Origin of the sequence: Thalassobellus sediminis, from assembly GCF_044386045.1 — a bacterium.
Lineage (GTDB): Bacteria > Bacteroidota > Bacteroidia > Flavobacteriales > Flavobacteriaceae > Thalassobellus > Thalassobellus sediminis.
Genome location: NZ_JBISCD010000039.1, coordinates 173,014 through 230,684 on the forward strand (window position 1 = coordinate 173,014; position 57,671 = coordinate 230,684).

Sequence of the window (57,671 nt, forward strand, 5' to 3'; positions counted from 1 at the left end):
TATGTAAATTATGTTGTAGTTTTATATATGAGTAAATTTAAATAGTTATGTTTTAAATACAGGTCTTCTAAAGTCGTTAAAATATGGTGTATGGACTAAAATTAATCAAAACTAAAATTTTATTTAAACAAGAAGCTAATAGTAATTGGTTATAGCTTCTTTTTTAAATACTTACCAATTTCAGAAGCTTCAATATTAGTAATCTCTTCAGGAGTTCCAGTAGCAACAATATTGCCTCCTGTTTCTCCGCCTTTGGGACCTAAATCAATAATATGGTCGGCGCATTTAATAAGTTCTATATTGTGTTCTACAACAATGATAGAATGGCCATTTTCAATCAAAGCATTAAACGATTTTAATAATTTTTGAATGTCATGAAAATGTAAACCAGTAGTTGGTTCGTCAAAAATGAAAAGCGCTTTTGCTTTATTGCTTCCTTTGCCTAAAAAAGAGGCCAATTTAATACGTTGTGCTTCGCCTCCAGAAAGTGTAGAAGAGCTTTGTCCTAAAGTTACATAGCCTAAACCAACATCTTGTAAGGGTTGTAGTTTGTTTTTAATTTTAGTTTGTTCTGTTGTTTCAAAAAAGGTAATAGCATCATCAATGGTTAAATTTAAGATGTCATCTATGTTTTTGCCAGCAAACACAACTTCTAGTACTTCTTTTTTAAAGCGTTTTCCTTTGCAAGTCTCACATTCTAAATGTACATCTGCCATGAATTGCATTTCAATAGTTACTTCACCTTCACCTTTGCAAGTTTCACAACGTCCGCCATCTACGTTAAATGAAAAATGTTTCGCTTGGTAGTTTCTAATGGTACTCAGCTTTTGTTTTGAAAACAAAGCTCGAATATCATCATAGGCTTTAATGTATGTAACGGGGTTAGATCTTGAAGACCGCCCGATAGGATTTTGATCTACAAATTCAATTTGCGTAATGTTGCTGTAATTCCCTTCTAATGCAGTGAATTGTCCTGGTTTATCTCCAAAATCTGTTAGTTTTTTTTGTAAAACAGGGAATAGAATTTTTTTAACAAGTGTGCTTTTCCCACTACCAGAAACACCTGTTACAACGGTGAGCATTCCTAGAGGAAACCGGACATCAATATTTTTTAAATTATTCTCGCGAGAACCTTTTATATCTATAAAATATTTGGATTCTCGACGTTTTTTAGGAACTTCAATCTTTAAAGTTTCGTTTAAATACTGAGCTGTTAATGAATTTGAATCCATAATATTAGCGAAAGTTCCGTTGGCTACTACATGGCCGCCAAGCGTTCCTGCTTCTGGGCCAATATCAATAATGTTATCGGCAGCTTTCATAATATCTTCGTCATGTTCAACAACAATAACGGTGTTTCCTAAATCACGTAATTGTTTTAAAACAAGAATGAGGCGTTCGGTATCTTTTGGATGAAGACCAATACTAGGTTCGTCTAAAATATACATAGACCCAACAAGACTACTGCCTAATGAGGTTGCTAAGTTAATACGTTGACTTTCGCCTCCAGACAATGTGTTAGATCGTCTGTTAAGTGTTAAATAATCAAGACCTACATTGGCAAGAAAAGCAAGTCGGTTGTTTATTTCTTTTAATAATCTGTTTGCTATTTGAGTGTCGTAATCGTTTAATTCTAATTGCTTAAAGAAGCTTGTTAGCTTATCTAAAGGCATTTCAACTAAATCGGTAATTGTTGCCCCTGCAATTGTTACATAATTAGCTTCTTCTCGTAAGCGTTTGCCATTACATGCTTTACATGTTGTTTTTCCGCGGTAACGCGATAACATGACACGGTTTTGTATTTTATATGCTTTAGATTCTAATTCGGCAAAAAATGAACTCAAACCTTCAAAATGTTCGTTCCCATTCCAAATAAGTTGTTTTTGCTCCTTACTCAATTCAAAATAAGGTTTGTGAATAGGGAAATTAAATTTATGCGAATTATTAACTAGCTGATCTTTGTACCAACTCATGCTTTCACCACGCCAAGGAAAAATGGCATTTTCATAAACTGATAATCCGGTGTTTGGAATAACTAAATCATCATCAATACCTATAATATCACCATAACCTTCGCATTTAGGGCAAGCTCCATACGGATTGTTAAAGCTGAAAAGGTGTACATTGGGCTCTAAAAATGTAATGCCATCTAGTTCAAATTTATTACTAAAATGACGTTGTTTATTATTTGTAAGTGTTTCAATAAAACATTCGCCTTTACCTTCAAAAAATGCAGTTTGTATAGCGTCTGCTAAACGATTAAAGAAGTCATCCTCATTTTTTGTGATAATTCTATCTACAACTAATAGGATGTCGTCGTCTTCGTTTATATTTTTTGCTTCATCAATTCTAATAATACTATCATTTACTTTAATTCTTGCGTATCCTTGTTGATTTAAGGCTTTTAGTTTGTCTTCTATGTCTCGTCCTTCTTCTAAATGAATAGGAGCGAGTAGGAGGAGTTTTTCTCTTTCGGGAAATGTTTTTAAATACTCTAAAACATCAGTAACAGTATCTTTTTTTACCTCATTGCCGGAAACAGGCGAATAGGTTTTTCCAATTCTAGCGAATAATAGTTTTAAATAATCATAAATTTCGGTAGTCGTTCCAACAGTAGATCTCGGATTAGTCGAGTTTACTTTTTGTTCAATAGCTATAGCAGGAGCGATGCCTTTTATGTAATCTACTTTCGGTTTATTAAGGCGTCCTAAAAATTGACGTGCATAACTAGACAAGCTTTCAACATAGCGTCTTTGTCCTTCGGCATATAAGGTGTCAAAAGCTAAACTAGACTTTCCAGACCCTGAAAGTCCTGTAATAACCACTAATTTATTTCTTGGAATAACAACATCAATATTTTTTAAATTGTGCAATTTTGCACCTTTAATAATTATGTTTTCTTTTGGGTTAACTTCAGAAATAGTAGTGTTCATAGACTTTTAAAAGGAATAATAAAGCAAAGATACTACAAGTAAATCAGCTTAAAAAATGCATTTTATCGAATAAATAAGTAAAAAAAGTCGCTAAATCTTGTTTTTTAGGAATGATTGTTGTTATATTTGAAGCTATTAATAAACAGTTAAAACTCACGCCTATAGCATAATATTACTTTTAAACTATGTAACCCCCAAGCAAAGAAGCCCTTCTTCTATGCAATAAAAGTAATTATTATGAAGCAAGAACTTATTTCAGATGCTACTCTAGTTAGTATCTACATTAAAGGTAATGAAAGCGCTTTAGAGCAGCTTATTGTTAGACACAAGCAAAAAATTTACAGTTTTATTTACTCAAAAGTATACGATAAAGATGTTGCTGAAGATATTTTTCAGGATACGTTTATAAAAGTTATTAGAACTTTGAAACGTGGTACTTACAATGAAGAAGGTAAGTTTTTACCGTGGGTTATGCGTATTTCTCATAATTTAGTTATCGACTTTTTTAGAAAAAATAACAGAATGCCAAAATTTGATAATGCTGGCGATTTTAATATATTTTCTGTTTTAAGTGACACGAGCTTAAATGCTGAAAAAACAATTATTAAAGAACAAGTTGAAAATGATGTAAGGCGCTTAGTAGATGAGTTACCTGAAGATCAGCGAGAAGTTTTGTTAATGCGTATTTATAATGATATGAGTTTTAAAGAAATATCAGATAGAACAGGAGTAAGTATCAATACTGCACTGGGGCGTATGCGTTATGCATTAATTAATTTAAGAAAGATAATTGATAAGCATAATATTGTTTTAACTAATTAATACAATAAAGTAAAAGTTATTGCGTTTTTATTTTGAATTAATTTTTAAAATATAGAAATGGCAAAACTTTACTCTGAAAAATCTATTGAAATTAACGATCTAAAACCGAAAGAAGAAACGGTCAAATTTCTTCTAAATTACTCTAAGGCTTTAAGTGTTATAAGTTATAATAAATTGAAGTTTGAAGCACTTCTAAATTAAGTATGAAAGTCCTAACAATTAATTAGTTGTTAGGACTTTTTTAATTTATAATAATCGTTAATTACAGATTGTCTTCCTATAGTATTGGTTATGGTGTCTTTTTCAAGGTTCCAACCTCTTGCAGGCGAATATTCGCGTCCGTACCATATAATTTGAAGATGCAAATCATTCCATAATTCTTTTGGAAATAAGCGTTTGGCGTCTTTTTCGGTTTGAGCAACATTTTTCCCGTTGCTTAAATTCCAACGATACATTAATCTATGAATATGAGTGTCTACAGGAAATGCTGGAACACCAAAAGCTTGAGAAATAACAACACTAGCGGTTTTGTGTCCAACAGCTGGTAATTCTTCTAGAGCTTGAAAACTTTGAGGGACTTCTCCATTGTGTTTTTCTATAAGTATTTTTGATAAGCCATAAATGCCTTTGCTTTTCATTGGTGAAAGTCCGCAGGGTTTAATAATTTCTTTTATTTCTTCAATAGTAAGTTTAACCATATCAAAAGGATTGTCTGCTTTAGCAAACAATAAAGGCGTGATTTTATTGACACGCACATCTGTACATTGCGCAGAAAGTAAAACAGCTACTAAAAGTGTATATGGATCTTTATGGTCTAGAGGAATAGGAATAGTTGGATAAAACTCTTTTAAAGTTTTTATAACGAAATTAACCTTCTCTTTTTTAGTCATAAGTTGTATTTTTGATAAAAATCAAAGTTAATACTATGAAATGAACATAACTAATATTTTGAAATCTATCAAAGTATTGGTTGTGTGAATAGAATATGATTAATTATAAAAAAACACACAAATGAAAACATTAAAAGAAGGAGATGTGGTTCCTAGTTTTTCGGCTAAAGACGAAAAAGGGAATACTATTTCATTGAGCGATTTTAAAGGAAAGAAATTAGTTGTATTCTTTTATCCAAAGGCAAGTACACCTGGGTGTACTGCAGAAGCTTGTAATTTAAGAGATAATTATGATGTTTTAAAAGCGCAAGGATACGAACTCTTGGGTGTAAGTGCTGATTCTGAAAAAAGGCAATCTAATTTTAAAAATAAATATGAATTTCCTTTTCCACTTTTAGCAGATGAAGATAAGACTCTTATTAATGCTTTTGGTGTTTGGGGTCCAAAAAAGTTTATGGGAAAAGAGTATGATGGTATTCATAGAATGACTTTTTTAATTAATGAAAGTGGTATTGTAGAACGTGTTATTCAAAAAGTAAAAACAAAAGATCACGCAGCTCAAATTTTAGAATAAAAAAAAGCGTCCATTTTTAAATGGACGCTTTTTTTAGGTTTTATAAATTGTTGTTATTTTTTTCTACCTTTTAATGTTAAAGCTTTTCTAGTGTAACCAAATAGTCGGTAGTCTTTAATTAATTCTGCTGTTCCTTCAGGCACCATATTCTCCCATCCGTTTTCTCCTTCAGTAATCATTCTTAGTATTTCACGAGAAAATATATTCATAATAGTTTCGTCGTAGTCTTCTATGTCTATAACTTTTCCGTTGTATTTAAAGAACTTGTATAATTCTTTCATACGTGGGTATACTTTTAAATTATCACTAGTAATTAATTCACCTGTTTTTTCATCTTTCATTGGGTATAGGTATACTTTTAAATCTTTAAAGAATAATTTACCAAATGCTTCTAAAATACCTCCGCTCATATGACGGTAGTATTTCTCATCAAAAATATCTATTAAATTACTAACTCCCATAGCTAATCCCATTCTAGCTTTTGTGTAGTTAGAGAAATACTCAACTACTTTAAAGTATTCTTGGAAATTTGAAATCATTACAGATTGTCCGAGAGAACATAATAAATCAGCTCTGTCAATAAAATCTTGCTCGTCAATTTCTCCCTCAGCTCTTAAGTTAGAAAGTGTTATTTCAAATACAACAACTGTTTTGTCTTTGTCTACTTTGTTTTCTTTTATAAACATGTTATATGATTTCTCATACATAGCCATGTTTACTTTGGTAACAGGTCTAAAACTACCACGAAGTGCTAATATGTTTTTTTTGTAAAAAACTTTTGCTGGTAAAACGTTGGTACCATCAGGACCAAACATTACGGCATCTGTCATGCCATTTTTAACAAGTTGTAAACTCATTAAACGGTTGTCGACATTTTTAAATACAGGGCCTGAGAAATTTATTGTGTCAATTTCTAATTGATCTTTATCTAGGTGGTCATATAAATAGCGTAATAATTTTTTAGGTTCGTTGTATTTATAGAATGCACCGTAAATAAGATTAGTCCCTAATACACCAAGTGTTTCTTGTTGTAAGCGTGCATCTGTTTCTTTAAAACGAACGTGTAAAATAATTTCATTATAATCGCCATTTTCTTCAACTTGATATTTTATACCAACCCATCCGTGACCTTTAAATTGTTTAGCAAAGTCAATGGTTGCAACGGTGTTCGCGTAAGTAAAAAATATTTTACTTGGATTTTCTTTACGGGTAAGCCTATTTTCCATGAGGTTCATTTCATGGGTTAGCATTTTTCTTAAACGTGCTTCTGTTACGTAACGACCATCGTCTTCTGCTCCATAAATAGCGTCACTAAAATTCTTATCATAAGCAGACATGGCTTTGGCTATCGTTCCAGATGCGCCACCGGCTCTAAAGAAATGTCTACAGGTTTCTTGTCCTGCGCCAATTTCGGCAAATGATCCGTAAATATTTTCGTTTAAATTTATGCGAAGTGCTTTTGATTTTAACGAAGGGATATCATTAAACTCTTTATCACCTTTAATCCTAATTTCCATGCTCTTTTTGGGTTACTAATGTGTTAAACAAAGGTATCAAATAATAGAAGTAAAAAAAAAAATAACCTTAAATTTGTTCGGAAGAAGCCTTGCTTTTAGATTGAAGGTGTTTTGAATTTAATATTTTAAGATATCATTAAAAAAGCACATTGTATATTATGAATAACAAAGTCAATTAATTATAATTTGTCATCTTCACAGCTGTTCAGATTAATAATATAAAGTAATTAATATTAAATATTTTTTTTTGAAGATAACTTTTTTAGGTACAGGAACATCACAAGGAATTCCAGTAATAGGGAGTAAGCATCCTGTTTGTTTAAGTAATAATAAAAAGGATAAGCGTTTACGAGTTTCTGTTTTAATAGAATGGGATGATTATGCATATGTTATAGATTGTGGTCCCGATTTTAGATATCAAATGCTGAGCGCTGAATGTGATAAAATTGACGGTATCCTTTTTACTCATGAGCATTCAGACCATGTTATGGGGTTTGATGATATTAGACCTTTTTATTTTAGGCAAGGTGATATTCCGATATATGCACATAAACGAGTATTAAAATCGTTACGTAAAAGATTTGATTATGTTTTTGCTACTAAGAACAAATATCCTGGAGCGCCAACCGTTATTACAAATCGTATTAAAAACAAACCTTTTAAGTTAAATAATTTAGAAATTATTCCTGTAAATGTGAAGCATGCAGACTTGCAGGTTTTTGGATTTAAGTTTAATGATTTTGCGTATTTAACAGACGTAAAGACTATTAAAGATGAAGAAATTGAAAAAATTAAAAATGTTAAAGTATTAGTTGTTAATGCGCTTCGATTAGAATCACATCACTCTCATTTTAATTTAGATGAGGCTTTACGGTTTATTAATAAGGTGAATCCAGAAAAAGCCTATTTAACACATATAAGTCATTTATTAGGTTTTCATGAAGAAGTAGAAAAAATATTACCAAAAAATGTATTTTTGGCATATGATGGTTTACAAATAAATTTATAAAGTTTAGTAAGGATGAAAAAGAAAATATTCATGTATCTGTTTGTGTTTTCAATATTGCTTGTTTTGTTTCAATATGTTAATGCAAAAAGAGTATTTGAAGATATGGATCGTAAATTAGAAGGTTATAAAAATTTATCAGAAAAATATAAAGACTCTGTACTTGTGTTGCAAAATAAAATTGCAGACATATCTCATTTTAATATAGAAAATAATGAAGATGCTATTAGTTATTTTGAAAACGACGGATATAATATTGATGAATTAATTCCTGTTATTAAAGATGCGCTTTATGAATTAAATACAGTAAAAGGAGAGCATCCTTTGATTCCTTATGTTTCTAGTGAAGGTAGGAGAATGTTGATTAATACAGTGAAATTATTAAATCATAAATGGTTAATAGCTAATTTTTCAGATGGAGAATTTTGGGGAGAAGTTTTATTGCGTTATTATGTTAACGAAGATAAAACAATTGATTTTGAACTTTCTGAATCTTTCTTATATCCTTTAGAATAAGAGTCTTACTTAACTTTATAAGCAACTCCTTTTTGTTTTTTTGTTTCACCGACATATGAGTACTCGTAAGTGTACGATGAATCAGTTGTGGTGAGTATTTTTAGATGAATATCTTTTCGTTCGGCCATGTTTTTAGGGTTTATAGTTTTAAATACAACCTCACAATTATTTATCCACCTAAGTTCTGATGAATCTTTTTTTGTATCGTAAATCTCAACTTGTATATTTTTATCTCTTTTAAATATAGATTTAAATAACTCGCCATTTATGGTAACTTCACTATAGAATTCACCTGTTTTAAAATCACTGCAATTTCTGGTATTTTCGTAGCAACTAGTTACTAGAATTAATAGAAGAATGTAAAAAAATCTCATAAAATTTATTTGATTAACAAAACTACTAAAGAAAATTATCAATTCTGAAAATTTTCAAAACTTCCGTCAGAATAAAATATAATGATACGTTCTATTTTTTTAGAGTCATTACCTTTTTGTTTTTTAGTTACAACTTTTTCATTGAATAAAATAGGAGATGAGTTGTTCTTTTTTATTTCTGTATTCTGTAAAACAGGAAATGTGCCCTTGCCATTCAATAGCCAATACAATTCAACTTCAGGAAAAGCAGAAAGAATTTTTAAAATAAATTCTAAACTAGGTTTGTTTCTACCAGATAAAATATGCGAAATACTAGAACGTTGTACACTTATTTTTTCAGCAAAAGAAGAAGCCGATTCCCCGTAATAATCTATTACTTTTTGGAGTCTTTTAGTAAATTCTTCACTGTTTATCATTGTAAACCGAAATTGAGTGTTAAGTATTTTACAAATGTAACAATATAACATGAAATAGAAATAAAAAACACCGTACAATGTGTGGTATTGGTAAATTTTAACTTTATGTAGTTGGTTTTAATCTGCTGAAAAACAAATTTTTAATTAGAAATTGTGTTTTATGAATTTACTTTTGCATTTAGATTGAATAAAAATCATTTAGAATGTATACTTGTGTAAACATATATACTTGTTTTAACTGTTTACAAATGTAAAATAGTATTTGTTTACATTTGTATCCTAATTTAATTTTGATGAAAGTAGAAGATATTAAATCACTTTATTTAACTCATAAAGAAGCAAGACTTAGAGGAAGGTATATAACTAATAATGATATTAGTTATTTGTTAAAAAATATAAGTGCTGATGTGAAAATTGAAACTATTGGTAAATCTGTTTTAAACGATTCTATTTATGGATTGAAAATAGGACATGGCAACAAACGAATATTGATGTGGTCTCAAATGCATGGAAATGAATCTACAACTACAAAGGCATTATTCGACTTGCTAAATACATTATTGGATAAAACAGCTAATTTGGAATATATTTTAGAGGCTTGTACTTTATACATTATACCAATTTTAAGCCCTGATGGCGCTAAAGCCTATACACGTATTAACGCTAATGCCGTAGATTTAAATAGAGATGCACAAGATTTGTCGCAACCAGAAAGTAAAGTGCTTAGAGATGCTTTTAACCGTTTTAAACCTAATTTTTGTTATAATTTACATGGCCAGCGCACTATTTTTAGTGCGGGAACATCTAATAAACCTGCAACAGTATCATTTTTAGCGCCTGCTCAAGATAAAGCATGTACTATTACACCTAATAGAAAAATAGCTATGGAGGTAATTGCTGTTATGAATAATGCTTTACAAGAATTAATTCCTAATCATGTGGGAGTTTATGACGATGCTTTTAACTTAAATTGCGTTGGAGATACTTTTCAAAGTGAAAACGTACCTACTATTTTGTTTGAAGCTGGACATTATTACAATGATTATGAACGAGAACAAACTCGAAAATATATATACGTATCACTTTTAGAGTCTCTTGATTATATTTCTAAGAATGAAGTTGAAGGAAAAAAATATGAGTCATATTTACAAATTCCAGAAAATGATAAATGTTTTTACGATATAATTATAAGAAATGCTAAGAATGGAACCGATGGTGAAATTGTTGATATAGCATTTCTTTATCAGGAAAAATTGATAGATGGAACGATCAATTTTATTCCTAAACTTGAAAAAGTTGAAAATTTGAAAGCTTTTTTTGGACATAAAGAATTTGATGCCAAAGGCTTAGAAGTGTATGGAGAAAACAATTTACTTGCGGAAGTTAGTTACGAAAACGTTTTCGTAATATTGAATAATGAAAAAATCTCATTATTAATAAAATAAACTACATGTTTAATGTGTAATTATTACTAAAAATGTATTAATTTTGCTTTATATTTAAGAATAGTTAATTATGGGGAAAATTAAATTAGACGAAATTGATCATCAAATTCTTGACATGTTAATCGATAACACAAGAATTCCGTTTACTGACATTGCTAAAAAATTATTAATATCTGCAGGAACAGTACATGTACGTGTAAAAAAAATGGAAGAAGCTGGAATTATTAGAGGGTCTTCATTAACTTTAGATTATAAAAAATTAGGATACTCTTTTATTGCTTACGTAGGTGTTTATCTAAATAACACATCACAAACTAAGTTTGTTTTAGAGCGTATAAACGAAATACCTTTTGTAACTGTTGCACATATAACTACAGGTAAGTTTAATATTTTCTGTAAAATTAGAGCTAGAAGTACAGAGCATGCAAAAGAAATTATTTTTAAATTAGACGATATAGAAGGCGTTTATAGAACAGAAACTATGATTTCTTTAGAAGAAAGTATTAACGATAAAAAACGTTTGATGCATTCTATTTTTAATGAAATGTAAACAATAGATATAACAATACAAAAAAGAGTCCTCATTTGAGGGCTTTTTTTTGTAATCTAAATTCACTAAACACGCTTTAAATACAGTCTGTGCTTATATATAATAAATTTTATTCAGACTTAAAAAAAACAGAATATTAAATCGGCTAAAATTATTATGCTTGCAAGTATAATGTTATTAAACGTCTAAAATTTATACTTAATCGAAATAAAAAAAAAGCTCACTCTATTTTTTTATTTTAAATCTATATTTGTTTTGATTACTCTTGAAATTGAATTGATTAATAGCAAAATTTTAAATTTAATTTTTTTTTGTATTTAACTTTAATTATAAATTTTTGCAGTCAGTAATTACTTCCCTCTTAAATTTTTTTTACAAAATATAATTTAAATTTTAGTAGATAATTTAAGTTATCACATTTTTTATATGATAATTTTAATACATAGTTTTTAAATAATTATGATATATAAAATATTAATAAATATTAATTTTTTAAATTTTAAAAAATACACACTGTTATTTTTTATTTTTTGTATATCTAATATTTACTCGCAAAGTATTCGTAAAAATTATAATGAAATGACTCAATCTGAGAAGGATGAGTTAGTACAAGCCTTTAAAGATTTAGAAGCCGATTATGATCATGATGATGATCCAGGAACACCTGATGTAATAAATTTAGTTAACGATTTAGCAAATTATCATGACTTTAATTTTGATGACATTCATTTTAATTTACCAACTCAGCCAGAAAAGGATGTGTTTTTTCCATGGCATAGAAGGCAAATGTTTGAATTAGAGCAGGCTATGCAAAATATTAATTCTAAAATATCTATTCCTTATTGGGACTGGACATTAGATAATACTTACGACATTACACCTGGTAAACTTTGGGATCCTGCTTTTATGGGTGGGTTTGATGCTTTATGGAATTTAGATAGAATCTATAATAATGGCACATTACCAACAGCAGGTGTCATTTCAACAACACAGGCTACTAGTTCAGATATATATCTTTACTCAAATGCAGTAGAAAGAGGTGATGTTCATGTAGGTGGACATGCTTGGACTGGAGGAGTTATGGCTAGTGGTAATTCTCCACGAGACCCTATATTTTATTTACACCACGGTATGGTTGATAAACTTTGGCAAGATTGGGTAGAGTTACATGGCTATTCTTCTGGTGATGATTTATATATTAAAAACCTTTTGCCTAGATATGATGGTGTTAGTCAAACTTCAGCAGGAGTTACATTACCAGCTGTAAACCCAGATAATATGATTGATTCTAAAACTTGGGGGGTGTTTTATGCTGAAAATCAGTTAGCTGAATTATATAACTATACAGTTAATAATACGTATCGTACTCAAGAAGAAGTTTTTTATTATCAATACACCATTGAAGCTAAGGATGATTTTATAATACCTTCTTCAAAAAAAGCAAAATTTGAATCTGTAAATAATATTATTTTAAAACCAGGATTTCATGCACAAGAAGGATCTGGATTTATAGCTAAACTTGATACTGATTATGATATTACTACGTTTAGCAAAACTTCTAGAAAAAAAACAGATAAGAAAAGTTTCTATACTAATTTTAGGATTGTTGAAAATGTTTATACTACAGGTGGATTAATTCAAGAAGTTAAAACATTTATAGATCCTAGAAGAAAAGACAATTTAGGATTAGAGTTTAAAGATGTTTGTGAGCCTTGTGAAATTGAAATTTTGAATTCCCAAAATGATATTGAGATGAATAAAACATTAAATAATGCTACCAATACAGATATTAATTTAGCTGGTTTGATGCCAGGGAATTATGTTTTACAAATTAGTAGAAATAGTAATGTAATATTTAATAAAGAATTAATAAAATTATAACTCCCAATGATATTTGAAAATTACAAACCAGATTTAGATACTAAAAAAGGTATATGTATGAAATTTAAAAGTATATTTTTTGTGCTTATTTTTTTTGTAACAATTTTTTCATTTGCTCAGGCTCCTGAAAAAATGAGTTACCAAGCGGTTGTTAGAGATAACTTTAGCAATTTATTAGTAAATACAACTTTGGGACTTAGAATTAGAATTGTAAAAAATAATTCTGAAGGGACTATTGTTTATACAGAAACACAAAATCCGACAACAAATATCAATGGTTTATTAAGTGTAGAAATAGGGACAGGGGTTACTATTGATGATTTTAAAACGATTGATTGGGGAAATGATATTTACTACATTAAAACTGAAATAGACCCTTTTGGAGGAACAAATTATATCATTAATGGTGTTAGTCAACTTATAAGTGTTCCTTATGCATTATATGCAAAAAATAGTGGTAGTTCTGTTGCTGGCCCACAAGGCCCTAAGGGTGACAAAGGTGACCAGGGAATACAAGGTGTAGCAGGATTAGACGGAGCAGATGGAGCAACAGGTCCTAAAGGAGATAAGGGTGATAAAGGCGACAAAGGAGATACCGGTGATCAAGGAATACAAGGGATACAAGGTGTAGCAGGATTAGACGGAGCAGATGGAGCAACAGGTTCTAAAGGAGATAAGGGAGATAAAGGTGACAAAGGAGATACCGGTGATCAGGGAATACAAGGTGTAGCAGGATTAGACGGAGCAACAGGTCCTAAAGGTGACAAAGGAGATAAAGGCGACCAAGGACCACAAGGAAATGATGGAGGAGGAGTTACAGTAGAAGGTTCGGATACAATAGCAAATATATTTCTTAAAGACAATAATACACCAGGCCTTATGTGGATAGCTATAGATTCAGGAACAGATCAAGGAGGAAATGCAGTAGCTATAGGAGATGGTTTGGTTTCAAATGGTACACAATGGATAACTGTGGGACAAATAAGAGGACCACAAGGATCAAAAGGAGACAAAGGTGATGCAGGAAATCAGGGTATTCAAGGAATGCAAGGTTTAGCAGGATTAGATGGCGCAACAGGTCCGCAAGGACCAAAGGGAGATAAAGGGGACAAAGGTGATACTGGAGATCAAGGCATTCAAGGAATACAAGGTTTAGCAGGATTAGATGGAGCTACAGGTCCACAAGGACCAAAGGGAGATAAAGGAGACAAAGGTGATACAGGAGATCAGGGCATTCAAGGAATACAAGGTTTAGCAGGATTAGATGGCGCTACAGGTCCACAAGGACCTAAGGGAGATAAAGGAGACAAAGGTGATACAGGAGATCAGGGCATTCAAGGACCACAAGGAAATGATGGAGGAGGAGTTACAGTTGAAGGTTCAGATATAATAGCTAATATATTGCTTAAAGATAGTTCTACTCCAGGTTTAATGTGGATAACTACAGATTCTGGAACAGATCAAGCAAGTAATCCTGTTTCTGTAGGAGATGGCTTGGTTTCAAATGGTACACAATGGATAACTGTGGGGCAAATAAGAGGCCCACAAGGCCCTAAGGGTGATAAAGGCGATACCGGTGATCAGGGAATACAAGGTGTGTCAGGATTAAACGGAGCAGATGGAACAGATGGTATATCAGCTTATCAAGTAGCAGTTAATAATGGTTTTGTTGGAACAGAGTCAGCATGGTTACTTTCTTTAGCAGGTTCAGATGGAAATGATGGAGCTCAAGGACCTGCTGGAGTTGTCGATTGGCAAGGAACGTGGAGTGCACAAAACTATACTGTTGGTCAATCAGTTCAATTTAATGGATCGTCATACATTTGTATTTTAGATACGGTTTTAAATGAAGATCCAACTAATACAACGTATTGGAATTTAATCGCAAGTAAAGGAGATATAGGTTCAACAGGACCAACCCAATTATTGTCTCAAGTAGATTATCTTGTTTCTTTAAGTGAGGGTGGAGGATCTGTTACGACAAGTCCTTGGATACCAGTAGGAGGCAATATTAATCTGTCTTCAGGAGTTGTTGGTATTGCTGTTACTGATTTTTCTGATATTCCTGCTGATACTGGTGCTGTAACAAAGCTTATAGTAGCAGGTAAAATACATGCGCAAGAAGTTCAGGTATCTTTAGATGTTGGAGACTGGCCAGATTATGTTTTTGCTAAGGATTACGATTTACCAAAACTAGAAGATGTTGAAAAATTTATAGCAAAAAACAAGCATTTACCTGGAATTGATTCAGATAAAGAAATGGAAAAGAAGGGACTTCAATTAGCTGAAATGAATATTAAATTGGTTGAAAAAATCGAAGAATTAACGTTATATACTATTGAACAAAATAAACAATTAAAAGCTCAAGAAACTAAAATAAAAATTTTAGAAGAAGCTATTAAAAACATAGAGAGTTTAGAACAAGAGAATACAGTTTTAAAATCATTATTAGAAAGGTTAGTAAAAGTAGAAGAACAGCTAAAAAAAAATAATTAAAAGAATGAAAACAAATATAATATTCTTTATTATTTTTTTATTTGGTTTTGGTCTTTTAAAGGCACAAAGTGCAGTAGTTGCTTCTGGAGGAGAGGCTATAGGAGTTGGAGGAACAGCTAGTTATAGTATTGGTCAAATATGTTATGAAATGATTGTTGATGGCACTGGAAACACTGTAGCAGCAGGAGTTCAGCAACCTTATGAGATATTTGAAGAATTAGGAGTTGATACTAATATTAGTATTGATATAGCATTATTCCCTAATCCCACAAGTAATTATTTAACTTTAAGAATTGATAAGACTTATTTTTATGCGAATGAGCAAGAAAGTTTAAAATTAGAACTTTTAGATATTAATGGGAGGTTAATTAGAAGAGAAATAATACAAGAAAATGTTGTTACTTTAAATTTAGAAAGCTTGGAACAGGCAACTTATTTTTTTAATTTAATAAAAGGTAATCAGCTTATAAAGGCTTTCAAAGTTGTTAAGAATTAAGCTTTAATAAAAATAGTAGTAAATTAATTTAAAAAAGCATCATTTCTAAAATATTGATTTTAGAAATGATGCTTTTTTTTAGTTGTTTTAAATTATTGAAAATACTTAGCTAATGTAATTTGATTTTTTCAGTCTTTGTTTTTCCAATTAAATAGTATTCAGAATTATTCGTTTTGTCTTTAAAAATTTTTATTGAATCAATATGTTCTCTATGGTAATATAGAAAATCAAATACTGCAGGTTTAATTTTAAAATAATCTTCATCATTTTCATGTTTATGGATCAAATTTAATTGCGTCGTGTTTAAATTTTCTATAATTTCTTTTTCAAAAGTTACTTGTTTTTCTGGTATACTTTTACTTTTAATTTTTTCTTTAATCTTTTTTATTAAATCATCAATATTTAAAGATTTTAGTAAATTTTTGAATTTTATTCTGTGTATTTCAACAAATGCAAGAGCAATCATCATTGGGCTACTTTTAGAGAAGATAACATGTTGATCATAGCTATAAATAAAATTACTCCATTTTTGTTTATAATGTAGATAACCATATTCCATATCTACATGGTTATACCCATTTTCAATACTCCATTCTAATAACTTATAAATAGCATTGTTTCCCATCGAAAATTTTTGGTAATCAATATTGTATGATGTTATTGAAATGAATAATATTTTGTCAATATGAAAGTTAAAAGAAATTTGCACAGGTTTTGTTCCATCATAAATAACATATATAGATGCCTTTTTAGAATTAATGAGAGAAAACGTTGTTTTTAAATAGTAATCCCAATTTTCTAGAATTTTATTTTTGTCATTACGCTGATTAAAACGTCGTATGAGCATATTATGCAACGAACCCATTAAAAAATCATAGTCTTCTTTAGAGATTTTACCGAAAAACATTTTATAGTTAGCATTGAAGCAAGCTTCAAATTTCCCTAAATGCCTCCTGATTTCTTTTCTATAGCGACTATTATATTCTTTTAATAAAAAGTCTTCAATATTTTTAGAATCTTTTAATAGTATTGAATACCCTGTTATTTTTTTTTGAGGTATTATAGCTATTTTAGTATTTGGTTCATTACTAAATTCAGGTTTTAAGTATGAAGGAAATAGCATATTAGATATAACTTTATTTAAAATAGTGTTATCATCTATTTTTCCTTCGAAATCAGATAGTATTTTATTATTAGGGGTATAATTTAACTGTTTATAACCTTTAATATTAGAATGATTTTCTTTTAATGTATTGAAAAAGTTTGTTCGGATAAGTTGCATGTAAATAGATTACTAGTTGAAAATAATTTCTTGGGACTTGTTTTTACCAATGAAAAAAAAGTGCTTGTCGGTATTTTTTAATATCCTAACATTTTTAATATGGTCATTATTAGTGTATAAAAAAGTGTAAAATAATTTTCTGAGATGCGAAAAAGAAGCATCAGAAATATTTATTTGTTCTAGCTTTTCGTATTTTTCTATCTTCTCAATATTATTTAAAACATAGTTGTTTTTTATCTCTATTTTTTTTCCTTTAGATGTGTTTTTTAAATATTCATATAATCTTTGAACATTACATAGTTTTAATAAATTCTTTATCTTAATTTGAAATACTAATGCTATCGCTGTTAAATAGCTTAACAAAGAATTTTTGTTATAAAAAACATGATATTCAAAAGAATAAAATAGGTTACTCCATCTTTTTTTAAATGCTAAGTCTCCATTACCAAAATCATATAATGAATAATTATTATTCAAACACCATTCTACAAGTTTGTATATGATAGTGTTTCCTACCCCAAATTTAGAAAAGTCAATATCATATGCAATAACATCTCCAATAAAAATGTTTTTAAAATGATAGTTTACTGATACTCCAATAATTTTTTCATCTGCATAGATAACAAATAATGAAGCTTTCTTTTTATTAATTAATTTAAAAATAGATTCAAAATTATCATCCCAAATGTTTAGAAAGACATTAACTTCATTTCGTTGGTTAAATCTTTTCGTTAATAAAGTTTTGAGTGATTCCATTATGGTAGTGTAATCATCATGAGATGTTTCACCAAATACCATTTTGTATTTTATATCAAAGCATGTTTCTAAGCCTTTTAAGCTTCTTCTTATTGATGTTCTTACTTTCGGAGTGAAATTATCAGACATAAATGAATTTATATCATTATAATTATCTGTTTTAATAGCTAAACCTGGCAAGTTTTGCTGTTTAATCTTTATAACTTTTAAATTCTTGTTGCTCTCTAAATTAAAAGAGAAGTAAGTTGGAAATAATGTTATTAGTTTTGTTAAAGCGTTACTCTCTTTTTGTTCAATATTTGAAGTGGTGTATAAAGTTTTATTTGAATTAGGATTAGAAATAATGGAGTATGGAGATGTTATTACACCTCTATACTTAAGTTTATCTATAAATACATTTTTTTCTGTTAAGGACATTTCAAATGGTTATATTAAATATTAAAGATTACTTTTAAAGTATTCTTTTTTCCTTGAACTAAAAAGGTTTGTAATTCGTTTTCAATTTTATATACAGAAATATCTTTAATGTTTTCTTGACTCGTATATAAATAATTATAGATAGGAAGTCTTAAAGTTTGATATTCTGTTGTATTAATATTTATTTCTTTTAATAAAGTCTTATTAATTTTTTGTGTTTGGATGGTTTCAATATTATAATTAGGAACTGAATTAGGCTTGAAGTCGTTTTTATAATTTAGTATCTTTTTTATTTTTGAAATAACACCTTTTGGATTAATTAATTTAATTGTGTTTTTAATTTTTATTTTAAAAATTTCAAAAGATAAAATGATGAATGCTAAAATTGATTTTTTTTTATAAAAAAGATGATAGTCGAAATCATAAAATGTATTGCACCATTTTTTTTTGTAATCTAATATTCCTGTACCTAAATCTAAAAACTTGTATTTGTTTTTTAAACACCAATCTAATTGTAAATAATTATCTAAATGACCAAGACCAAATTTTATATAGTCAATATCAAATGAGCCAGAATGTCCAAAAAAGATTGTATTACTTTCGTGATAATTAAGGGAAATACTTATTGGTTTTTCGCCATCATAAATTACAAAAAGTGAAGCCTTTTTTTTGATTATTGAATTATGAAGACCTTTGATTTGTTCATCCCACTTTTTTAAAAAAATATTAGTCATATTTTTCTGTTCAAATCTTTTTGTAAGCATAGTTTTTAAAGCAGTCATTAAAAAATCATATTTGCTTTGAGATATATTACCAAAGTTATATTCATATTTAATATCAAATGATTTTTCAAGGCGATTTATATAACGTTTTATGTTTTTTCTTAGTTGAGTCTTAAAATGAGAACTCATATAAGTATCAATTGTTTCGTTTTTTTCTATATCAATATATATACCCGCTCCTTCAAAGCCATAATGTTTTATAGTTTTTAAGTTATATTCATCAAAGCATGTTATTTTAGGTGATATAAATTTAGGAAATAAGCTAACAGTATTAACAAGTGGTAACTTTTTTGAGTTATTTATGTTGTTTTTTATTGCATAAATTTTGCTTTGAATTGCTAATTCTTTATAACACTCTGGGATTTCGCCTTTCGTTATATAGGTCCAAAGAAATAAGTGTTTTTTTAAGTATGCCATATTTTTTCTAATTATAGAAAGAGTTATGTATTTAAAATTAATTTAGTTGAATTATTTTTTTTCTTATTCAAATATTTTTTCAATTTGTTTTTAATATGATTAATATATTATTATAAGAAAGTTACAGTTTAATATTTTTACGTTTATCTAATATACTGTATAGTTCTTTACGTGCAGTATTTTCATTTCTAATAAAACTAACAGAATAGGGAAGTTTATGTTTATAACCTCCATTTAATAAAAAAATGCCTATTATTTTATTTCTTATATCAATAAAATCATGAATATCTCTATAAAGGTTTTTATCAAATGAGCATTTTGAAATTCTCATATATGCAGCTAAAAAAATCTCATAAAATTCTTCACCATAAAGTTTTATTAAGTGATATCCTATTTCTCCAAGATCATATTGACGATAACCAATAACTGATTCTTCAAAATCAATTGTAGATAAATTATTGTTATAATCTAACAATATGTTCCCAAGATGAAAATCTCCATGGCAAAACACTAAATCACTACTTTCCTTGCATTTATTTGCTATTTGAATTAATTCCGTAATAAATATATTATCAATATTGCAAAATAATGCTATTTTTGAAAGTTCATTTTCAATGTAGTATTCATCAAAACAGGTTAAACTTTTTTCTTTTACAAGAAAAGAAATATCTGTTGAATGTATTTTGTAAAGAAGTTGTGCTAATTTTGTTGGATTAATTTTTAATTCTTTCTTGCTTGCTAAAGCAAGTAAAGTTTCACCTTTAATATTTTTAGTTATAATCCATGGTATTTTTTCTTCTTCATTAATAATAATTTTTGGTACTGGACAGTTAGATTGATTTAAAAGTTCTAAAGAAGTTAATTCACGTTTATAAAGATTATCTAAATTTGCTGACCACCAAGAGGCATTTCCAATATATGTCTTAAAATAGCCTTCAATAATTTTGTTGTCATTTTTTAATGAAAAAAAGAAAACTTGTTGTTGATATGAATCAATTTTAGAAATGACATTAATTTTTTTGTTTTTATAATGTTTCGATAATATTTTTCTAATTTTTCTCTTTGAAAACTTATTTCCTATTAGAATATCGTAAACTTCAATTAATTTTTCAAAAAGGTATTTCATCTGCACTAAGAAAGGTATAAATCCTAATTTAAATAAGAATCCTCTTATAGTCATTTTAGTGTTTATTTGATGTTATCTTGTTTGCGCTTTTTTTTCCTTCAATTATATAGCAGTTTATTAGATTCTTAAATTTGTAAGTAGTAACATTATCTATGTGTTCATTATTTTTATAAATAAAATTATAAACATTTTCTTTTAAGCAGTTGTATTCTTTGCTAGAAAAATTTATTTTAATAAGCTGTTTGTAATTAATATGCTCTTTTAAAATAGTTTCTGTTTCATAATGCACAATATCCTTAATTATTTTTTTCTTTTTAAAAGTAAACATCGATTTATATTCTGAGAAAATTGTATTGATGTTTTTAGTTATCAAATAATTTATAAATTTATACTTATAGCTTATAAAAAAAGTATAAACCTTTGCTAGTATCTGTTTACTAAAAGTAGATACCACATGATTTTCAAAGCTATAAATTGAATTACACCAAGTCTTTTTTTGGTTAAAATCACCATATCCAAGGTCAAATATTGAAAATTTATTAGTTAGGCACCATTCTAGTTGTTTGTAGGTGTCAATATTGCCTAAACTAAATTTATGAAAATCTGTGTCATAGGATGATATAGCACTATAAACTATACAATTATAATAAAAGTTTAAGGTTATTTTAATAGGCTGGTTGTTATTAAATATTACAAATAGAGATGCTTTTTTATTCAAAATAAGATTATAGCATTTACTCAAATAATAATCCCAATTTTCAATTGCTCTATTCCTACCTGTACGTTGTTCAAATCTTTTTATTAGCATTTTTAGTAAACTTTTCATTATAAATGAATAAGTTTCAAAATCAATACTCCCATAGAATATTTTATATCGAATACTAAAACAAGTTTCTAATTTTTTTATACTTCTAATGGTGTTTTTTTTTGTACTACTACTACAATTGGCTTTTAAATACTGTCCTATATCTTCATATCCGCTTAAGTTAACAGCATACCCTTTTTTTTGAAATACAGTTTTGCTTTTTAATTTTTTATCTATGTGTATTTTTAAATAGCTAGGTACTAATTGTATTGAATTTATTTTATTTTCAAAAATTAGATTCTTTTCTGATTTATATATTATATTATTTGAATTAGAAATACTTACATACTTAATCGCATTTGAAATTTTATCGTTTTCAAATAGATCTGTATAAAAATTCTCTTTATTTAAAATATAATTAACCATTTTGTTGTTAAGCTACTAATTCAATTTCTTTAATTTTTTTATTCCCTTTTATAATATATTTATTATTAGATATATTCTTAAAAATTTTTGTAGAAGCTTTTAAGTTTTTATTTAAATATAAAAATTCATAAAAACATTTTCTTAAATGTTTATTATTTTCTGCTTCAATATCTAATTCTAAGTAAGTGTTTTTTTCAGAATTAAATTTTTCTAAATAAATATCATCAACTATGTATCTATTTTTTATATTAAATTTATTTTTTATGTTTTCTTTTGTGATATACTTTTTTTTAAATTCAAATATTTTTTTTGATATTGAAACATAAATTTTCGTTATCACTATTAATAAATAGTTTATAATCTTTTTTTTGTTAAAAACAACATGATGCTCAAATGGGTATACTACATTACACCATTCTTTTTTGTATCGAAGTTCTCCCATACCTAAGTCAAAAATATCGAAACCTTGTTCAAAACACCATTCTAATTGTTTATAAATATCAACGTATCCTAATCTAAATTTAGAATAATCAATATCAAAAGATCGAATTTCATTAAATACAACATTATCAAAGTGATAACTTATACAAATGTCTATTGGTTTTTCATCATCATAAATTACAAAAATCGACGCAGATTTGTTTAATACCATATGGTAAATACTATCAACATATTGCTTCCATTTTTTTATAGCTTGGTGTTCTTTATTTATCTCTAAAAACCTTTTTTTTATGAGTGAATAGAGATTTTTAAATAAAAAGTCGTATTCTTTTTTTGAGATACTACCATAGTAAAATTTGTATGAAATATTAAAACATAACTCTAAACGTTTTAAATTAGAATTAATTTTAGATCTACTTTTTGCTCCAAACTGTGAGAGCATATAGTTTTTTACATCAGAATATTTTTTTAAATTAACTATAAAACCTTTTTCTGCAGTATTTAATTCTATCTTTTTAAATTCACTTTTTTCATTTATAACTAAGTTTAAATATTTTGGGACATAGTTTACTCGAGATAATCTTTTTTTATCATTACTTTTTATTGTTTCAAACTCCTCACTACTGAAGAAAGAATCATTGTTAAATTTATTATATACTCCTATGTAAAATTCTTGTAGAGTTTTTTTATGAAATAAGTTAAAGTCCGAGTGTTCAGTATTTAATATTCTTCTTAACATATTTAAAGTTTTATAGATAAAATTTTTCTATGTTCATTTACTTCTAATATATATGTTGTATTTGCTTTATAAATCTTTAAATTTTCAAAATGCTCTTTAGTGATAAAAAGAAAATCATATGCATGTTTTTTTAAAAAAGGATAGTTATCATCTAGTTTTATTTCTTTAAGATTAGATGAATCTAAATTTATATTATCATAAGTTATTTCTTTTGTTAAAGATGTGTCATTAGAGTTGCTTTTTCTCAAGCGATAAGTTAATTTATGAAGCTTTTTGTTTAATTCCTTCTCTCTTAAAAATTGTTTGAATTTAAAATATAGAGCAATAGTTTTACCAAGAGTATATGATATTATTGACGTATGATCAAATAATACATGATATTCAAAATCATATTTTAAACTGCTCCAACTTTCTTTATAATCATAATAACCTTTTGAAAAGTCAAATATTTTATAATTATGTTTAAAACTCCATTCTAACATTTTCATGATTGAAACTTTGCCTATATGAAATTTTGAATAGTCTATGTCAAATACTGTTATAGCATCAAATATGATTGTATCTGAAAAATATAATAACCTTACACAAATAGGGATGTTGCCATTATAAATGACATATAAAGCGGCTTTGTTTTCAAGTAACATAGGATAAACCACTTCATAATAAAAATTCCATTCTTCTGGGTTTAAATTATTATTTACTATCTGTTTGTCATCAAACCTTTTGGTAAGTAATGCTTTAAAGTGATTAAAAACAAAATCATATTCAGATTTTTCAATATTACCAATTAACATTTTTTCCTTAATGTCAAAGCATAGTTCTAGTCTTGATTTATATCTATTAAATTTTTGCTTACTACTCTTGCTAAAACTTTTACTTAAATAATCATTTAAGTCCTTATAATTTTCAAGGCTTATTAAAAAGCCCGGATATTGTTTAATTCTTATTGATTTAATTCCTTTTGGCAGATGACCTTCTTTAAGATTGAAATATCTTGGTACATCATAAATTAATAATACTTTACCCTTAAAGTTTAAATTTTTAGAGTTTTCATTTATAGAATAAGAAATGCCTTTGGTTAGGTTTTTTCCGATATTTATGAATAATGGTAAAAATAATGGTTTATAAAACGATATTTGGGTAATAAAGTTAAAGTTAAATACAGTGTTTTTATGATTGAAGTTTTTACCCCAAACATTAGTAAATAGATGAGAAACAAAAGGGTTTCGTTTGATCACAGATCTACATTTAAATCATCATAATATCTATATAAAGGAAAATAATTTGAATTTATTTTCACATCTTTTTTTATTATTAATTCGTTATAAACTTTTTGGTTTGTTACTAATTTCCATAAATTAAAATCTTTAAAATCTTTTGAAAAACTTGATTTAAAATTAAATAATGAATCGTTATCATTTCCTCCTAAGCCCCCTCCTAGGTTAAAAAATTTAAAACCTTCTTTTGTTGCTCGTATTCTCATTTCATCAATCAATAATTTGGTAGGCATAAAATGCAAAAAATCATTTTTTGTGCCAGATAAATGATATTGTACAATTCCATTGGTTATAATAAATTGGCAACCAGCAATGACAGTACCGGTATTGTTATCGGTTGCTAATAATATAATAGTTTCAAAAGCATCAGAAGCTACAATTTTTTTAAAATAGGAATTGCTAAAATAATAAGTTTTTTTGGCATTTACTCGATCCATATTCTCATGGTAAATGTCAATGAATGTATTTAGATCTTCATCAGTAGTCGCTTTTTTAATAGAACAATGTCTTTTAGCTTTATTAATATGTGTTTTTAGCCTCCTTTGAAATAACTGTCTTTGAGTTTCAACATCTTCATTAATTTTAATATTAACAACTTTACCTTGATTATAAATGGTGCCAATATTTATAATGGTCCTGCATTGACCAGGTATAAAGGGGTTTAATCTAGAAAAGATAGATACAAAATTATTCTTTTTAAAATAGGTTAATATATATTTTTTAAAATTACTATTATCAAAGCTATAAGGAAGGTTTTTGGTTATTGGGCCTGCATAACCATAAACAGAAGTTGCGTCTCTATAATTTGTCCCAGCGATATCTCTAACAAGTAAAGGAATAACAATTATTATATCTTCCTCTGTATATTCAAGTAATAAAGGAGTTTCTTTATCAGATTTCGATAATTCATGATAATCATAGGTGTGATAGAAATCAAATGAGTCACATTTATTTATGCATGCTGTCCATTCAATTTTATTTCGGATTTCGTTAAGGGTATAGCTCATAAATTATCAATTGTCGGTTAATATAATTTCATTATAGCTATTAATAAAATAATTAGGGAGAAATGGTTTTTCTGATATAAAAAACGAGTCATCATTATGAATATTTAGTCCATTGTCAATAAGTCCAACTGTTTTCCATTTCCTTATGTTTGGTGTAATAAAGTCTTTTTTTATATTATCACCAATGTATATATAATTATAATTGGGAAAATGTGATTCAATAATTTTGTAATTATTTTCATTTGGTTTTTCTGTACCTACTACCTCAGATATAACAATTAAGTCTAAGAATTTTTTTAAGCCTAATTTATTAATTTTATTGGTTTGTGTTATTTCTCTGCCATCTGTAATTATTGCAATTTTTCCATTCTTTTTTTTAATTTCCTTTAACAAATTAATTACTCTGTCAAATGGTTTTATGTCGGGTATATGATTTCTATACTCGTTAAGTAAAAATTCTTTTTCTACTTTGAAAGTATTGCATAAAAAACTAAATACATCTTTTTTATTACGATAAAGTGAAAACATTTGCGCATATAAAAATTCCCATCCGTCTTTTTTTGTTAGAATTTTTGAAATATGCCTATATGCAGATTTTAAATAATCTAATTCATTATATAAAGTATCATCCAAATCGAATACTACAACCGTATTTTTAATTTTTATAATCATTAACTAAAACTTCTTTGTCGTATCTAAGCATTAATAAATTATTTTCCCAACAATCAAATTGTTCTTCAATTTTCTTGTCAAACAAATATTCTTCTAAAATCCATTTAACATAATTTGCACCAGCTAAATAAGTTAAAGGAAAACCTCCTCCAAATCGTGGGTTAATTTCTATACCTATAATTTTCTCATTAACTTTATGTTTGAAAAATTGAACTGTTAAGCATCCTATAGCACCGTTTATTTGAGATAAGTGCTCTTTGGTAAAATCTATAATTATATTTTTTTTAGTAATTCCTTTATTTATTTCCCCATCTCTTATTTCAATTCGCTTTCTTGGAACAACACATTTTAGTTTATTATTCTTGTCATAATACATATCACAAGTGAATTCCTCATAAAGCGTTTGATCTAGATATTCTAAAAACATTAATTTTTTGTTTTCAAGATGCATAGAGCTCAAATCTTCTTTTCTCTTGATAATAAAATTATCAACGCTTCTACTACCATCATATGGCTTTAAAAAGAGTGGGAACTTATAATTACTCCGACTATATTCTTTTGCTACTTGTATATTGTTTTTAACAAAAAAATTATGAATTTTACGCTTGTCTCTACATTTTAAAACAAAATCTACAGAAGAAACAATTATGTTTATTCCTTTGTCTAAAAACATTTTTTTGTTATCAGATAAAACTAATAATTCAGTATCAATTGTTGGAATAATCAATTTGACATTGTTTTCTATGCAAATACTTAATAATGAATCTACATAGTTTATATCTTCGGCCTTTGGCACAGAGAAAGATTTATCTGATACATGACATGCTGCCGATAATTCGGGTTCATAATCTACAGTAAAGACATTTGAAAATGGAACTAGTTTTTTTAGTTCTTTTTTAAAAGCTTTTACTAGAGATACTCTTCTTCCAGCAGAAGTAATTAATATATTCATAAATTTATATTGTAAGGGGAAATAAGATTGTTTTTTATGATTAACTAGTTTTAATTGTGTCCATTAAAATATTCTGCGTTTAAATGTTCTGACAAGTTTACATCTTCTTTTTTTATAACTTTCTTAATTGTAAGTAAAAATATTTTAATATCTAATGCCAAAGATATGTTTTCAACATACCATGTGTCTAATTCAAATTTTTTCTTCCAGCTTATGGTGTTTCTACCATTTACCTGTGCCCAACCTGTAATACCTGGTTTTACTAGATGTCTTTTTTTTTGCTCATCATTATATACTGAAAGATATTCAATTAATAAAGGTCTTGGACCAATTAGGCTCATATCTCCTTTTATTACATTTATTAATTGTGGAATTTCATCTAAAGAATATTTTCTAATAAAAGCTCCAACTTTTGTAATTCTTTTATCAAACGGTAATAAAACACCCTTTACATCTTTATTATCATTCATAGATTTAAATTTAATAATAGCAAATATATGGTCGTTTTTCCCTGGTCGTTTCTGCAAGAAAAAAGGTTTTCCTTTATTGCTAAAAAAAAGGTAAATGGATAAAATAATGAAAATAGGGGACAATATAATAAAGCCTATTAAAGCTAAACAAAAATCTAAAAATCGTTTTAAAAAAAATTTATACATTAATTTATTGTAATTATGAATAAAATTAGCACAACTAATTTATAATAGAACTTTTAATTGTTAAAGCGCTATTTTTTTTGACAAATGGAAATTATCAGATATTTCCTGTGAGTGTATTTTTGAATATTTTATTTATAATTTTTGATATTCATTTAAAATTGCATTCCAAACAAATTTTTTTCTAAATTTAGATAAAATAATATCACGTGATTTTTCTCCCATTATTATATGTTTCTCTGGTTCTATTAGATACATTTTTTTCATAGCATCAAATAATGCATTTGAATTCATTGCAGGTATAATTATGCCATTAATTTTATCAGTAATAATTTCATTACATCCATTTATATCAGTAACTACGCATGGCAATTTCATAGCACATGCTTGTAAAACTACATTAGGAAAACCTTCTCTGTAGCTCGGGAAAATTAGGCTATTAGAAATCGCAAAATAAGGTCTAACATCTTGAACCCAACCTGTATTTATAATGTTTTCATTTGTTTTAATAATATTAAGAGACTCTTTGTTTATAGGGTTATAATCTGAATCAAATGTACCTACTAGTAGCAGTTTTGTATTTTTATTTTGAGTATTTATTTTAATAAAACTTTCTATCAATTCATTTATTCCTTTATCTTTTACCAATCTACCTGCAAATACATATAAATAATCTACTTTAGATATATTTAGTTTTGAGCGAAGAGATGATTTAAAGTTTTCATCAAAATTTTTCGGATCAAAAAACTCAATATCAACGCCATTAATGTTTCCATTTCCAATAATACTTAAGTGTTTTGAAGTAATATTAAAATTAATTAAATCATTTTTAACACCATTTCCTTCAGGTATTATTTTAGTAGCACAAAAACAAAGTGATTTATCCATATATATAAGAAGCTTTCTTAAAAAACCTTTTTTTGTTGGAAAAATCAGTCCAGTAAAAGTATGTAATCTATGTGGTACTTTTGCTAAATATGATGCTGTCATACTCAAAAGTCCTGCTTTAGGAGTCATTGAATGTACTATATAAGGAGATTCATGTTTAAAAAATTTGTATAATTTATATAGTGCTTTTAAATCATTAAATATTGATATATGTCTTTCTATTTCAATATCTTTTATCCTTACATTTTCACTGTTCTCAAGTTTGATAAGTTCTTTTCCTGCAGAAGAAACAGCAATAACCTCATAATTGTTAGATAAAAACTGTAATTGCCCTTTAATTAGACTAAATGTAACATCAGATGTTACCACACGTATTAGTTTTTTTTTCATAGTAATTTGGGAAGGTTAAGTTAAAAAACAAATATATAAAAGATATTTATTACTAAATATTTTAAGTGTAAATCAATATTTTTTATGCTAATAATATTTTAATTAGATTTATTGTTTTTAAATATTTTTTTTTAATATTATTTTTTACCCCTCTATACCTTTAGCTTTCTATTTAATTTTTTCAACAAATAACATGATTTATTAACAATCTTATTTCAAGCAGCCTTATTATCTTATTTTTGCAATCCTAAAAAGTTACTTAAGTAAAAACAATTTTCAATTTAATTATAAGATTAATTATTATTTTATCGATAAAAAAATACATTTTAACGATTTTTTAAAAATAATACATGTATTTCGTCGAAAAAAAACGTCAATTAAACAGATGTTATATAGTTTTATCACATTAATAAAAATGTCTCCCGTAAATAATTAACTTATGAAAATAATTCTTAGAACTATATTAAATGCCTCTTTTATTTTTTTGACTTTTTTGTCATGTAATAAAGAAGAGCTATTTATCGAACAAATAATAGTAAATGAAGAAGTAAACTTTCCAAAAGATGAGGATGAATTTGTAAATAATATTGACACAACTAAAAATTGTGACTTTAATTTGGATGTATTAGAAGCAAATGAAACTATAATTATAAATTGTATTTTAGATTTAAATGGAGAAACTATTAATCTTCCAAATAATGTCACTATAATTTACCAAGGTGGAGATATTATTAATGGAACATTGAATTTTTCTGAGAATACAATTATATCTGGAGAACTTTTAAATAGCAGTTTAAATATTAGTGGATCAAGTCCACAAATGAAAGACACAGTTTTTAATTTTAATCCAAAACGTTGGGGGATAATAGAAGGTGTAGTTTCCGATAGTGTTGCATTAAAAAATAAATTGATTATACAAGATGTGATTGATGAATTATATCAATTCGGGATTGATACTTTTAAAATAGGAAAAATGGATGCTTATTTTGCAATTGGTGATCCAAAATTAAGTTTAGATTCTGAATATATAAATAATGGCATACATTTACCTTCAAATTTTAATTTTGAAATGACTGATGAGACTTTTTTAAGGGTTCAACCTAATAAATGGTTTAGATCAGTTTTATTAGGAGCATATATAGAAAGTAATATAACAATAACCGGAGGGAATTTAATTGGTGATCGTTTTACTCATGACTATTCACCTATTACGGATGTTTTTGGTATTAACAGAAATTCTCATGAAGGACATGCTCTTTTACTAATAGGTGGTTGTAAAAATGTAGTTGTAGATGGGGTTAATATTTCTAATTCAACAGGTGATGGTTTTATTTATGGGTCAGGTACAAATAGGCAATATACTCCCGCTGTTTTTTGTGAAAATATTTTAGTAAAAAACTGCAAAATAGAAGGTTCTCGAAGAAATAATGTAACTTTTGGAGATGGCGAGTATTTAACTCTTGAAAATTGTATAGTCAATAATGCAGGTGGAGGTGAATTTAGGTATGACTCTAATGGTACTAGAATTCATGATTCTTCTGGTGTAGCACCTCAGTTCGGAATTGATCTAGAAGCTCACAGAGAGTTAGATGCCAATGGTAAGTATATAGATTATCAAAAAATAGAGCATGTCGTGATTAGAGGGAATAAATTTACAGGTAATTATGCAGGTGATATTGTGATTTTTACAGCTAATGATGTTTTAATTGAAAATAACACCCTTGATAATACTATAGGAGGAATATTGTGTTATAACACAACTATTAGAAATAATACTATTATTCAAAATCCAAAAGGTGTAAAAACATCTATTGGAATTGGTTTAGCTACAATTTTTAAAGAGAATGAATTTAAGTCACATACTAACAAAATTATAGGTAATACTATTATTGGGTTTAATACGGGTATGGCTCCAGGTGGACGGTATATTACTGTAAAAGATAATATTGTAAAAGATTTCAAGGAAGGGATTTATTTAAAAACATTGGTTGATAGTGAAATAAGTAATAACACATATGAAAGCTTGAGACCTATAAGTTATGGATATTTAACAAATAATGGTAAATCCAAAAATCTTGTTATTAAAAATGACAAAATAAAAGTAAATCATCGTCCTATATCTCTAAGTGGTTTTAATTCAAATTTAGGTACTAGTATAACAAGTAGCGATTTAGTTATTGAAAACTGTGAATTTATTTCGCCAAAAGAAATATATTTCGAAAATTCTAGAGATATTTTGTTTAGAAACAATAAATCAACAAATAAGACTATTACTCAAATTAATTGTACTAATTTAGTTTTAGAAAACAATAATTAATTTTCTATTTTAAAACTTTTTTCATTAAGCTATTAAAGTTCAAAGTGGTTAGTTTTGCTAATTATTTTGAGCTTTTATTTTATTGCTAACTATTAATATTTCTCAATTTATTTAGTTAAAAAAGTTGTTTTTTGAATGTTAATTTTTATTTATTATAATGAAAATATTATTTATACCAGATTACCGAAAATACAATCCATATCAAGCATTATTGGCAAACGAATTAAAAAAAGAAAATGTAAAAGTTTTTTTTTCGAATAATTACTCTTTTTTTGGTTTAATCAAAACTTATTTTAATTCAAAATTTAATTATATTCACATTCATTGGCCTGATCATTTTATACTACACGATAATTTTTTTTTAATGACAGTAAAATCTATTAATTTTATATTTCAGATTTTATATTTCAAAATCATAGGAGTTAAATTAGTGTGGACCGTGCATAATAGAGAAAGTCATGATAGATCTAATTTAAAATATCAGAAAATAATTTTGAATATTTTTTCCCGATTAATTGTTTTACATATTTTTCACTCAAAACCAAATATTGAAATTCTAAAAAAATTTCATGTAAAAAATATAGGTATAATGAGACATCCTAGTTACTATGGATTATATGAATCTAATATTACTAAAGAACAAGCTAGAAAATTATTAGTAATTCCACATGATGCGTTTGTTTATTCTTTTGTTGGTCATATAAAAGAATATAAAGGTGTTTTAGACTTAATAAATGCATTTAAAAACAATGGATTAAAAGATTCTTATTTATTAATTGCTGGTTTGGTAAGTAATGATTATTTGAATAATCAAATTAACACAATAATTTATAAAACTACTAACATAATTTTTAGAAATGAATTTATACCAGATAATGATATTCAATTATATTATAAATCAGCTGATATAGTTGTTTTTCCATTTAAAAAAATTTTAACATCTGGTTCTGTATTATTAGCACAATCCTTTGGAAAACCAGTTATAATACCAAAAATAAATTCTTTACTTGATAATATATATATACCAGGAACATATACTTATAAAATTAATAATATTAATGAACTTTCTAATGTAATGAAAAAAGTATATTTTGAAAAAGAGTTGTTTGTTGAAAAGTCTGAGAAAAAAATTGAAGATTGGGCTAAAGAAAATTCATGGGAGAAATTTGCTCTTAAAACTAAAGAAGCATATTCCAAAATATAAAATATTTTAATTTTATGAAGTTAAGTATTATTATTCCAGCATATAATTCTGAAAAGCATATTGAAAATTGTATTAAAAACATTTATAATCAAAAACTTAATCTTAATGATTTTGAAATAATTATTGTGAATGATGGATCTACGGATGACACAAAGAAAGTAGTTGAGGATTTAAAGGAAAGATATTTTAATATTAAATTAGTTAATCAAAATAATCAAGGAAGTAGTGTGGCTAGAAATCATGGAATTGGGTATGCAAAAGGCGACTATATTTATTTCTTAGATTCTGATGATTATTTAGCTAACAAGACATTGTCAATTGTCTTAAAAATGGCCTTGAAATTTAAACCAGATATTATAACTTTTGATGCGTTAAGAACAAATAAATTAAATTTAACAGAGTGTAAAAACAAACAAATAAATTCTAAAAACTTAAATTTAATTTGTGGTAAAAAATATTTAGAATTATATCCCGAGCACCGGTTTGAAATTTGGTGGTATATTATAAATAGAGAGTTTTTATTAACCACTGGCATCAATTTTAAAGAAGGAGTTTTTCATCAAGATGTGATTTTTACATTATCACTTTTTATGGAAGCGAAAAAGACAATAAAATTAGATTTAGATGTTTATAGGTATTACCAATCAGAAGGTTCATCTATTAGAAATAAAAAACCTTCTCACTTAAAAAAAATTATTGATGATTATTTAATATTATTTGAGGATATAGAATTATTTATTGAAAAGATAAAAATAATGTATCCTGTGATGAATAAAACTATAATTGAAAATATTAGAAAAAGAAGAGATAGAGATTCTTTTTTTATGATTATAAGAATGATAAGAGCAAAATTTTCTATTAAAAATTTTGATAAATACCTTAATAAATTAAATAAATGTGGGTGCTATCCAATTCCATATAATGCAGTTGATAATCAAACTAATAAGCTAAAGTTTTATACGATGGTTTTCATGTTTAATCATAAAATAACTATTTATCTAATTTTATTTATTTATAAACTTATTAAATAATTTATAAAAAACTAGCACAAACTTAAGCAAGAAAGCAGAATTAAATAAATTAGTTAAAACATTGTATTTAAACCCATTATATTCTTCACCAACAAAATCCTTTAATGGGTATGCTGAAATTTCTTTAAAGGCATTTAATTTTTGTTTTAGTAGTTTATAGCTTAGTCCCGATTTCATGAACCTTATTATAAAGAAAAAAACAAATGATTGTTGCCTGTTTTTTATTCTTCGTAAATAGTTACTATTTTCTTTAGCTATTTGAGGTAGCTTATTAATTAATTTATCAAAATCAAATATTACTTTTTCTTGGTCTGATAGAATTTTTTTATAGTGTTCAATATTTTTATTTCTAACAATAGAGTCTTGCCTAATTCTATATCGATGCACATCTATTTCAACATGCGCCATTTTATTAGCCTTTAAAAATAGTTTAGCGGTAAATATAGCATCTTCTAGCCATTGTCCTTCATCAAAATTTATACTACTTTTTTTTAAAAATTCTCTATTTATAATATACCACCATACTTCATTTCTATGATTATAATTTGCAACATAATCTATTCCTAGTAAAGGATGTTTAATATTTTTTATTTCTATATTAGTCTTTGACTTATTTAAATCGTTTCTTTTTGTCATTGTTGAAATAAAAGTAAGAATGTCTAACTTATTATTATCTGCAATTTCAATTAGATTAGAGATACAATTATCAACGATATAGTCATCTGTATCTAGGAAAAATATATATTTTCCTTTAGCGATTTCTAGTCCTGTATTTCTAGCAGCTCCAAGTCCCGCATTTTTTTTAGAATAAATAATAATGTTATTATTTTTACAAGCATATTTCTCTACAATTTTTAACGAATTATCTGTAGATCCATCATTCACAATAATTATTTCATAATCATGTTTTGCCATATCTTGGTTAATAACACTATCAATACATCTTGCTAGGTATTTTTCCATGTTATAAGTTGGAAGAATAAAACTAATTTTCATAATTATTTAGTTGTAAAAAAGTCAAAGGGAAATGCGTTTAATAATTTATCTTCATCGAAATAAGGTAACACATTACCTCCAATTTCAATACATTCAGCAATTGTTTTGCCTTTGTTAAATGTTTTCCTACCAGTGCCTTGATAATAATCTTCATATTTAAAGATAGTTTCACCGTTATTATTATCCCAATATATTGCTGGTACACCATAGGATTCAGCTATAATTAAACCATGTAAAGAACTAGATATAATAAGATTAGAAGCTGATATTTTGTTACAGAAACTTTCGATGTTTTCATTTGGTTTTATAATATTATGAGTTGTTTCATTAATTACATTCATATGATTGTAATGGGGTATAATACTAATCTCATATCTTTTTTCTAATTTTGGAATAAACTTATAAATTAGTAGTGCAGGATCTCCGTAGATATCAGGGGTATGAATACTAAAGTCATTCAATATTTGAGCAGTTTTTGGACCTCTAACAGAACGAATATCTAATTTTCGAGCTTTAATTTCTGATAATGGTATTTTACCGTTGATACCTGAACCCCAAATAATATCATTCTCTCTAGCAAAATGAATAATTGAACCAATTGCCAAAACTCTTTGATTAGTTTTTCTTTTTGGATTCAGAGATAAATTTTTACTGTTTAAAATTTTTTGGCATAAGTATGCAGAAAGTAAATCACCAACATTATATTTTTGAATGTAAAAATTTTTAAGTTTCCGCTTTGGTTTCCACCAAAATATTTCATTATTTTTGAAATTTGTCATTAATTTTGTGGTATAGTTTGATAAATTTAAAAGTAGTTTTTAACACTCTAATTTTTTATTAACTGTATTATTTTTTCAAGAATCTTTTTATCACTATTCATATTTATTTTTCTAGCGAATAATGCTTCACTTTTTTTTATTTTATGAAAATCAGATAAATTTAAAATTCTTGGAAATTCAGGGCCTGTATTCCAATCGATATAACGTAAATCATTATTTATTACTTTGCTTTTTAAAGGGCTGTTCATAATTATACTTTGTATCCATATTTCATCGGTAGCTCGCGAGTATTTAAGTTTCCTTAAATATCTAGGGTTTTCTTTTAAAAATTTAAAAATATGCTTAACACTTTCATGTGTTAAATTTAACCAATTTGAACCTGCATAATACTTTAAAGGAAATTTATTGATTTTTATAAATAAAAATCGCTGTACTATTAATGTAATTCTTCCTAAAATTTTAACAAATGTCCTGTTGTGAAATGTCATGAACCAGTATCGTTCTATTCTGTCAAACCCTTTGTTAAATCCCCAAGTTGCAATTGGTAGTGGATTGGAAAACATATAAATGCTTTCTTTGTTTTCTTTAAAAAAGTTGTAGATATATGTGTTACTTTTAATTGGGAAATCATCTCCACTAATAAAACAATAGCGTTGGTAACTTTTTTCGAAAGCTTTATTTAATATAAATTTCATATTTAAAATTTGACTGAAATGCCCCCAATAAACATCAACTTCTTTATAATATAATACATTTTTGTAGTTTGGTAATTCTTGTATATTTATCTTAGATTTTTTATCTATTTGAACATATACATCAAAGTCTATTCGTAAATGATTAATTAATAAACATAATTGTTCTAGATTGTGGTGAGCTAATATTAATATTGCTATATTATTTTTCATCAAGATTTTAACATATTAATTTTACAAGAGATATAACAAATTAAAGAAAATATAAATTCATTATTTGCTAAACTTAAAAATAATTGTTTGCCTTTTGTTTCTGCTTTATATTGTGTAGGGTATAATTTTTCTTTCTTTAAAGTTTTAAATATTTCATTTTTTATTTTATAATTATTGGTTTCAATTAAAACTCTTAATAACATTGTTGAGATTAGTGATGATACTCTTTTTTTTAATGGTATGTAAGCTATTGATTTTTCTGTAACTATTTGTTCTGTAAACTCATTTATTGATTTAAGTACAGTAAAAATATCGAATATCATTTTTTCTGTTTTTTTAAAGTTTTTTGTTCTAGTTATAGAGCCTTTTCTCTGTAAAAAAAGCGCCATAATAGTATTAATTGCCATAATTCTTTTGCTTAAAAAAACGGCTCTTGTATTAAATTCAATATCCTCAATAAATACACCCTCCATAAAGCGAAGGTTGTTTTTATTTAAAAAATTAAGAAGGTAAACCTTATTGCAGGCAGAACTCATATAAGGTATTTGTTGGAGATAACTTGCACCATTTAAAACTTTTTGATTTGAACTATTTTGATTTTTATATATAATTTTATTATTTTCAGATATTCCAGCAGCTCCAAATTCTAATATATCCAAATTATTATTTGTACAAATTTCAGTTATTTCTTTTAAAATATTTGGCTTGATAGTATCATCTGAATCTACAAAAAGAATGTATTTCCCTCTTGCAGAGTTTAATCCAGTATTACGAGCTCCACTCAAACCTTGATTTTTTTGTGATATAATTTTTATATTTTTATGTTTTTTATTAAGTATTTGTAATGTTTTTAAGCTATTGTCTGTTGATCCATCATTTACACAAATAACTTCATATTTTTTATTTTCCAAATCTTGTACGTATATACTTTCAATGCAAGAAACAAGGTGCATTTCAACATTATAAACAGGAACGATAATACTTAGTAACATAATTTTTTTTATTTAAACTATCTATATTGGTAATAATAATACATAAAATAGGTAAAGCCGTAGTAAATCATTGTAATAACACCAACTTTTTTAAATTGATTATTCCAGAACACTTCTTTAAATAAGGGGTAGCCCACAACTAAGGCCATTAGAAACCAAGATAAATAAGCAAACCGGTTTGAAAAATTAGCCCTTATTACCATTATCCAGAAAGAATTAGCTATCATGTATGTATGCAGTATGTGCTTATATTCATCACTTTTAAAGCCTTTCTTAAAAATATAAAAATATGCTAAGGCTAAAGGCGCAGCACTATATAAAAGAAAATCATATCTAAAGCCAGTAGAGCTGAATTTTGAAGCATCTGCACTTGCAGTTAAATACCCAGACAATCTATCTCCTCCAAATCCTAATTTAGCAAATAAATTCTCCCAAATACCTCCCATAGTAATAGAAAGTAAAATAGATAAAAACCAAAATAAAAAATATTTTTTTGTATCTGTTATTATATATGTAATAATATATGCGAATAATAAGAGTAACATGCTTTTATGAAATAACAAAGAAATAACGAGGAATAAAATTGCTTTTTTTCTATCTTTTTTTCCATATGCCAATGCTAATACAAAAAGAGATGTAGCCATTCCATTTCGCATACCATTTACTCCATATGTTAAGAATGAAAATGATGAAATAAGCATTAAAAAACTAAAAAAATGATAATTTGGAAACCATTTTTTAGAGGCTATATATAATGGCAATGTGTAAATTAATGTACACATGAGAAAAAAAACTTCAATTGACATTATTTGAGAAGCAAATTTTACAAAATATTCAAAACCAGCATCACCTTCTATAGAGTCTCTTAATCCATATTTGTATTGATTAAAAGTATGCGCATAGGTAGTCATATCTACAAATTTCCCATTAATAGGCCTTAAGCCAATAAAAAATAGAATAATTAAGAAAATTAAAATTCCAAATATTCGATTATAATTATAAACTTTATTTTCATAGCCTTTAAGAACAAGCGTATGAAAGAAAGTTATAAGGCATACTAAGAGCATGAAATTATGATAAATAAAATGATAATTTTCTAAAATATAACCCTCCATTTTAAAATCTATTTTTAATTATTTTATGATAAAAAGCCCTAGGAAAATAGAATATAATATAAAAAATTTGAGGACTCTTTTTTAAAACAAAAAGTTTATCAAAGGTTTTTACCTTTATTTTTTTATGAAAAGAATTATTTTTTAAAAGTTTGTTCCATATCCAAAATTTATTCCAAAGACTATTTCTTGATAATATGTAGTAAGAGTTCTTTATTGAGTTTAAAGTTTCAGTTTTTATATATTCTTTGTGTTTAATATTATGAATCATAGTTTTTGCATAAAAATATATTAAAAAATTAGCTTCAACTAAATCTTTGATTTTATTAACGGACATTTTAGATGAAACAGCATTTTCTCTATTCAGGTTATAATTATAAACTATAAATTCAAAATTCATGAATTTTTTTGTTAATGACAATGCACGAATTAAAAACTCCTTATCTTCACAAAAAGATAAGTTTATATTAAATTTTAAATTATTCTCTTTAAGAAATTTATTTGAAAAAGAATATAACCAAGGATAAAATTCAACAGTTTTAGAATTGATAATAAAATCTAATCCATCTGTCGGTATTTTACTATTTTCAATATATATACTTTTATTTAAACTCTTATTTATGTATGATTTAATATAACCATATCTTAAGGCTTCCAAATCTTTAGTTTTAAATTGAGTATAAATTTCACTTAATATATCGGGATTTAACCAATCATCTCCATCTACAAATAAAATATACTCTCCAGTAGCTTTATCTATGCCAAAATTACGTGAACTACTTACACCACCATTTAATTTGTTATATAAAAACACATTGCTATATTTTTTTGTGTATTTACTTAATTTTAATTCTGTTGAATCTGTAGAACCATCATTAATAATTAAAATTTCATATTCATTAATTTCAATATCTTGATTCAATAGAGAGTCTATACATTTGCAAATGTGTTTCTCTAAATTAAAAACAGGTACAATAATTGAAAATTTCATTTACTAGATATCTTTTAAAAGGTCATTAAAAGCTTTATTTACCAATGTTTTTTGTTGTTCAATATTTTGTTTAATATCTAAAACTAGATTATCATAATTATTTAGAATAAAATTTATTTTATCTGATATAATATTAACTATTTCTTTGTTTCTCCATAATTCAGGATTATTTGCCTCAATTATTAAATTACTTTGATTTAAATTCTCACCTATTACGCCTCTATATTTCACACTGTATGCCAATGAAATTGATGGTTTTTCCATTTGAAATGTTGAAACAGATGCATGCATTCTTCCCGTAATAGTAAAAAGACCATTCCCTAAAATAAATCTAGCGGCACCTTGATAAATTTTGTCTTTGATAAAGACAAGACCGTCAATATCATTTATATAATTTTCAAATTCATTGAGTAGTTCAGCTTCATTTCCATGAGGAGGAAAGGTATGAGCAAGAAAACATATTTTTTTGTCTTTCAATGCTGGGTTTGACTTTATTACTGAAATTAACTTTTTGAAAGAGTCAAAATAATCCTCCTTATTACTAGTATAGTATTTACCAAATAAGCCTGAAATTACAATACATATATATGAATTGGGTGTTAACTTAAACTTGTTTAATATTTCATTTTGATATTCAATTGATTTTTGTAGCGGTAAATCTAAAAAAGCTAAATCCCCACTTAATGTTATATTTTTTTTAATTCCTAAATCATTTTTTAAATAATCGAAACAAAATTTATCTCTTGAATAAATTTTACAACGTTGAGCTAGTTTTTTAAATATTAACCTATTAGGTAAAAAATTAAAAGGACCAATGCTTTGTCCTAGCAGAACAACTTTGGTTTTATATGACCAAGAGTAAAATGATAATAGTAGTGGCCATACATGCTTTCCATAATACTCAGATAAATCATCTCCTCCTAAAACTATTAACATGTCAAAATTTTCAGCGCCTTTGTTAGATAAAATCCTTTTAAGGGTTTGCAGCTTATTAAAAACAGGGATGTTACTTCTTTTATTAAATTTATCTTTATCATTAAATACTTTTAATATAATATCTTCATTAAGTTCCTTAAGTATCTGATCATATTCTGCATATTTATCAAGGTCTGAATAAAATTCAACTTTTTTGTCTAACAAGTTATAAAGTTTGCTAATTGTTACAAGCCCCATCATACCAGAGCCGTAATTGTTTAAGTTTTTAAAATTTTTAATTAAAATTTTTTTCATGTAATATTATTTCGTTTTTAAATATGGACAATAGTAAACCTTGTGTTAATTCTGATTTATTATATTCTCTTGAATATAAATTAATATCTTCAGTGTCACCAGAGGTATAATCGACATCTCCTTTTTTAGTTGTTAAAGGCTTTATGAAATGATAAAAATTATTGAAATCTATTTCTTCATTTATAAGTGATAATGAGTAAAAAAGCATACAGGAAACTGAAGTGTCAATATGCCAGTTTTTTGAACTCCCCAAAAACTGACCCCAATAATGATTTTTTTTGAATTTATTTAAATTTGGTTTTAGAAGGTTAAGCTCTTTAACAAATAAATTGTATGATGAATTATTATTAGAGTTAGTGTATTTTAAAGTAGCAGAAATGGCAAGTAAATACCATCCCATACCTCTTCCCCAATTACAAGATCCCATTGGGGTATTTTTATTTTTTAGGTCAATTGCATGAAATGGTATTCTATCATCGTTTAAACCATTATTGATATAGAACGCAATTTGTTTATTTGATAATTCTATTAATTCACTTTTATCTAAAATAGTTGCGCATAAAAGTAGGAAAGGACAAATCATGCCTAATGTATCTACATATTGGTAATCTAGGTAGGGTCTGTAAAGAATTATTCCATATTTAGGGCTAATATTATTTATTAACCAGTTAATTATTATTTCACAGGCATTTTTATACTTAGAATTTTTATTTTTTTTATAAAGTTTAACAATTACAACTCCCATTGTAACTTGGTCAATATATTTGAGAGTGTTTTGTTTTTCAATAAGTTCAATTACAAATTTGTTTGTGATACTCTCCAAATAGAGTAATGTTTTTTCATCGTTTACAGAGTCGGCATAATCAAATATACCATTGAGTAGGTAACCCTTAGGAAAACTGTTCTTTAATCGGTTGTTTTTTTTAAGTTTTAAATTAATTTCCCTTACTAAAACTATAGGAAAGAAAGTATTATCAGCTAAAGACATTTTTGGTGTTTCATTTTTTGAAGAGATTAGTGCACTCTTCAAAACTTTCTCTTTGAATTCAAAATCAGGAGTGTTATTATTTAACATACCATATTTTCTAGTAATTTTTAAATTCAAATAAGGCTTTATCTCTATAATATAGAATATGAGTATTATAATTATACATATAATGAGTAGGAATACAAGTAAGGGTATTAACATAAAATATTTAATTTAATAATAAAGTATCAAAAAAGTTCTCAATTTCATTAATGTTATTTTTCTTTTGAAGATCTTCTGACCTTTTTTTTACTTTTACTTTGTAATTATTAATAGCTACAGTATTACTTAGTAATTCTTTTAAACCTTCATAGAGTGCTTCGTCAGAATTGTCGACTATTTTTCCGTACAAACCATTAACTAAAATTTCTTCCATACCAGCGCAATTTGTTGTAATAACAGGTGTCCCAAGTAATATGGATTCTGTAACGGCAGTGCTAAAGCCCTCTTGGTATGATGAGCAAACGAATAAGTCACACTTTTTAACATACTTATGTGGGTTGTTTTTAAAACCTAGTAAAGTAATATGATTTTCTAATTTTTCATTTGCAATTATGCTAGAAAGCTTTTCTTTGTGTTCGCCTTCTCCAATTAAATAAAAATGAAAGTTAAAATTTTCTTTAACCAGTTTAGCAAGTATATTAAATAGTCTTATATATCCTTTCTGATTTGCTAATCTACCAACCGAGCATAAGTTTATATTGTTTTTAGTTATAAAAGTTATATCGTCTACATTTTTGTTTCCATCTGAAATTATTAAATTAATGTCTACTACATTATGTATAACATGAAGTTTATTTTTGTCTAATGCTGGGATTTTTTTTTGTAAAGATTTTAAGGCTGTTTGAGAAACCCCAACAATAGCATCATATTTTAAATAAATTTCATTCATTTCTTTTTTAGATTTAAATAATTTTTCAATATTAAAACCATTTAAATCGACATGTACCCATGATACAGTTTTTGTGTGTTTTACATTACAACCACCTACAATACGTGTTGGTACGCCTTCTAAATACGCAACAATAAGGTCGTATTCATCCTTGATAATATTATTAAATAAATTTTTTGGACTGAATAATTTTTGTATCAGAGACCAACCTCTAAATACCTTTTTAAACACGTATTTATGCTTTATTCTATTTGAAAGAATTTCTTTATTAATACCTTCTTCAAATATTGTTAATAGTATTATTTGATATTTATTTACATCTAAACTATTAATCATATTTACCAAAACCTTTTCAGCACCGCCACCTCTTAAATCAGGATGTACAAATAAAATTTTTTTCATTTTGATAAATATTAGAGTGTTTTATTTAGGATTGGTACTTTTTGTATTGTAGATATTAATAATTCTTTTTCATACTTGGTCATTATAAATTTGCTAAATACAATGTAAATTATTGAATAAACAACTAAATTTAAAATTAGTACTAAAACATTCTTATTTGGTAAAAAGTAATAATTTATTAAATAAAAGCAAAGCGCAAGTATTAAAGAAAGAAAGATAGGACTAATTTCTTTGTAATACCTTTTCATATCTAGATTTGCTTTATTTATATAAAATGGTATTATTAATATTCTTTCAAGAAGTAAAAAGAAAACAGTGACAATAATCATTTCTAAAACTCCAAATTTTTGTACAACAAAAAAACCAATTACAACGCCTAATATTGTTAAACTTAAAAGTAGTTTACCTCTAAAAACTAATAAGTTTTTTGCTTCTAGAATATTATTAGCAAAGCCTTGACTTAAAGTAGGTGTCAAACCAAACATTATAACAATAGCGTAATAATAGGCCATATTATATTCTTCACCAACCCAAAAATAAATAAAATCTTTTCCTACAATAATAAAGCAGCCAAGAATAAATAATAAAACAAATAAGATAATTCTAGAAATTTTTATGAATAGGGATGTGAGTTCCTGTTTTTGTATATTGGATACAGTTACTTGCATTGCTCTAGGTAAAAAAACAGAGGAAATAGCTGATGAAAAAGCACCATAATAATTACCCAATGTGCTACCTACAGCATATATTGCTACAACTGTAGTAGAATAATAAAGCCCAATAATTAATTGCCCAAATTGCCATCTAAATAGATGAATTAAAGAAAACACAAACAGCCAGATAGAAAAACTTAATATGTTAACAAACATTTTCTTATCATATTTATGCATTTTTATTCGAACATTTAGTATTTTAAAAACTATGTATGCATTAACAAATATCATAATTATATTAAGCACAGTGTCCATTATAACTAATGAAACAGAGTCTCCACCATATATTAGTATTGCTAAAACCAGAACACTTCTAAATACATATTTGAAAATATTAATTGTTTTTGGTAAAATAAATAATTCATGTCCAAAACAAATACCTGCAAAAGCCCCTCCAGGAGCAGAAATAGCGAGGTTGAATACTAAAATTAGTATCATTAACTTGGCTTTTTCTAATTGATCTGAAGTTAAGGTTTCTCCATATAAACCTTCAAGATTATAATAAAATGTTAATCCTACAATGGTTACTAAAAGCGATATAAAAGCATACATTATAAAGCTATGTGCTAAAAAATTTTCTTCACCAATCTTATCTTTTGTAGCATGAAATTTTGCAACAAATCTAATAACAGTTTTATTAAGTCCAAAATCTAAAATAGTTATATAACCAATTAATGCTCCTATCATGGTATATAATCCATATTCCGCACTACCTAATGAACGAATAATAAAAGGTGTGAGCAATAATCCAACAATATTTGTTAGGAAGATGCTAACATAAGATAAAGCAGCACCTCCTTTAAGTTGATTCATTTTCATTATAACCGATTACAATTTAAGTCTTTTAAAACACCTTTAATATCATACAAAACTCCATTAGATTTTAATAAACTTGAAAAATTTTCTTTAAGAAAATCATTATGAGCTACACTTAATATTATAGCATCAAATTTGGTATTAGGTTTTTTTTGTATTGTATTCAAGTTATATTCTTTTTTAACTATTTTAGGATTTGCCCAAGGATCATATATAGTAACTTGAGTTCCAAAACTTTGAAATTGATTAATTATATCTATTGTTTTAGTATTTCTTACATCTGGACAATTTTCTTTAAATGTAATCCCTAAAATTAAAATTTCAGCTTCTTTAATGCGAATATCATTTTTAACCATGAGTTTGATAACTTCAGAGGCTACATATTGCCCCATGCTATCATTAACCCGTCTTCCTGCCAAAATAATCTCTGGAATATACCCTAGTTCTTGTGCTTTTTGAGCCAAATAGTAAGGGTCTACACCAATACAATGCCCACCTACTAATCCAGGTTTAAATGGTAAAAAATTCCATTTTGTTCCAGCAGCTTCTAATACAGCATGAGTGTCAATATCCATAAGGTTAAAAATCTTAGCTAATTCATTTACAAAAGCTATATTGATATCGCGTTGTGAGTTTTCAATAACTTTAGCAGCTTCTGCCACTTTAATAGTAGGAGCAAGGTATGTTCCTGCAGTAATAACACTGGCATATAAATTAGTTACTTTTATACCAGTTTCTGGAGTAGAACCGGCAGTTACTTTTAATATTTTATCGACGGTATGTTCTTTATCTCCCGGGTTGATACGTTCTGGAGAATAGCCTGCATAAAAATCTTTATTAAATATTAATTCGCTAATTTTTTCTAAAACTGGAACACATTCATCTTCCGTTGCACCCGGATATACTGTTGACTCATAAATTACTATATCTCCTTTTTTAAGGACTTTTCCAACGGTTTTACTTGCTTTAAATAGAGGTGTTAAATCTGGACGATTATTTTTATCAACAGGAGTAGGAACAGTTATAATATAATAATTGCAATCTTCAATGTCTTCTAAATTTGATGAACAAAATAACCCTTTATTTGTATTGTTGGTAATTTTTAAAACTGCTTTTAAAATATCTTTGTCTATTTCAAGTGTTACATCAAGACCAGATTGTAACTCATTAAGCCTTTGGTTGTTAATATCAAATCCAACAACAGCATATTTTGTTGCAAAAAGTCGTGCTAAAGGCAGTCCAACATAACCCAACCCAATAATGGCTATTTTATCTTTTTTCATGATTCTTATTGACCAATTGAATAATATATAAATCCTATTTTTTCCATTTCAGATTTGTCTAATAAACTGCGACCATCAAAAATGAAAGCCGGTTTTTTCATATTTGCGTATATCTGCTTCCAATTATAAGTTTTAAACTCATCCCATTCTGTCATTATAGCTACGGCATGCGCACCTTTTAAAGCATCATAGGGGGACGATGAAGTGCTTAAACCAGCTTCATTTTCTTGTTCTGTTCTGGTATTCAAATAGTTTAAATCGGTTTGAATTTTAACATAAGAAACTTTGGGGTCGTAAACAGAAACTTGAGCTTGTTCGCTTAGTAAATGATCTGCTACATAAATAGCAGCTGATTCTCTGGTGTCGTTCGTGTCTTTTTTAAAAGCCCAACCAAGCATACCAATGGTTTTTCCTGAAACTGTATTATATAAGGTTTTTATTAAACGATCTGAGAAACGTCTCTTTTGATGGTCGTTCATGATAATAACTTGCTCCCAATAATTGGCTACTTCATTTAGATTATAACTTCTAGCTATATATACAAGGTTTAATATATCTTTTTGAAAGCAAGAGCCACCAAAACCAACTGAAGCTTTTAGAAACTTTGATCCTATTCTAGAATCCATACCAATTGCTTTAGCAACTTCGTTAACATTAGCGCCTGTAAGTTCACATAATTCTGATATAGAATTTACAGATGATATACGTTGCGCTAAAAAGGCATTAGCTGTAAGTTTTGATAATTCTGAAGACCATAAATTTGTTTTTAAAATTTTATCATTTGAAACCCAACTACCATAAACTTTAGCTAAACTATCAATAGCTTCTTCAGATTCACCACCTATTAAAACACGATCTGGGTTTAATAAATCTTGAACTGCTGTTCCTTCAGCTAAAAATTCAGGGTTTGATAAAATATTAAAATTAATATCATTTCCCGTATTATGTAATATACTTTTGATAGCTTCAGCGGTTCTAACAGGTAAGGTTGATTTTTCAACAACTATTTTATCTGTTTTTGAAACCTCTGCAATATTTCGAGCACATAATTCAATGTACTTTAAATCTGCTGCCATCCCTTTTCCTTTTCCATAAGTTTTGGTAGGGGTATTTACAGAAATAAAAATCATTTCAGATTCATCTATAGCCTTATCTATATCTGTAGAAAAAAATAAGTTCTTGTTTCTTGTTTCACTTACAATATCTGCTAAACCAGGTTCATAAATGGGTAGCTTAGATAAATCTGCATCATTCCATGCAGCTATGCGTTCTGTATTAATATCTACAATCGTTACTTTTATATGCGGATTGTTTTTTGCTATTACCGCCATGGTTGGTCCCCCTACGTAGCCAGCTCCAATACAACAAATGCTGTTAATTCTCATAATTCTATAAATTTCCCCAATACCAAGTAACAGCTTCTTTTAAGCCTTTACTGATGTTGTATTTAGGTTTGTAATTTAATAATTCTTTTGCTTTATTTATTGAGGCCAATGAATGAGCGATATCACCAACTCTATTTTCTCTGTACTTGATTTCAACATCATTAATTTTTTTATCAAATTTAGATAAATAGGTTTTTAATAATTTTGTTAATTCTGTTAAAGTGGTTCGTTCACCGCATGCCACATTATATATTGTGTTTAACGCAGCTTCATTAGAAGTTGTTATGGCAAGTATATTCATTTGAATAACATTATCTATATAAGTAAAGTCTCTGGAGTAACTGCCGTCTCCATTAATTATAGGAGATTCATGATTAATAAATTGCTTTACAAAAAGAGGGATTACTGCCGCATAAGCACCATTAGGATCTTGTCTTTTTCCAAAAACATTGAAATAACGAAGACCTATAATATTAAAATTATATGTGGTATGAAAAATATTAGCATATAATTCATTTACGTATTTTGTTATAGCATAAGGAGAAAGTGGGGTGCCAATAGTGTCTTCTACTTTTGGAAGTGCTTCATGATCTCCATATGTTGATGAGCTAGCGGCATAAATAAAACGCTTAACTCCAGCGTCTCTTGCTGCAACTAGCATATTTAAAAAACCAGATATATTAACGTTATTAGTAGTTATTGGATCGTTTATCGATCTTGGTACCGATCCTAATGCTGCTTGATGCAAAACAAAATCTATGTTTTTACAAGCAATAGCGCAATCCTTTAAATTACGAATATCTCCAGTAATTAATTCAAAGTTTTTGTCCTTTAAAAAAGGAGTAATGTTTTCTTTTTTTCCTGTCGAAAAATTATCTAAACAAACAACATTTATATTGTTTGACAATAATTCTTCACACAAATTTGAACCAATAAAACCTGCCCCACCTGTTACGAGAATACGTTTATCTTTTAAAATTTCAACTTGCTGGTTAGTCATTTAAATATTGGGGGTTGATTAACAGTAGCAAATATTAAAAAAATAAATGTAATTAAGATAACTATTACATTAAGGTTTCGTTTTTACCGATGAAATTCAAGTTTTTGTTAAAATTATCGATAAAATATTTTTTTAGAAAAAGTTTAATGGATATTATGACTTGATTGCTGAATAATGAAACTAAAAAGCTAAAAATAATCAAAAATCGATGAGTTACATAATTTCACTTTGAACTAAATGATAAAATGTATTTAACCGTTTTTAAATACTCTTTTAGCGAATTACATAAATCAACAGATGGTACTTTAAAAAGTATTGTTAAATTTGTATCATCAAAACCAAGATTGAATTGATTAATAGCATATTAATTTAATAGTTTATTGATAATTAAAAAATAACATACAGACTTAATCTAACCCTCAATTTTAGATTAGACATATTTTAAATTATCATTTTTCTATTTATAAATTAAGTTTTAAAACTATAATTTGAAACAATTTTGTTTTATGTACCATAAGAGGAAAACCTTGAAAAATTTTAAAATTTAATTTTATTGTCTATGTGACGATATTGATTCGTTGTGTCTAAAAAAAGGGAATGCTAACAAAAACTAAAATATACTTATCGTCGCCTCACATGGGTGGATCTGAACAAAAGTTTGTAAATGAAGCTTTTGAAACGAATTGGATAGCTCCGTTAGGCCCAAATGTTGATGGTTTTGAGAAAGATATAGAACAATATTTAGGTGGAGATTCATATGTTGCAGCCCTTAGTTCTGGTACAGCTGCCATACATTTAGCATTACAATTGATAGGTGTTACTAAAGGAGATGAAGTATTATGTCAAAGTTTTACATTTTCAGCTTCAGCTAACCCTATAATATATCAAGGTGCAACTCCAGTATTTATTGATAGTGAAAAAGACACATGGAATATATCTCCCGAGTTGTTAGAAATAGCTATCAGAGATAGAATTCAAAATCATAAAAAACCTAAGGCCATTATAGCAGTACATCTTTATGGCATGCCTTATAAAGCAAATGAAATAAATTCAATAGCCAAAAAATATAATATACCTGTTATAGAAGATAGTGCTGAAGCTTTAGGGAGCACTTATTTTAATAGAGCCTGTGCTAACCTTTCTGATATAGGTATATTGTCATTTAATGGTAATAAAATAATTACTACTTCAGGTGGTGGAGCCTTAGTTGCAAGTGATATAGAAACCAAGAATAAAGCTGTGTTTTATTCTACACAGGCCAGAGATAATGCTCCTCATTATGAACATTCATCAGTTGGTTTTAATTATAGAATGAGTAATGTTTTAGCTGGTATTGGAAGAGGACAAATGGAAGTGTTAGATGAAAGAGTAGCTGCTAGAAGAAAAAACTATGATTTTTATAAAGAAAATCTAAATAAATATGATAGCATTTCTTTTTTAGAAGAACCTGATGGTTTCTTTTCTAATAGATGGATTACTTGTATTAAAACAGATTCATATATATCAAGAGAACAAATAAGGCTTAAATTATTAGAAGATGATATTGAATCTAGGCCTTTATGGAAACCTATGCATTTACAGCCTGTTTTTAAAGATTGTTTACATTTTACCGATGGTACATCAGAAGAACTTTTTGAAAAAGGACTTTGTTTACCAAGCGGATCGAATTTAAGTAAAAATGATTTAAATAGAATAATTACCCAAATATTGAAAACCCCCCACTTATGTTAAATAATTACTTTGTTTATCTTTCTCAAAAATATGCATCAAAATGGCTCGTGTTTTGTATCGATTTATGTATTATTTTATTTACTTTTTTTTCAGCTTATTTTGTTAGATTTAATTTTACTTTGAAATTTGATATTGATCAATTTTTACTTGAGTTACCTTTTTTAATTATTGTAGCCTCAGTAAGTTTTTTAGTTGTTGGTTCTTTTAAAAGTGTTATTAGGCATACTGGTTTTACAGATGTTGTAAACGTTTTTAAATCCGTTTTGTTAATGTCATTAGTTACTGCTTTTTTAGTTTATATAAATTTAAATTTAAATTTTGTTTCTGGGTTTACAATACCTAGATCGATTATAGTTATTCACGCATTTTTTAGTTTTGTGGCATTAAGTGGAGCTCGTTTGATTTTTAAAATGACATATAACTATTTAAAGCAGAAATATGTTGTTTGTAAAAAAGTATTAATTTATGGAGTAGGAGATTCTGCTATTGTAACCTACAATGCCTTAATAAATAATGTTAAAGAAAAATTCAATATTGTTGGGTTTATAAATGATGATTATATAAAGGAAGGTAAGTCTATTGATGGAATTTTAATACTATGTAAAAACAAGATTACTCAAGATTATATTGATTCTAATAATATTGATGAAATTATCGTGACTTCTGAAAAGCTTAAAAAAGACAACTTGATTAGTTTAGTTGATTTAAAGGTTAAAGTAACAAAGGTGCCACCCATTGAAAACTGGATTAATGGCGAATTAAATGTTAAACAAATTAAGCAAATTCAAATTGAAGATCTTTTAGGGAGAGCTCCAATACAAATTAATAATCCGAATTTAGTTAATGAGTTTACAGGTGAAGTTGTTTTAATTACAGGAGCGGCTGGATCTATTGGAAGTGAACTTGTTTATCAACTTTCAAATTTTGATGTAAAACATTTAATATTAGTAGATCAGGCGGAATCAGCATTATATGATGTTCAGCAAGATTTAAAACGTGGAGGAAAACATAATTTCACAGCCATTGTCGCAGATATTAGAGATGGTTTAAGAATGGATAATATTTTTCAAGAGCATAAGCCAACTATGGTGTTTCATGCTGCTGCATATAAGCATGTACCTTTAATGGAGCAGTCTCCATATGAAGCTATTAAAATTAATGTAAATGGCACCAAGCTTTTAGCTGATACATCATCTCGCTACAATGTTAAAAAGTTTGTTTTTGTTTCAACGGATAAAGCTGTAAATCCAACAAGTGTTATGGGTGCAACTAAAAGAATGGCAGAAATGTATATTAGTTGTTTGCAAAAGGAAAGTAAAACTAAATTTATTACAACTAGATTTGGTAATGTTTTAGGTTCTAATGGCTCTGTGATTCCTTTATTTAAAAAGCAAATTGAGAATGGAGGACCATTAACATTAACACACAAAGATATTACTAGATATTTTATGACAATCCCAGAAGCTTCTCAATTAGTTTTAGAGGCAGCAACTATGGGGAAAGGAGGTGAAATATTTATTTTCGATATGGGTGAATCTGTTAAAATATACGACCTTGCTAAAAACATGATAAAACTTTCAGGTTTAAGATTTCCAGAAGATATTGATATTAAAATATCAGGATTGCGACCAGGAGAAAAGCTTTATGAAGAGTTGCTAGCTAATGGAGAAAACACATTGTCAACTTATCATAAAAAAATAATGATTAGCAAGACAAGAGAGCTTGATTATGCTAGTATAAAATTTGAAATAGAAGAATTATGTATTACTAATCGTTTTCAAAATAACAATATCGTTATGAAAATGAAACGATTAATTCCAGAATATAAATCTAATAATTCGGATTATGAGCGTTTTGATAAGCGTGTTCAAATTTTTAAGAAAGTTAAAGGTGTTTTGGATAACAAATCAGATAAAACTACCTATAATAATTTATAATATTAAAAACAGTATTTTTCCCAAATAATTTTATAGATGATAATTCCTAAGTTAAAAAGTAAATTTTTATTTGTAGTATTCCTATTTGTTATTTTGTTAACAACATCATGTGCCACAAAACAAGATATTGTTTATTTTCAAAATGCTAAAAACTTTGAAACTATTGTTGACACGGATACATTTGCAGCTAAATTAAAAGTTGGAGATATAGTAAGTATTTATGTTTCAACAGCAGTTCCAGATGTTGCCAGGCCATATAATATTATGCTAGAAACTGGATCTCAAGGTCAGTTGATAGATTATTTGATTGATATTGAGGGTAATATAGATTATCCAGTTTTAGGAAAAATTAAATTATTAGGCTTAACAATTGAAGAAGCGAAAGATTTATTTAAGAAAAAATTTTCAGAAGGTAATTTACTTAAAGACCCTGTAATTATTATTCGTGTACTCAATTTTAGAATTACTGTTACAGGAGAGGTAAGAAACCCTGGTGTTTATTCTGTTTCAGGAGAGCGTATTTCTATTTTAGAAGCACTCGCGTTAGCAGGAGATTTAACTATTAAAGGTAGGCGTGATAATGTGTTGATTGTTAGAGATTTTAATGGTACTAAAACATATACACGGGTAGATTTAACAAATAAAGAAGTTTTTAATTCGCCTGTATATTATTTAACTCAAAATGATTATATATATATTGAGCCTAATAATTCTGCAATAAGCTCTGCTTCAGGAGATACAAGAATAGGAACTATAATAACTATTACTTCTTTTATATTAACTTCTGCACTTATTTTTGTAACTAGAAACTAGAAATTTATTATGGTATCAGGAGGAATGGAAAATTTATCAAATAATAATTCTGAAGATTTTAATCTTAAAAGAACTCTATCAGTTTATTTTAAAAAATGGAAATGGTTTGTTTTATCCATTATTATTTGTTTCGCTATTTCATATGCATATTTGAGATATACAACCCCACAATACTTAGCGGTTGCTAAAATAAAATTGTTAGATAATAAAGACTCTTCATCTGGAGCATTTAATGATTTATCGCTTTTTTCAGAAAATGAAGATGCTAAAGTAGAAGATGAAATACAAGTTATTAAATCACGAAGTTTTCTAAGAAATGTTATTAAAGAATTAGGTTTAAATATTCAGTATTTTATTAAAGGAAGAGTTTATGAATCTGAGATTTATAAAAACGCCCCAATTGCGGTGAATTTTATTGAATCAGATAGTGTTATAAATAATACTAGTTTTAATTTTTATACTCAAATAATATCTTCTACAGATTTTTATTATCGTATTAATGTTGATGATGAACCAAAAAAGTATGTTTTTGGGGAAACTATTCCAACATTTTTTGGAGGTATGATTATAACTCCTACTACAAATGCTATTGACAAAAATATAGGTAATGATATAAGAGTTAACCTAAAAAAAATAGATGTATTAGCAGAATCGTTAAAGAGTAGAATAAGTATATCTCCAACTGGAAAATCATCTAAAGTCATTGAAGTTAGTTTAACTGATCCTGTTATAGAAAAAGCAAAGGATATTGTTAATACTTTAATTGATGAGTATAATATATCCACCATTAAAAGGAAAAATGAAATTTCAAAAAAAACAGCTGACTTTATTAGTGATCGTGTAGACTTAATCGCATTGGATTTAGTTAGTGTTGATAGTAGTATTGTCAATTTTAAAACAAGTAATAAGGTTACAGATGTTGCTTCTGAAGCTGGCCAGTTTTTAAATTCAAGTGCTCTTAATGGACAACAATTAGATGCGGCAAAAACACAGCTAAGTCAATTGAACTTTATGAATCAATCGCTAGGAGAGGAAAATTTAGAATCCATACCTTCTAATTTGGGAATGGGTGATGCATCAATCTCTGGACTTTCTATCAGATACAATGAGCTACTAGAGAGAAGAAAAACACTTTTAAATAGTGCTGGAGAGCAAAACCCTGTAGTTATAGAATTGGATCAAACATTGAATGATATTAAACAAAATCTTCAACAAAATATAAATAACTCTACAAAATCTCTTAGAATTCAAATTGGGAGTTTAGAAAATCAATCGGAAAGAATTAATTCTAAAATATATTCTGTACCTGGGCAAGAACGAAAATTAAGATCAATTGAAAGAAAGCAAGGTATAAAAGAGTCTTTATATCTATATTTATTAGAAAAAAGAGAAGAAGCAACTATTTCTTTAACCGCTACATCTCCTAGTGCTGAAATAATTGATGAAGCATATAATAGTTCAGGAGGGCCAATTTCACCTAATAAACGAATTACTTACATAGCGGCACTATTTTTAGGATTTTTGATTCCTTTTGGGGTTATTTATGTGTCAGATTTATTAGATAATAAAATACATAATAAAGAAGATTTAGAAAAAATAATAAAAAATATACCCGTGCTTGGTGAAATACCTAGAGTGACTGGAAATGATAAAAGTTTAATTGAACGTAATGACAGATCTATTTTATCTGAATCGTTCAGAATAATAAGAACAAGCTTTGATTATGTAAGCCGAGGTAGAGATGTAAAGCAATATGGAAATGTTGTTTTTGTTACATCTACAATCAACGGAGAAGGTAAATCTTTCTTTAGTTTAAATATGGCTCTTACTATGGCAAATGCAAATAAGCGAGTTTTGTTAATTGGAGCAGACATTAGAAACCCTCAGATATTTTCGGCAATAAAAAAACAAAAAAACAAAGTGCCTTCAGAAATTGGATTAACAGAATATCTTGTCGATAAATCTGTAATAATAGGGGAAGCTATTAATGAGTATAATATAAATGATATTAAAATAGATATTTTACTTTCTGGTAAGGTACCACCAAACCCTGCTGAATTATTAATGAGTAGTAGAATTAAAGATTTATTTGAGTCAGTTTCTACCCAATATGATTATGTGATAGTTGATACTGCTCCAGCAATGTTAGTTACAGATACGTTACTTATAAGTCAATATGCTGGACATACTATTTATTTAACAAGAGCAGATCGCACCGAAAATCAAATATTAAATTTTGCCAAAGAATTGCATGCTGATAAAAAGTTAAATGGTATGATGTTGGTCGTTAATGATGTGAAGCAGTCTAATTTTGGATATGGAGCAAAATATGGATACTATGGTACACCTACTAAAAAAAGTATTTTTAGTAGGATAAAGATTTAAGTTACTGAAAATGTAATCTTTGTGTTGTTTATTAAATTAGGTAAAAATTTGACTTGATTTTTAGATAAAGATAGGTTTGATAGTTTTGTTACATGTGTTTCATTATGTGAGTCTGTAGCTACAAAATCAATTAAATTTTCATTAATTAAATAGCTAGCATTTTTTTGTACACTCTTTCCATAATGCTCCCCTAATGACAGTAAATTAAGTTGAAAAAAGCACCCTAATTGTTTTAAATTTTTATAATATTCTAACTTATTGTGGAAAAAGGAGTATCGTTCAGGATGAGCCAATACAGGTAGGTAGCCTTTATTTTTAATTTTAAAAATAAGATCTTCTAAGTTTATTGGAGGTTGAAAATAAGACATTTCAATCAGAATATAATTTTTTTTTAGGGTAAATAAATTTTCTTTTTCTAATAATTTTTCAAAATTATTATCTAGCATATACTCGGCTGCTGGGTTTATTGGCGTAGAACTTAGTTCTTTTGTGTTTAAGGATTCAAGTAACTTTTGATATGCTTTTCCAATAGTTTCATCAGTATTAGGATAGAAATCTTCCATAATGTGTGGTGTTGGTATAAATTCTTTGACACCTAAATCTTTCATCTTGCTTATTAAACTCAAAGATTCTTCTACTGTTTTGGCGCCATCATCTATACCAGGAAGTATGTGATTATGTATATCTACAAAGTCTTCTAGTAAATCTTTTAAAAAATATTTTTTCGTAAAAAAACTAATCATGTTACAAATATAACTCTATCAGCAACAACTAAACGGTATAAAATTTAAATGAATCAATTATAATTTCATCATCTACTAAACAATCAATTTTTGTAATTCCAATATTTTCTAATAAAACGAAATTAATATTACCATGATTGTTCTTTTTGTCATATTTAAGAAGCTCTATAATTGTAGCGTATTCATTTTCGTTAATTTCTACTTTACCATAATAATTAATTAATAAATCTTTAATTTCTAAAGTAGTTTCTTTAGGGAAACCTGCTAATTCAGTAGAAATATAGCATGCTAAAATCATTCCTACTGCAATAGCTTCACCGTGTAATAAAGTGGTTTTATTGGGACTACTTAAAAAGTAAGATTCAATAGCGTGTCCAAGCGTATGACCAAAATTCAACGTTTTTCTTAATCCATTTTCATAAGGATCTTCTTCAACAACATTTCTTTTTATTATTACAGATTCATAAATAAGTCTATCTAAATCATCTAAAGATAAATTAGATAAATTTTTAAAATTATTCCAATATGATTCCCCTGTAATTAACCCGTGTTTAAGCATTTCGGCAAGACCAGAACGCATTTGGTTTTTAGGTAAAGTATCTAAAAAATTAGTATCAATTAATACTAAATCTGGGTTGCTGATTACACCAATTTGATTTTTTAAATGGCCTAAATCCACACCAGTTTTACCACCAACAGAAGCATCAACCATTGATAATAATGATGTTGGCACGTTAATATATGTAATACCACGTTTAAATGTACATGCAACAAATCCTCCTAAATCAGTAATAACACCACCACCAATATTAATTAACAAGCTTTTTCTATCTGCATTTAGTTCAGAAAGTGTATTCCAAACTCCAACACAAGTATCAATGGTCTTATTTATTTCACCAGCTTCAATTTCAATAATTTCAATAGAAACATTAGTTTCCATATTTTTTAAAAAAGTAGGCAAACAATACTCGTGTGTGTTTTCATCAACTAAAATAAAAATTTTAGAAAAGTTTTTTTCTTTAAGATGTTTATTTAGTGAGTGATAACAGGTTTCATTAAAATGAATAGTACAGTTTTTTGTGGTGATAGAATCCATAAAATAATTACGCTTTTTTTAAGGCTGTGAAATTAAGGAGATTTTATATAAAATGGTAACTTCGCTATAATTATCTTTTCTATTTTTTTAAAATGAGTACAAATAAAATATTTAATAATACAGAAATAGCATTCTCATTAAAAAGTGATTCAGAATTAGAGAGAGCTTACTTTTTGTTCAAAATGATATCCATTGAACCTTTAGTAAGAATAGGAACTGCAGCTACAAATTTTGCAATTAAAGCACATTTACCAATTGAGGGGCTTATTCGGTCAACTGTATTCGATCATTTTTGTGGTGGTGTCAATGAAGAAGATTGTTTGCCTGTAATAGATAAAATGTACCAAAAAGGAGTGAGTTCGGTTTTAGATTATTCGGTTGAAGGAAAAGAAAATGAGAATGAATTTGATGCTGCCATGGAAAAAGTTCTTAAAATTATTGATTTTGCTAAAGAATTAGATGCAATTCCTATTGCTGTATTTAAGCCATCAGGGTTTGGTCGCTTATATTTATTTGAAAAACTTGGAAGAGGAGAGCCTCTAATTAAAAAAGAACAAGAAGAATGGAATAAAGTTATTAAACGGTTTGATGCGGTTTGTAAAAAGGGAAAAGAATATGATGTTGCTGTTTTAATTGACGCCGAAGAAAGTTGGATGCAAGATGCTACAGATGATTTGGTTACAACTATGATGAAAAAGTATAATAAAGAAAAAGCGATTGTGTTTAATACTTTACAAATGTATAGACATGACAGATTAGCTTTTTTGAAAGATCAACACATGAGCGCTAAAGCAGAGAAATACTATTTGGGTTATAAATTGGTTAGAGGTGCTTATCTGGAAAAAGAAAATGAACGCGCTGTAGAACTGGGGTATCAAACACCTATATGCATTAATAAAGCTGCTACTGATGCAAATTTTAATGAAGCACTGGAATATTTGCTTG

At 27.2% G+C, this 57,671-nt stretch carries 50 protein-coding genes (1 of these 50 running past the window's edge); 18 read left to right on the top strand and 32 right to left on the bottom strand.

All coding sequences use genetic code 11. The annotated features are described in order from the left end of the window. Window positions 1-149 precede the first annotated feature (149 nt). Complete coding sequence (gene uvrA, locus ACH5TW_RS05495) at window positions 150-2,933, bottom strand: excinuclease ABC subunit UvrA (protein ID WP_439335489.1); 2,784 nt, start codon at window positions 2,931-2,933, stop codon at window positions 150-152. A gap of 237 nt (window positions 2,934-3,170) precedes the next feature. On the opposite strand from uvrA, the gene ACH5TW_RS05500 reads away from it, so the two are divergent. Together ACH5TW_RS05500 and ACH5TW_RS05505 are read left to right on the top strand one after the other, a co-directional pair. Beyond that, the gene (locus tag ACH5TW_RS05500; RefSeq protein ID WP_439335490.1) at window positions 3,171-3,755 is read left to right on the top strand and encodes an RNA polymerase sigma factor; all 585 of its coding nucleotides are present in this window, start codon (window positions 3,171-3,173) and stop codon (window positions 3,753-3,755) included. A gap of 57 nt (window positions 3,756-3,812) precedes the next feature. Beyond that, complete coding sequence (locus ACH5TW_RS05505; RefSeq protein ID WP_439335491.1) at window positions 3,813-3,956, top strand: hypothetical protein; 144 nt, start codon at window positions 3,813-3,815, stop codon at window positions 3,954-3,956. A 29-nt stretch (window positions 3,957-3,985) separates the two neighbouring features. On the opposite strand, the gene ACH5TW_RS05510 is transcribed toward ACH5TW_RS05505, so the two are convergent. Then, window positions 3,986-4,645: an endonuclease III domain-containing protein gene (locus tag ACH5TW_RS05510; protein ID WP_439335492.1), complete on the bottom strand. Its 660-nt coding sequence runs from the start codon at window positions 4,643-4,645 to the stop codon at window positions 3,986-3,988. A 121-nt stretch (window positions 4,646-4,766) separates the two neighbouring features. On the opposite strand from ACH5TW_RS05510, the gene bcp reads away from it, so the two are divergent. Beyond that, on the top strand, window positions 4,767-5,219 hold the full coding sequence (gene bcp, locus ACH5TW_RS05515) for a thioredoxin-dependent thiol peroxidase (protein WP_439335493.1): 453 nt from the start codon (window positions 4,767-4,769) through the stop codon (window positions 5,217-5,219). Window positions 5,220-5,272: 53 nt separating this feature from the next. On the opposite strand, the gene ACH5TW_RS05520 is transcribed toward bcp, so the two are convergent. Further along, window positions 5,273-6,736 carry a TonB-dependent receptor gene (locus tag ACH5TW_RS05520; RefSeq protein ID WP_439335494.1) on the bottom strand — a complete coding sequence of 488 codons (1,464 nt, stop codon included), beginning with the start codon at window positions 6,734-6,736 and terminating at the stop codon, window positions 5,273-5,275. Between the two features lie 247 nt (window positions 6,737-6,983). Here ACH5TW_RS05520 and ACH5TW_RS05525 point away from each other — a divergent pair, with 247 nt between their 5' ends. Both ACH5TW_RS05525 and ACH5TW_RS05530 read left to right on the top strand, forming a co-directional pair. Then, window positions 6,984-7,745 (top strand): MBL fold metallo-hydrolase, encoded by a 762-nt coding sequence (locus ACH5TW_RS05525; protein WP_439335495.1) that lies wholly within the window; start codon window positions 6,984-6,986, stop codon window positions 7,743-7,745. A 12-nt stretch (window positions 7,746-7,757) separates the two neighbouring features. Next, the gene (locus tag ACH5TW_RS05530; RefSeq protein WP_439335496.1) at window positions 7,758-8,258 is read left to right on the top strand and encodes a hydrolase; all 501 of its coding nucleotides are present in this window, start codon (window positions 7,758-7,760) and stop codon (window positions 8,256-8,258) included. Window positions 8,259-8,263: 5 nt separating this feature from the next. Here ACH5TW_RS05530 and ACH5TW_RS05535 read toward each other — a convergent pair whose 3' ends face one another. Together ACH5TW_RS05535 and ACH5TW_RS05540 are read right to left on the bottom strand one after the other, a co-directional pair. After that, window positions 8,264-8,632, bottom strand: coding sequence for a DNA topoisomerase IV (locus ACH5TW_RS05535; protein WP_439335497.1), 369 nt, complete (start codon window positions 8,630-8,632; stop codon window positions 8,264-8,266). A 38-nt stretch (window positions 8,633-8,670) separates the two neighbouring features. After that, window positions 8,671-9,048, bottom strand: a complete 378-nt coding sequence (locus ACH5TW_RS05540; RefSeq protein ID WP_439335498.1) for a helix-turn-helix domain-containing protein — start codon at window positions 9,046-9,048, stop codon at window positions 8,671-8,673. A 293-nt stretch (window positions 9,049-9,341) separates the two neighbouring features. Between ACH5TW_RS05540 and ACH5TW_RS05545 the strand changes: the two genes are divergently transcribed. The 5 genes from ACH5TW_RS05545 (at window position 9,342) to ACH5TW_RS05565 (ending at window position 15,916) form a co-directional block, all read left to right on the top strand. Further along, window positions 9,342-10,493: a M14 family metallopeptidase gene (locus tag ACH5TW_RS05545; RefSeq protein WP_439335499.1), complete on the top strand. Its 1,152-nt coding sequence runs from the start codon at window positions 9,342-9,344 to the stop codon at window positions 10,491-10,493. A 70-nt stretch (window positions 10,494-10,563) separates the two neighbouring features. Continuing rightward, entirely contained in the window at window positions 10,564-11,043 is a 480-nt protein-coding gene (locus ACH5TW_RS05550) for an Lrp/AsnC family transcriptional regulator (protein ID WP_439335500.1), read from the top strand. Between the two features lie 579 nt (window positions 11,044-11,622). Next, entirely contained in the window at window positions 11,623-12,924 is a 1,302-nt protein-coding gene (locus ACH5TW_RS05555; protein ID WP_439335501.1) for a tyrosinase family protein, read from the top strand. Window positions 12,925-12,981: 57 nt separating this feature from the next. Further along, window positions 12,982-15,420 carry a DUF8740 domain-containing protein gene (locus ACH5TW_RS05560; RefSeq protein WP_439335502.1) on the top strand — a complete coding sequence of 813 codons (2,439 nt, stop codon included), beginning with the start codon at window positions 12,982-12,984 and terminating at the stop codon, window positions 15,418-15,420. 4 nt (window positions 15,421-15,424) lie between these two features. Further along, window positions 15,425-15,916 (top strand): T9SS type A sorting domain-containing protein, encoded by a 492-nt coding sequence (locus ACH5TW_RS05565; protein WP_439335503.1) that lies wholly within the window; start codon window positions 15,425-15,427, stop codon window positions 15,914-15,916. A 109-nt stretch (window positions 15,917-16,025) separates the two neighbouring features. Here ACH5TW_RS05565 and ACH5TW_RS05570 read toward each other — a convergent pair whose 3' ends face one another. From ACH5TW_RS05570 to ACH5TW_RS05625, 12 genes are all read right to left on the bottom strand, one after another. Continuing rightward, window positions 16,026-17,198 carry a GNAT family N-acetyltransferase gene (locus ACH5TW_RS05570; RefSeq protein WP_439335504.1) on the bottom strand — a complete coding sequence of 391 codons (1,173 nt, stop codon included), beginning with the start codon at window positions 17,196-17,198 and terminating at the stop codon, window positions 16,026-16,028. 12 nt (window positions 17,199-17,210) lie between these two features. Beyond that, a complete protein-coding gene (locus ACH5TW_RS05575) occupies window positions 17,211-18,371 on the bottom strand; it encodes a GNAT family N-acetyltransferase (protein ID WP_439335505.1) in 1,161 nt (386 codons plus the stop codon). A 14-nt stretch (window positions 18,372-18,385) separates the two neighbouring features. Then, complete coding sequence (locus tag ACH5TW_RS05580; protein WP_439335506.1) at window positions 18,386-19,570, bottom strand: GNAT family N-acetyltransferase; 1,185 nt, start codon at window positions 19,568-19,570, stop codon at window positions 18,386-18,388. Between the two features lie 121 nt (window positions 19,571-19,691). Then, complete coding sequence (locus ACH5TW_RS05585; protein ID WP_439335507.1) at window positions 19,692-20,750, bottom strand: aminoglycoside phosphotransferase family protein; 1,059 nt, start codon at window positions 20,748-20,750, stop codon at window positions 19,692-19,694. 1 nt (window position 20,751) lies between these two features. After that, window positions 20,752-21,927 (bottom strand): GNAT family N-acetyltransferase, encoded by a 1,176-nt coding sequence (locus ACH5TW_RS05590; protein ID WP_439335508.1) that lies wholly within the window; start codon window positions 21,925-21,927, stop codon window positions 20,752-20,754. 7 nt (window positions 21,928-21,934) lie between these two features. Further along, window positions 21,935-23,107, bottom strand: a complete 1,173-nt coding sequence (locus ACH5TW_RS05595; protein WP_439335509.1) for a GNAT family N-acetyltransferase — start codon at window positions 23,105-23,107, stop codon at window positions 21,935-21,937. Between the two features lie 2 nt (window positions 23,108-23,109). Next, window positions 23,110-24,345 carry a GNAT family N-acetyltransferase gene (locus ACH5TW_RS05600; protein WP_439335510.1) on the bottom strand — a complete coding sequence of 412 codons (1,236 nt, stop codon included), beginning with the start codon at window positions 24,343-24,345 and terminating at the stop codon, window positions 23,110-23,112. Continuing rightward, a complete protein-coding gene (locus ACH5TW_RS05605) occupies window positions 24,342-25,391 on the bottom strand; it encodes a peptidoglycan bridge formation glycyltransferase FemA/FemB family protein (RefSeq protein WP_439335511.1) in 1,050 nt (349 codons plus the stop codon). Before ACH5TW_RS05605 ends, ACH5TW_RS05600 begins: the two co-directional genes overlap by 4 nt. Before the next feature lie 6 nt (window positions 25,392-25,397). Beyond that, complete coding sequence (locus ACH5TW_RS05610) at window positions 25,398-26,063, bottom strand: HAD family hydrolase (RefSeq protein ID WP_439335512.1); 666 nt, start codon at window positions 26,061-26,063, stop codon at window positions 25,398-25,400. Next, window positions 26,047-27,015, bottom strand: coding sequence for an ATP-grasp domain-containing protein (locus tag ACH5TW_RS05615; protein WP_439335513.1), 969 nt, complete (start codon window positions 27,013-27,015; stop codon window positions 26,047-26,049). Before ACH5TW_RS05615 ends, ACH5TW_RS05610 begins: the two co-directional genes overlap by 17 nt. A 50-nt stretch (window positions 27,016-27,065) precedes the next feature. After that, window positions 27,066-27,671, bottom strand: coding sequence for a sugar transferase (locus ACH5TW_RS05620; protein WP_439335514.1), 606 nt, complete (start codon window positions 27,669-27,671; stop codon window positions 27,066-27,068). A 132-nt stretch (window positions 27,672-27,803) separates the two neighbouring features. After that, window positions 27,804-28,946 (bottom strand): glycosyltransferase family 4 protein, encoded by a 1,143-nt coding sequence (locus tag ACH5TW_RS05625; RefSeq protein WP_439335515.1) that lies wholly within the window; start codon window positions 28,944-28,946, stop codon window positions 27,804-27,806. 439 nt (window positions 28,947-29,385) lie between these two features. On the opposite strand from ACH5TW_RS05625, the gene ACH5TW_RS05630 reads away from it, so the two are divergent. The 3 genes from ACH5TW_RS05630 (at window position 29,386) to ACH5TW_RS05640 (ending at window position 33,498) form a co-directional block, all read left to right on the top strand. Beyond that, window positions 29,386-31,263 carry a right-handed parallel beta-helix repeat-containing protein gene (locus ACH5TW_RS05630; protein WP_439335516.1) on the top strand — a complete coding sequence of 626 codons (1,878 nt, stop codon included), beginning with the start codon at window positions 29,386-29,388 and terminating at the stop codon, window positions 31,261-31,263. Window positions 31,264-31,852: 589 nt separating this feature from the next. Further along, on the top strand, window positions 31,853-32,467 hold the full coding sequence (locus ACH5TW_RS05635; protein WP_439335517.1) for a glycosyltransferase: 615 nt from the start codon (window positions 31,853-31,855) through the stop codon (window positions 32,465-32,467). A gap of 14 nt (window positions 32,468-32,481) precedes the next feature. Continuing rightward, window positions 32,482-33,498 carry a glycosyltransferase gene (locus ACH5TW_RS05640; protein ID WP_439335518.1) on the top strand — a complete coding sequence of 339 codons (1,017 nt, stop codon included), beginning with the start codon at window positions 32,482-32,484 and terminating at the stop codon, window positions 33,496-33,498. On the opposite strand, the gene ACH5TW_RS05645 is transcribed toward ACH5TW_RS05640, so the two are convergent. From ACH5TW_RS05645 to ACH5TW_RS05705, 13 genes are all read right to left on the bottom strand, one after another. Then, a complete protein-coding gene (locus ACH5TW_RS05645; RefSeq protein WP_439335519.1) occupies window positions 33,472-34,494 on the bottom strand; it encodes a glycosyltransferase family 2 protein in 1,023 nt (340 codons plus the stop codon). The two genes, ACH5TW_RS05640 and ACH5TW_RS05645, sit on opposite strands and share 27 nt — an antisense overlap. Before the next feature lie 2 nt (window positions 34,495-34,496). Next, complete coding sequence (locus tag ACH5TW_RS05650; protein WP_439335520.1) at window positions 34,497-35,273, bottom strand: polysaccharide pyruvyl transferase family protein; 777 nt, start codon at window positions 35,271-35,273, stop codon at window positions 34,497-34,499. A gap of 47 nt (window positions 35,274-35,320) precedes the next feature. Then, a complete protein-coding gene (locus ACH5TW_RS05655; RefSeq protein WP_439335521.1) occupies window positions 35,321-36,178 on the bottom strand; it encodes a beta-1,6-N-acetylglucosaminyltransferase in 858 nt (285 codons plus the stop codon). Next, entirely contained in the window at window positions 36,178-37,170 is a 993-nt protein-coding gene (locus ACH5TW_RS05660; RefSeq protein WP_439335522.1) for a glycosyltransferase, read from the bottom strand. Before ACH5TW_RS05660 ends, ACH5TW_RS05655 begins: the two co-directional genes overlap by 1 nt. A gap of 17 nt (window positions 37,171-37,187) precedes the next feature. Further along, entirely contained in the window at window positions 37,188-38,285 is a 1,098-nt protein-coding gene (locus tag ACH5TW_RS05665) for an EpsG family protein (protein ID WP_439335523.1), read from the bottom strand. A gap of 1 nt (window position 38,286) precedes the next feature. Then, entirely contained in the window at window positions 38,287-39,273 is a 987-nt protein-coding gene (locus ACH5TW_RS05670; protein WP_439335524.1) for a glycosyltransferase family 2 protein, read from the bottom strand. Between the two features lie 3 nt (window positions 39,274-39,276). Next, on the bottom strand, window positions 39,277-40,503 hold the full coding sequence (locus tag ACH5TW_RS05675) for a polysaccharide pyruvyl transferase family protein (protein WP_439335525.1): 1,227 nt from the start codon (window positions 40,501-40,503) through the stop codon (window positions 39,277-39,279). Next, window positions 40,484-41,578, bottom strand: coding sequence for a glycoside hydrolase family 88 protein (locus ACH5TW_RS05680; protein ID WP_439335526.1), 1,095 nt, complete (start codon window positions 41,576-41,578; stop codon window positions 40,484-40,486). The genes ACH5TW_RS05675 and ACH5TW_RS05680 overlap by 20 nt, the downstream gene beginning before the upstream one ends. A gap of 121 nt (window positions 41,579-41,699) precedes the next feature. Then, window positions 41,700-42,824, bottom strand: coding sequence for a glycosyltransferase (locus ACH5TW_RS05685; protein ID WP_439335527.1), 1,125 nt, complete (start codon window positions 42,822-42,824; stop codon window positions 41,700-41,702). Between the two features lie 11 nt (window positions 42,825-42,835). Next, window positions 42,836-44,350 (bottom strand): lipopolysaccharide biosynthesis protein, encoded by a 1,515-nt coding sequence (locus ACH5TW_RS05690; RefSeq protein ID WP_439335528.1) that lies wholly within the window; start codon window positions 44,348-44,350, stop codon window positions 42,836-42,838. Between the two features lie 5 nt (window positions 44,351-44,355). After that, window positions 44,356-45,636 carry a nucleotide sugar dehydrogenase gene (locus tag ACH5TW_RS05695; RefSeq protein WP_439335529.1) on the bottom strand — a complete coding sequence of 427 codons (1,281 nt, stop codon included), beginning with the start codon at window positions 45,634-45,636 and terminating at the stop codon, window positions 44,356-44,358. A gap of 5 nt (window positions 45,637-45,641) precedes the next feature. Continuing rightward, complete coding sequence (locus ACH5TW_RS05700) at window positions 45,642-47,021, bottom strand: nucleotide sugar dehydrogenase (protein ID WP_439335530.1); 1,380 nt, start codon at window positions 47,019-47,021, stop codon at window positions 45,642-45,644. A gap of 4 nt (window positions 47,022-47,025) precedes the next feature. Beyond that, window positions 47,026-48,021, bottom strand: a complete 996-nt coding sequence (locus ACH5TW_RS05705; protein ID WP_439335531.1) for an SDR family oxidoreductase — start codon at window positions 48,019-48,021, stop codon at window positions 47,026-47,028. Window positions 48,022-48,618: 597 nt separating this feature from the next. Between ACH5TW_RS05705 and ACH5TW_RS05710 the strand changes: the two genes are divergently transcribed. Genes ACH5TW_RS05710 through ACH5TW_RS05725 form a run of 4 tightly spaced genes read left to right on the top strand, consistent with a single transcriptional unit; the run spans window position 48,619 to window position 54,887 of the window. Then, a complete protein-coding gene (locus tag ACH5TW_RS05710; RefSeq protein WP_439335532.1) occupies window positions 48,619-49,752 on the top strand; it encodes a DegT/DnrJ/EryC1/StrS family aminotransferase in 1,134 nt (377 codons plus the stop codon). Then, window positions 49,746-51,689, top strand: a complete 1,944-nt coding sequence (locus ACH5TW_RS05715; RefSeq protein ID WP_439335533.1) for a polysaccharide biosynthesis protein — start codon at window positions 49,746-49,748, stop codon at window positions 51,687-51,689. Before ACH5TW_RS05710 ends, ACH5TW_RS05715 begins: the two co-directional genes overlap by 7 nt. Before the next feature lie 36 nt (window positions 51,690-51,725). Continuing rightward, on the top strand, window positions 51,726-52,502 hold the full coding sequence (locus ACH5TW_RS05720) for a polysaccharide biosynthesis/export family protein (protein ID WP_439335534.1): 777 nt from the start codon (window positions 51,726-51,728) through the stop codon (window positions 52,500-52,502). Between the two features lie 9 nt (window positions 52,503-52,511). Further along, window positions 52,512-54,887: a GumC family protein gene (locus ACH5TW_RS05725; RefSeq protein WP_439335535.1), complete on the top strand. Its 2,376-nt coding sequence runs from the start codon at window positions 52,512-52,514 to the stop codon at window positions 54,885-54,887. Here the strand turns inward: ACH5TW_RS05725 and ACH5TW_RS05730 are convergent. Together ACH5TW_RS05730 and aroB are read right to left on the bottom strand one after the other, a co-directional pair. Further along, window positions 54,884-55,630, bottom strand: a complete 747-nt coding sequence (locus ACH5TW_RS05730; protein WP_439335536.1) for a tyrosine-protein phosphatase — start codon at window positions 55,628-55,630, stop codon at window positions 54,884-54,886. The two genes, ACH5TW_RS05725 and ACH5TW_RS05730, sit on opposite strands and share 4 nt — an antisense overlap. Before the next feature lie 28 nt (window positions 55,631-55,658). Beyond that, a complete protein-coding gene (gene aroB / locus ACH5TW_RS05735) occupies window positions 55,659-56,726 on the bottom strand; it encodes a 3-dehydroquinate synthase (protein ID WP_439335537.1) in 1,068 nt (355 codons plus the stop codon). Between the two features lie 92 nt (window positions 56,727-56,818). On the opposite strand from aroB, the gene ACH5TW_RS05740 reads away from it, so the two are divergent. After that, window positions 56,819-57,671: the 5' portion of a proline dehydrogenase family protein gene (locus ACH5TW_RS05740; RefSeq protein ID WP_439335538.1), read on the top strand. Its footprint extends 323 nt past the window's final position; only the first 853 of its 1,176 coding nucleotides appear in the window; its start codon is at window positions 56,819-56,821; its stop codon lies beyond the right edge, outside the window.

Coding starts and splice junctions, on each gene's coding strand:
- uvrA (WP_439335489.1), bottom strand. CDS start 2,933: ATGAACACTACTATTTCTGAAGTTAACCCAAAAGAAAACATAATTATT.
- ACH5TW_RS05500 (WP_439335490.1), top strand. CDS start 3,171: ATGAAGCAAGAACTTATTTCAGATGCTACTCTAGTTAGTATCTACATT.
- ACH5TW_RS05505 (WP_439335491.1), top strand. CDS start 3,813: ATGGCAAAACTTTACTCTGAAAAATCTATTGAAATTAACGATCTAAAA.
- ACH5TW_RS05510 (WP_439335492.1), bottom strand. CDS start 4,645: ATGACTAAAAAAGAGAAGGTTAATTTCGTTATAAAAACTTTAAAAGAG.
- bcp (WP_439335493.1), top strand. CDS start 4,767: ATGAAAACATTAAAAGAAGGAGATGTGGTTCCTAGTTTTTCGGCTAAA.
- ACH5TW_RS05520 (WP_439335494.1), bottom strand. CDS start 6,736: ATGGAAATTAGGATTAAAGGTGATAAAGAGTTTAATGATATCCCTTCG.
- ACH5TW_RS05530 (WP_439335496.1), top strand. CDS start 7,758: ATGAAAAAGAAAATATTCATGTATCTGTTTGTGTTTTCAATATTGCTT.
- ACH5TW_RS05535 (WP_439335497.1), bottom strand. CDS start 8,632: ATGAGATTTTTTTACATTCTTCTATTAATTCTAGTAACTAGTTGCTAC.
- ACH5TW_RS05540 (WP_439335498.1), bottom strand. CDS start 9,048: ATGATAAACAGTGAAGAATTTACTAAAAGACTCCAAAAAGTAATAGAT.
- ACH5TW_RS05545 (WP_439335499.1), top strand. CDS start 9,342: ATGAAAGTAGAAGATATTAAATCACTTTATTTAACTCATAAAGAAGCA.
- ACH5TW_RS05550 (WP_439335500.1), top strand. CDS start 10,564: ATGGGGAAAATTAAATTAGACGAAATTGATCATCAAATTCTTGACATG.
- ACH5TW_RS05555 (WP_439335501.1), top strand. CDS start 11,623: ATGACTCAATCTGAGAAGGATGAGTTAGTACAAGCCTTTAAAGATTTA.
- ACH5TW_RS05560 (WP_439335502.1), top strand. CDS start 12,982: ATGAAATTTAAAAGTATATTTTTTGTGCTTATTTTTTTTGTAACAATT.
- ACH5TW_RS05565 (WP_439335503.1), top strand. CDS start 15,425: ATGAAAACAAATATAATATTCTTTATTATTTTTTTATTTGGTTTTGGT.
- ACH5TW_RS05570 (WP_439335504.1), bottom strand. CDS start 17,198: ATGCAACTTATCCGAACAAACTTTTTCAATACATTAAAAGAAAATCAT.
- ACH5TW_RS05575 (WP_439335505.1), bottom strand. CDS start 18,371: ATGTCCTTAACAGAAAAAAATGTATTTATAGATAAACTTAAGTATAGA.
- ACH5TW_RS05580 (WP_439335506.1), bottom strand. CDS start 19,570: ATGGCATACTTAAAAAAACACTTATTTCTTTGGACCTATATAACGAAA.
- ACH5TW_RS05585 (WP_439335507.1), bottom strand. CDS start 20,750: ATGACTATAAGAGGATTCTTATTTAAATTAGGATTTATACCTTTCTTA.
- ACH5TW_RS05590 (WP_439335508.1), bottom strand. CDS start 21,927: ATGGTTAATTATATTTTAAATAAAGAGAATTTTTATACAGATCTATTT.
- ACH5TW_RS05595 (WP_439335509.1), bottom strand. CDS start 23,107: ATGTTAAGAAGAATATTAAATACTGAACACTCGGACTTTAACTTATTT.
- ACH5TW_RS05605 (WP_439335511.1), bottom strand. CDS start 25,391: ATGAGCTATACCCTTAACGAAATCCGAAATAAAATTGAATGGACAGCA.
- ACH5TW_RS05610 (WP_439335512.1), bottom strand. CDS start 26,063: ATGATTATAAAAATTAAAAATACGGTTGTAGTATTCGATTTGGATGAT.
- ACH5TW_RS05615 (WP_439335513.1), bottom strand. CDS start 27,015: ATGAATATATTAATTACTTCTGCTGGAAGAAGAGTATCTCTAGTAAAA.
- ACH5TW_RS05620 (WP_439335514.1), bottom strand. CDS start 27,671: ATGTATAAATTTTTTTTAAAACGATTTTTAGATTTTTGTTTAGCTTTA.
- ACH5TW_RS05625 (WP_439335515.1), bottom strand. CDS start 28,946: ATGAAAAAAAAACTAATACGTGTGGTAACATCTGATGTTACATTTAGT.
- ACH5TW_RS05630 (WP_439335516.1), top strand. CDS start 29,386: ATGAAAATAATTCTTAGAACTATATTAAATGCCTCTTTTATTTTTTTG.
- ACH5TW_RS05635 (WP_439335517.1), top strand. CDS start 31,853: ATGAGACATCCTAGTTACTATGGATTATATGAATCTAATATTACTAAA.
- ACH5TW_RS05640 (WP_439335518.1), top strand. CDS start 32,482: ATGAAGTTAAGTATTATTATTCCAGCATATAATTCTGAAAAGCATATT.
- ACH5TW_RS05645 (WP_439335519.1), bottom strand. CDS start 34,494: ATGAAAATTAGTTTTATTCTTCCAACTTATAACATGGAAAAATACCTA.
- ACH5TW_RS05650 (WP_439335520.1), bottom strand. CDS start 35,273: ATGACAAATTTCAAAAATAATGAAATATTTTGGTGGAAACCAAAGCGG.
- ACH5TW_RS05655 (WP_439335521.1), bottom strand. CDS start 36,178: ATGAAAAATAATATAGCAATATTAATATTAGCTCACCACAATCTAGAA.
- ACH5TW_RS05660 (WP_439335522.1), bottom strand. CDS start 37,170: ATGTTACTAAGTATTATCGTTCCTGTTTATAATGTTGAAATGCACCTT.
- ACH5TW_RS05665 (WP_439335523.1), bottom strand. CDS start 38,285: ATGGAGGGTTATATTTTAGAAAATTATCATTTTATTTATCATAATTTC.
- ACH5TW_RS05670 (WP_439335524.1), bottom strand. CDS start 39,273: ATGAAATTTTCAATTATTGTACCTGTTTTTAATTTAGAGAAACACATT.
- ACH5TW_RS05675 (WP_439335525.1), bottom strand. CDS start 40,503: ATGAAAAAAATTTTAATTAAAAATTTTAAAAACTTAAACAATTACGGC.
- ACH5TW_RS05680 (WP_439335526.1), bottom strand. CDS start 41,578: ATGTTAAATAATAACACTCCTGATTTTGAATTCAAAGAGAAAGTTTTG.
- ACH5TW_RS05685 (WP_439335527.1), bottom strand. CDS start 42,824: ATGAAAAAAATTTTATTTGTACATCCTGATTTAAGAGGTGGCGGTGCT.
- ACH5TW_RS05690 (WP_439335528.1), bottom strand. CDS start 44,350: ATGAATCAACTTAAAGGAGGTGCTGCTTTATCTTATGTTAGCATCTTC.
- ACH5TW_RS05695 (WP_439335529.1), bottom strand. CDS start 45,636: ATGAAAAAAGATAAAATAGCCATTATTGGGTTGGGTTATGTTGGACTG.
- ACH5TW_RS05700 (WP_439335530.1), bottom strand. CDS start 47,021: ATGAGAATTAACAGCATTTGTTGTATTGGAGCTGGCTACGTAGGGGGA.
- ACH5TW_RS05705 (WP_439335531.1), bottom strand. CDS start 48,021: ATGACTAACCAGCAAGTTGAAATTTTAAAAGATAAACGTATTCTCGTA.
- ACH5TW_RS05710 (WP_439335532.1), top strand. CDS start 48,619: ATGCTAACAAAAACTAAAATATACTTATCGTCGCCTCACATGGGTGGA.
- ACH5TW_RS05715 (WP_439335533.1), top strand. CDS start 49,746: ATGTTAAATAATTACTTTGTTTATCTTTCTCAAAAATATGCATCAAAA.
- ACH5TW_RS05720 (WP_439335534.1), top strand. CDS start 51,726: ATGATAATTCCTAAGTTAAAAAGTAAATTTTTATTTGTAGTATTCCTA.
- ACH5TW_RS05725 (WP_439335535.1), top strand. CDS start 52,512: ATGGTATCAGGAGGAATGGAAAATTTATCAAATAATAATTCTGAAGAT.
- ACH5TW_RS05730 (WP_439335536.1), bottom strand. CDS start 55,630: ATGATTAGTTTTTTTACGAAAAAATATTTTTTAAAAGATTTACTAGAA.
- aroB (WP_439335537.1), bottom strand. CDS start 56,726: ATGGATTCTATCACCACAAAAAACTGTACTATTCATTTTAATGAAACC.